This window comes from Enterobacter cloacae complex sp. SHL001 (genome assembly GCF_049236825.1).
Classification (GTDB): domain Bacteria; phylum Pseudomonadota; class Gammaproteobacteria; order Enterobacterales; family Enterobacteriaceae; genus Enterobacter; species Enterobacter hormaechei_C.
In genome coordinates this window covers 57,672-115,342 of the sequence record NZ_JBMKIP010000002.1, presented here as the reverse complement: position 1 = coordinate 115,342, position 57,671 = coordinate 57,672, and the positions used below count along the sequence as shown (strand labels likewise).

Sequence of the window (57,671 nt, the reverse complement as noted above, 5' to 3'; positions counted from 1 at the left end):
CAGGCTGCGCGATATGCAGCACTTCAGCCGCCTGGGTCAGGCTGCCGATATCGACGATTTTTACGAAGTATTTCAGTCGTCTTAAGTTCATGTTGCCCCCTGTTCGAAAATAGCGTGCCGGTAACGGCTGTGTTGTTAAACAGGTTTTGCAATATGGATGCCAGTTTTTTGCAGCGGGTGTATGTCGCTGCTAAGCGGCTGAAAATAAGGAAAGCCAATCACTGGTGCCTGTTTTGAGACGGGGACAACGGTTTCCGATCTGCCCCATTCGGGGTATATCTGCACAATAATGGTGCATTCCGTTGGCAAAAACGTCACTTTGCTGGTTTTGTCAGCAAACAGTTCAAAGTCGGCGATCCATCCTTTGACAAGGCGTACGCAGGTCGATAATATGCGCCCCGTTCACACGATTCCTCTGTAGTTCAGTCGGTAGAACGGCGGACTGTTAATCCGTATGTCACTGGTTCGAGTCCAGTCAGAGGAGCCAAATTTGAAAAGCCTGCTTTTAAAGCAGGCTTTTTGCTTTTCTGCGTTCGTGAAATTGTCGGGTGGCGCTGCGCTTACCCGACCTACATTCTGCGTTCGGTAAAATTGTCGGTTGGCGGCTTCGCCTTACCCGACCTACGGTCCTGTAGGCCCGGTAAGCGCAGCGCCACCGGGCATAGCAAGCTTCACCGGCATCCCCGACCGCCGTTCCAGCTCAGCCCCCGCCCCTTCACTTATTAGCTGCGTCCTTTGTGCGGCTGAAATGGGCAGCGGCACCTTATTTGTCGATTCAAATTCCGCGCGATTGCGTGACAGCGGCTCGTGAACCTCTACCCAACGGCTACCGTCCGGCTCGGTGGTCACCTTTAAGGGCTGATCGATAAGCTGTACCCTCGTCCCCACCGAAACGTTATCGAACAGGTATTTGATATCGTTATTACGCAGGCGAATGCAGCCCTGGCTGACGCGCAGACCAATGCCGAAATTTGAGTTGGTACCGTGGATCGCGTACAGCCTGCCGATATAGAGGGCATACAGCCCCATCGGGTTATCCGGCCCGGCGGGAACGAACGCGGGCAACGTTTTCCCCTCTTTCGCGTAAGCGCGTCGCGTATTTGGCGTGGGTGACCAGGTTGGGCCTTCCTGTTTGCGCTCAACGGCGGTTACCCAGTTACGCGGCGTTTCGCGCCCGGCCTGACCGATGCCAATAGGCAGCACCTCAACAGTGTTGCTGCCGGGTGGATAATAGTAAAGTCGCATTTCCGCGACGTTCACCACAATCCCCTCGCGCACCGTTGGCGGCAGAATAAGCTGCTGGGGTACCACCAGCTGTGTTCCGGCTCGCGGTAAAAACGGATCCACCCCCGGGTTGGCTTCCAGCATATTGCTCAACCCCTGTCCGTGCTGCGCTGCAAACGCTTCGAGCGGCAGAGTATTGCCCTCAGGCACGGTGATGGTGATCGGCGCCCCCACCAAACGGCTGCCCTCGGGAGGGAGGGGGTAGGTTACAGCAGATGCAGCGGGAACCAGAATACCAAGCGTAAAAACGAACGAGGCAAATCGAATCATAGTGTTCTGTACTCAGTCAAAGAGAAAGCCTGCCGGTGGGCAGGCTTAGCCTACTCATTCAGTCATCTTTTCGTCGTGCGCCATCTCCGGGTAAGGACTTTTTCTGCTTCAACAATCATGAACATCGCAAACCCAATCAGGAAGGTAATGATCCAGTAGCGGAACGGTAGCGCTTCGGTACCGAACAGCATTTGCATGAACGGCGCATAGATGATCAGAAGCTGAAGGGCCAGAAGTACGCCGCTCACGATCCATATCCCCTTGTTAGCCAGCAGACCTTTACTCAGGGAGAAGCCGTCGGTGACGCGGCAGTTGAGCATGTAAAACCACTGGGCGGTGACCAGCGTTTGCAGCAACACGGTGCGAATGAACTCCGGTGAGTAGCCGCGTGGTTGCAGCCAGGCCTCCAGCACAAAGGCGCTGATGGCAATCATCAGGCCGACAAACACTACTCGCCAGATGGCATAACCGTCCATCACATGCAGGTTAGACTTACGCGGCGGCCGGTTCATGATGTCCTTCTCACCCGCTTCAAACGCCAGGCCAAACGACAGCGTTGCAGAGGTTGCCATGTTCATCCACAGGATCAGTACCGGCGTTAGTGGGATCAGGTTCCCCGCCAGCAGGGCAATAATGATCAGTAAGGCCTGGGCGATGTTGCTCGGGATAACGAACAAAATGGTCTTTTTCAGGTTGTCGTAGACCCGACGCCCTTCATGGACCGCCCGGGCAATGGTGGCAAAGTTATCATCCGTTAACACCATATCGGCGGCTTCTTTGGTGACTTCAGTACCTTTGATCCCCATCGCGATGCCGACATCCGCCCGCTTCAGCGCCGGCGCATCGTTCACCCCGTCCCCGGTCATTCCGACCACTTCCTGCTTACTTTGCAGCGCCTGCACCAGGCGGAATTTATCTTCCGGGCTGGTGCGGGCAAAGATATCGTATTTTTGCGCCGCCTCGCTCAGCTGGTGATCGTCCATCGCCTCCAGCTCGCGCCCGGTGATGGCGCTCGCCGCGTTGCCAATACCCAGCATCTGTCCAATGCTCATCGCCGTTTGTGGATGATCCCCGGTAATCATTTTCACGCGAATGCCCGCCTGCAAGCAGTCGGCAATGGCCGAAATGGCTTCCGGGCGCGGGGGATCCATCATGCCCGCAATGCCGAGCAGTATGACCCCTTCTTGCAGATCCGCATGCGTCAGCTCGCGCTGCCCGCTGGCAGCCGGTTTCCAGGCCGCAGCCACCATGCGCAATCCCTCGCGCGCATACTCTTCAATCTTCTCTTCCCAATAGTGCAGGTTGAACGGCTCCAGCCCGTTTTGGGTCTGCTGGTGCTGGCAAAGACGGAAAAGGACGTCCGGCGCACCGGTGATTAACATCACCTCTTCGTCGCCCAGGCGATAGAGGGTGGACATGTATTTATATTGCGAATCAAATGGGATTTTACTGCGCAACTCGGCGTCAATTGCCGGAAGCGGGATTTTGGCCGCCAGCACCTTCAGCGCGCCTTCGGTTGGACCGCCGGTGATTTTCCACAGCCCCTGCTCATCTTTGATCAGCTGGCTGTCATTACAGAGATCGACGGTGCGCAGATAGCGCTCCAGCACAGATCCCGGGGTCACGGTGACCGGTGTCGGATCGTCAACGGGGTGAATAGTACCCACCGGCTCGTAGCTGTCTCCCTCCACGCGGTAGGTGGTGTCCGCGGTAATCACCGCTTTTACCGTCATCTCATTCATGGTCAGGGTGCCGGTTTTATCCGAGCAGATAACCGTCATCGCCCCCAGCGTTTCCACGGTAGGCAGCTTGCGAATAATCGCCTTGCGACGCGCCATCGCCTGCACGCCCAGCGAGAGGATGATCGAGATAATGGCCGGTAATCCTTCCGGCACCGCCGCTACCGCAAGGCTAATCAACGACAGCACCAGCTCTGATACGGGCATATCACGGAAGATAAGACTGAAAACGAACAGCGCCAGCATCATTACCAGAATGGTGATAAAAATGGTCTTGCCGAGCTTGTCCATTTGCACCATCAACGGGGTACGGTGTTTTTCAATGTCTGACATCATCTGGTTGATATGGCCGAGTTCGGTCTCCCCACCGGTCGCCACCACCAGCCCTTTTCCCGCGCCGGAGCTGACGGTGGTGCCAGAATAAAGCAGGTTGTAACGGTCGCCTAACGGCAACTCCCCGTGGAGCGCATCGCTGCTTTTCTCCACTACCGTGGATTCGCCGGTGAGAATAGCTTCTTCCACCCGCAGATTGTGCGCCTCTGTCACGCGAAGATCGGCAGGAATGCGATCCCCGGCGCGTATCACGACGATATCTCCGGGCACCAGCGCTGTCGTCGGGATAGTTTCATGGTTGCCCTGCCGGATGACCACAGCCTCGCTGGAGAGCATATTGCGAATACTTTGCAGCGATTTCTCCGCATTGCTCTCCTGAATATGGCCAATCAGGGCGTTAATAATGGCTACCCCAAGAATGACAAACATATCCACCCAGTGTCCCATTATCAGCTTCAGCAGCGCCGCCGCCAGAAGGACGTAAATAAGGACATCGTTGAAATGGGCCAGAAAGCGCAGCCAGCCAGGTTTACCCGGTTTTTGCGGTAAGGCATTTTCACCGTATTTTTCCAGCCTGGCGGTGGCTTCTGTACTGCTAAGTCCGTCGAGGCTGGATTGGATATTTGTCAGGGTTTCATCAACGGTCTGTTGATAATACGGACGGTGAGGCTTTTCTGTTATCATCGTTCCTTCCTCAGGTTCTTTTCAGAAATCACCTTGCTTTCATGACATTAACGAATAACGAAAACAGGAACATGCGCGTAACGAACGATACTCGCCGCCTCTGATCCTAATAAATGAGTTTGAATATTTGGATTACGTGATCCCACAATAATCGCACCGACGTTAAGCTCATCCGCCAGTTTGATTACCTCATCACGTATATTCCCGCTGCGAACATGTAGATGGACATTTGCTTCGGGCAGGTTGATTTTTTTTACCAGCGCAGCCAGTTTTTCTTTAGCATTATTAATCATATATTCATCCATCTTTCTCGCGTCTGCAATAAAACCGCGGGTCAGTTCCGCCGAGAACTTTGGCATAACGTACAGCAGATGGACATTACCCGATGCGCTTTGCGCCAGGAATTGGGCATGCTGTAGCGCTTTATCAGACAATGCTGTTTCGTATACATCCACCGGCACCAGAATCGTTTTATACATATCAAGCATCCTTTTTATAACCAACACAACAGTGAGTGAATCAGGAGAGATCGCATCAAACCCATGGGTACAGGCGTGAATGCCTTTTACGGAAAAAAGGAATGGATGCTATTAAACGTAGCACAGGAATATCAGGATGTTATTCAAAGGGGATACACCATCGTAACGCTTGTTTCGCTTGAGTATGTCACGCCACTAATAATGGTTATTTAACATTTATTTATTCACCGACTATGCTCATAGTCAGGCATGCAACACGTTTATTCTCTTTATCCCGCGCCACCTTCAACCTCATGGAGGAATGCATGTACGGTTTAAGCCTGATTCGCCTTGGTTTGTTTATTGCGCTCGCCATTATCGCCAGCACAGCAATCGGTCTATTTACCTATGTGGTCGTCTCGGCCCTGGCAGAATAGCGCCACCCCAGCATTGATGACGAAATAAATAAAACAATTATTATCAGGGGAATACTGTGAAGCGCTACCTCTCTCTTCTGCCTGCTGTTTTATTGCTGCTGACGGCGTGCGATCCGAAACCCGACCGCGCCGCGCCCCTGCCGAAAATGGTAAAAGTCGCAGAGGTGGTCAAGGCCGGCAACGCGCAGCAGCGCGTGTTTCCCGCCCGTATTGAATCCGGCGACGCCACGGATCTCGCGTTCAAACGAGCCGGGCAGATTGAGACCCTGGACATTCGCCAGGGTGCCATTGTCAAACAGGGGCAACGACTCGCCAGCCTCAACGCCCGTGAAGCCCGGCAGCGCCTGAACGACAGGCAAACGGCGGCGACCCTGGCTCAGCGGCAATTCGACCGCTTCCAGACCCTGGCGGGACGCCAGGCCGTGTCGAAAGCCGAGATGGATGTCCAGCGCGCCAACCGCGATTCAGCAAACGCCGCGCTACAGATTGCGCGCGAAGAATTAAGCCAGATGACGCTCGTCGCCCCCTTTAGCGGGACAGCGGCCAGCGTCCATGTGCGAAATCATCAGGTCGTCTCCGCCGGCCAGCCCGTCGTCACTTTGACCCGTACCGATCTGCTGGACGTGGTGTTCAGCCTTCCAGAGAACCTGTTTAACACCTTCGATATTCGCAATGCGCAGTACAAACCGGTAGTGAGGATCAACGCCCTGCCCGGTCGCGAGTTTACCGCTGTGTACAAAGAGCACTCAGGCAGTAGCGACAGCAACACATTGACCTGGCAGGTGATTTTAACCATGCCCCGCCCGGATGATTTTCCCGTCGTGGGCGGCGTCAGCGGAACGGTCACCATCAATTTAACCAACCTTCCGGCTGGTGTGGGCAGTGAGGCGCTGGTAGTGCCGGTTGAAGCGGTCTTTAACCCGGATAACCGCCCGCGCAATGAGCCACATGTCTGGGTGGTGACGGGCGAAGGCGATACGTTGCACCTTGAAGATCGTAAGGTCAGCGTGGGGCAAGTCAGCGCTGAGGGGGTCGTCATCGTCGGTGGGCTTAAGGCCGGTGAACGCGTGGTGGCCGCAGGCGTTGGGGAGCTACATCCCAACCAGCCGGTACGTATCTGGACGCGTGAACGGGGACTGTAATGGATATCTCTCGTCAGTTTATCAGCAACCCGGTTCGCGTCTGGCTGACGATTTTGCTGCTGGGCGTAGGCGGCATTATTGCCCTGTTGAACATTGGCAGACTGGAAGATCCGGCGTTTACCATCAAAACGGCGGTGGTGATCACCCATTATCCGGGCGCGTCGGCGCAGCAGGTTGAGGAAGAGGTCACCCTGCCGCTGGAAAATGCGCTTCAGCAGTTACCTTATCTGGATAACGTCAGCTCCATCTCCTCCAGCGGCCTGTCGCAGATCACGGTCAATATAGCCTCGCGCTACCACTCAAATGCACTGCCGCAAATCTGGGATGAACTGCGTCGCCGGGTGGGAGATGCCGCCAGACAGTTTCCACCCGGCGTAGTGACCCCGTTTGTGAATGACGATTTTGGCGATGTGTTCGGCTTTTTCTTTGCCATTTCCGGAGATGAATTCAGCAATCCGGAACTGGTCCGGTATGCCGAGCTGCTGCGCCGGGAGTTGGTCCTCGTGCCAGGCGTGGGCAAAGTGGCCATCGGCGGAGCCCTCACTCAGCAGATTAACGTGGACATTTCTCTGAGCAAAATGGCCGCGCGCGGGATAACGCTGAACCAGCTTTCTGCCCAGCTCAGCAGGCTGAACGTGGTCTCCAACGCGGGAGAGATCCCCTCCGGTACCGAGTCAATTCGTCTGCATCCTACCGGTGAATTCGAAAGTATTGACGAGCTGGCCGATCTCATCGTGACCCCGCCCGGCGTTGGGGCGGCTACCCGCTTACGGGATATTGCCACCCTGTCACGCGGGCTGGATGCGTCCCCTGCCAGCATCTACCATGCCAACGGCAGAAAAGCCGTCACCATGGGCGTCTCCTTTATCCCCGGCGTTAACGTGATCGACGTGGGACATGCCCTGGAGGCGAAGCTAGAGCAGATGTCAGCCGAGAAACCGGCAGGTATCCATATCGACCTGTTTTACGATCAGGCGGCGGAGGTCGGGCATTCCGTTAACGGATTTATCATTAACTTCCTGATGGCGCTGGCGATTGTCATCGGCGTGTTGTTGATCTTTATGGGCTTACGCAGCGGGATCATTATTGCCTTTTCCCTCGCCCTCAACGTGCTGGGCACGCTGCTGATCATGTATCTCTGGGGTATTGAACTACAGCGCATTTCACTGGGCGCGCTGATCATCGCCCTCAGCATGCTGGTCGACAATGCCATTGTTATTGTCGAAGGGGTACTGGTAGCCCGACAGCAGGGCTCGTCCCTGATGAACGCCATTAGCGACATTATTCGCCGTTCTGCGCTGCCGCTGCTGGGTGCAACGGTCATCGCCATCCTGGCCTTTGCGCCCGTCGGGCTGTCACAGGATTCCACCGGCGAATACTGTAAGTCGCTGTTTCAGGTCCTGCTGATTTCGCTCATGCTGAGCTGGTTCTCAGCCCTCACCATTACGCCAGTGCTGATTAAGTGGTGGCTGTTTAAACGAGATGCTGCACCGCCAAAGGCCGACGAAACGGATCCCTATGACAAACGCATCTATCGGATCTATCAGGGTGTGCTCAACGCGCTGTTACGGCGTAAAGCGCCAACGCTGGTAGTGATGGCCGCACTGCTGGCCGCCGCCATCTGGGGCTTTGGCTCGGTGCGGCAGAACTTCTTCCCCTCCTCCAGTACGCCAATTTTCTTTGTCGACCTCTGGCTCCCTTACGGTACCGACATTAACTGGACCGAGAAGATGACCGGTGATATCGAGAAAACCATTAACGGCCAGCCAGGCGTGGAAACTACGGTCTCGACGATTGGTCAGGGAAGTATGCGATTTATTTTGACCTACAGCGGACAGCGGCAGTACAGCAACTATGCGCAAATTATGGTGAGAATGGACGACCAGCGTAACATCCCCGCCCTGACCCGCCACGTTGATGAGTACATCGCACGGAACTATCCGCAGGTTAACGCCAGCACGAAGCGGGTGATGTTTGGCCCCTCCGGCGACAGCGCCATTGAAATACGTATTAAAGGCCCCGATCCGGACAGGCTGCGTCTGATCGCCAGCCAGGTAGACAACATCCTTACGCGCGATCCGGCGACGGACAGCGTCAGGAACGACTGGCAAAATCGCAGCAAAGTGATCCGCCCGCAGTACGTCACCGCGCTGGGACGTGAGCTTGGCGTGGATAAGCAGGACGTCGATAACGCACTGGAGATGAATTTCTCCGGCAGTCGGGCGGGATTGTACAGAGAAGGCAGCGACCTGTTGCCCGTGGTGGTGCGCCCGCCGGAAAGCGAGCGGCTGGACGCCAATCACCTGAATAACGTTCTGGTCTGGAGCCAGACCCGGCAGCAGTATATTCCGCTGAGCAACGTCATCAGCGGCTTCGCGCTGGAGTGGGAAGATCCGCTGATCCTGCGCCGTGACCGCTCCCGCGTGCTGACCGTGCAGACCGACCCTGACCCGCTAAGCCAGCAAACCTCCGGCGATATTCTCGCCCGCGTGAAGCCGCAAATTGATGCCCTGCCCCTGCCCCACGGCTACAGCATTGAGTGGGGCGGGGACGCGGAGAACTCCAGCGAAGCGCAGCAGGGGTTATTTACCACGCTGCCGCTCGGCTATCTGGTGATGTTTGTGATCACGGTGCTGATGTTCAGTTCGGTGAAAAACGCCGTCGCCATCTGGCTGACCGTGCCGCTGGCGCTGATCGGCGTGACGCCGGGGTTTTTAATTACCGGCATCCCTTTTGGCTTTATGGCGTTGATTGGCCTGCTGAGCCTGAGCGGGATGCTGATCCGCAACGGCATTGTGCTGGTGGAAGAGATAGAACAGCAGAAAGTGCAGCAGGATCAGCACAGTGCGATCGTTTACGCCGCCACGTCGCGCCTGCGTCCCATCCTCCTCACCGCCTTTACGACCGTACTCGGCCTCGCCCCTCTGCTGCTGGATGTGTTCTTCCAGAGCATGGCCGTTGTGATTATGTTTGGGCTTGGGTTTGCTACAATCCTGACGCTGCTGGTACTCCCCGTAATTTACGCGTGTTTCCATCGTAAGGACAAAACTGAACAACAATGAATGCGACAGGGCTGAATATCATCAAGACGCTGGGGTGTATGACGGCGGTTACCTTTTTCACCATCTACAACACTTGGGATCATTACGATTATGACTATCACTGGATCCTCGGTTTTTTAACCTTCATTTCGACCATCGCCACGCCGTTATTTTTTGTGGTTGCAGGGTATCTGGACGGGCAATCCCGACACGGCACGCGCTGGCAGCTGGATAAGATCAAAAGTCTGGTGATCGTCTTTCTGTTCTGGGTAACGATTTACTACCTGTGGGAGCCCTATCAGCGCGGATATCTGATCCAGCCCTGGTTCGTGTTCGCGTTTATCGTGATTTACACGTTTCACCCGGTGGTGGAGTGGCTCAGCCAGCGACGAACGCTCTTTTGCGGGGTGATTGCCGCCCTGCTGCTTTTCTCATACGGGTACGATTTACTGTCAGCCCTCTATCCTGATGCCCATGTCCTTTCATTGTCGCCGCAGTATCGCCTGTGGACGTGGCTGCTGTTTTATCTGACGGGGCAGCTCTTTTGCGATCCGCAGATCGCGGCGTGGATCGGCCGCAAAAATGTGGTCAGGGCAGCGGTGATTGCCATACCGTTTATTTATCTCTTCACGTGGTTTTACGAGCGGCACTTCTTTTTTGCGCTATTTAAAGCAGACAGAAACGCCTTTATCCTCACCGGATCGCAAATCTACATTCTGATTATTGCCCTGGTGATTGCGGCCAACGGCGTGCGGTTTCGCCGCAATGCGGAGTTTAAAGAGTCCGTGCTGGCCGCCATTAGCAAAACCATGACCGGGGTCTATATTATGCACTACTCGGTGTTTCACCTGCTGACCGCGCTCATTCCGGTGACGTCCCTGAGCACCAAACTTGCTCTGATTGTGCTTACGTTTGTTACGTCGGTCCTGTTTTCGCTGCTGATCCTGTCCAACGCAGTGGCCAAAAAAGTGATCACCCTCTAAAAGCCCAGGCGCAGCCAGGCAAACAGCACGTTGCCGTTGTTGTAGGTCCCGGGAATATAGGTGAACTGGACGGTGACGCGCTTATATCCGGCAGAGAAAAGCGGGAAGATAAACGGCAGCGGGACATAGTTGGCAAAGTCGTCGCGTGCCGTGATCCCCGCAGCGGCCCCCAGCCCCAGACGGAAATCTTTTGCGTTATCCAGATACCAGCCTTTCTCCCAGCCGTAGCCCATCGCAGGCTGCCATTCGTTATGTGAATCTTTGAACATCATGGCAAAGAGCGCGCTCCAGTTGCCCTCGTCGTTGTAGCGGGACACGCCCAGCCCCCCGCCCCACGGCATTTCGTTGTAGTTGTCCGTTTTCTCTTTGTCATACATGAATCGAGCATGCCAGCTCAGAAACGGAAGGTAGAGATCGTAACGATCCGGCTGTTCCCAGGTTTGCGCAATATCGTCCGTTACTGCATCCCACCAGCGGTGAATACGCTGTTCGCCATAGACTTTCGGCTCCGCATGCAGCGGAGATACGACTAAAAACAGGACTACCCACAGTGCAGGAAAGAGGCGTTGCATCGTTATACCCTCAGCTTACGTCACGCAGCGATCGTTATTACTGTAAACCATTCAGCCCTAACCGGAGCCAAACAGGCTGATTTATGTTGTCGCCCGATAAGATGAAATTTATTTATTCTGCGCTTTCAGGAAAGATAAAAACGTTTTCTCAGGCCGCCTGTCGCGGTAGTCTCATACATTCCGTCAATATGACGGCCGTGATGTGAGTGACCTTTTCTTATACCAATAATTAAAAATCAGTACAGACAGGACAACTATGGACTCCACCCTTATCTCCGCTCGCCGCAACGAGGAGACACCTTCGCTTAACCGCGCCCGCCGCGCCGCTTTAGGTAGCTTCGCAGGCGCCGTCGTCGACTGGTATGACTTTCTGCTCTACGGTATTACCGCTGCGCTGGTCTTTAACCGTGAATTCTTTCCCCAGATCAGCCCCGCCATGGGCACGCTTGCTGCATTTGCCACCTTCGGCGTCGGTTTTCTGTTTCGTCCGCTGGGCGGGATAATTTTCGGCCACTTCGGCGATCGCCTTGGCCGGAAACGTATGCTGATGCTCACCGTCTGGATGATGGGCATTGCCACCGCGCTGATCGGTATTTTGCCCTCCTTCGCATCGATTGGCTGGTGGGCCCCGGTGTTGCTGGTGACGCTGCGCGCCATTCAGGGTTTTGCCGTCGGTGGTGAATGGGGCGGCGCGGCATTGCTGTCCGTGGAAAGCGCGCCGAAGAACAAGAAAGCGTTTTACAGCAGCGGCGTGCAGGTGGGTTATGGCGTGGGTCTGCTGCTCTCCACGGGCCTGGTGTCGCTAATAAGCCAGCTCACGACAGACGAGCAGTTCCTGAGCTGGGGCTGGCGTATTCCGTTTATCTTCAGCATTGTGCTGGTCGTGGTGGCCCTGTGGATCCGTAACGGCATGGAAGAGTCGGCTGAGTTTGAGCGGCAGCAGCGCGAAAAACCGGTCGCGAAAAAACGGCTGCCGGTGATGGAAGCGCTGGTGCAGCACCCTGGCGCTTTTCTGAAAATCATTGCCCTGCGCCTGTGCGAACTGCTAACGATGTATATCGTCACCGCCTTTGCCCTGAACTACTCCACGCAAAACCTCGGCCTGCCGCGGGAATTGTTCCTGAATATTGGCCTGGTGGTGGGCGGGATCAGCTGCCTGACCATCCCCTGCTTCGCCTGGCTGGCGGATCGCTTTGGCCGTCGACGGGTGTATATCACCGGGGCGCTCATCGGCACACTCAGCGCCTGGCCGTTCTTTATGGCGCTGGAGGCACAGTCGGTCTTCTGGATTGTCTTCTTCGCGATCATGCTTGCGAACATCGCTCACGATATGGTGGTCTGCGTGCAGCAGCCAATGTTCACCGAGCTGTTTGGCGCAAGCTACCGCTACAGCGGCGCGGGCGTGGGGTATCAGGTGGCGAGCGTGGTCGGCGGCGGGTTTACGCCGTTTATCGCCGCCGCGCTGGTGACGTTCTCAGGCGGTAACTGGCATAGCGTGGCGATTTATCTGCTGGCGGGTTGCCTGCTTTCTGCCGCCACCGCCCTGTTGATGAAGGAAACCGCGCACAGCTGATCTCCTCACTTTTGTTTCACAGGCGTGTGACATACTATCGGGTAAAGCCGCACACCTGTGGAACAAGGAGACAGACATGAATAATAAGGGCTCCAGCCTGACCCCGGCTCAGGCGCTGGAAAAACTCGACGCGCTGTATGAACAGTCCGTCAATGCACTGCGCAGCGCCATCAGTGACTATATCGAAACAGGGAAACTTCCCGATGAAAAGGCCAGAACCCAGGGCCTTTTTGTTTATCCATCGCTCTCTGTCACCTGGGACGGCAGCGCCAGCAGCAATCCGAAAACCCGCGCCTATGCGCGTTTCACCCACTCCGGCTGTTACAGCACGACCATCACGCGACCTGCGCTGTTCCGCCCCTACCTGGAAGAGCAGCTTACCCTGCTGTATCAGGATTACGGCGCGCATATCAGCGTTGAACCGTCCCTGCACGAGATCCCTTACCCGTACGTGATAGACGGTTCAGCGCTGACGCTGGATCGCTCCATGAGCGCGGGGCTGACCCGCCACTTCCCGACCACTGAGCTGTCGCAGATTGGCGATGAGACGGCGGACGGGATCTATCACCCGGCAGAGTTTTCACCGCTGTCGCACTTTGATGCCCGCCGTGTCGATTTCTCGCTGGCACGCCTGCGCCACTACACCGGCACGCCAGCCGAACATTTCCAGCCGTTCGTGTTGTTTACCAATTACACCCGCTATGTGGACGAATTTGTCCGCTGGGGCTGTAGCCAGATCCTCGATCCGGATAGCCCTTACATCGCCCTCTCCTGCGCGGGCGGGATCTGGATCACCGCCGAAACCGAAGCACCGGAAGAGGCCATCTCCGACCTGGCGTGGAAAAAGCACCAGATGCCAGCCTGGCACCTGATCACCGCCGACGGTCAGGGCATTACGCTGATTAACATCGGCGTTGGCCCGTCGAATGCGAAAACCATCTGCGACCATCTGGCGGTACTGCGCCCGGACGTCTGGCTGATGATCGGCCACTGCGGTGGCCTGCGTGAAAGTCAGCTGATTGGCGATTACGTCCTCGCCCACGCTTATTTGCGTGACGACCATGTCCTTGACGCGGTTCTGCCGCCGGATATTCCTATCCCGAGTATCGCGGAAGTGCAGCGCGCCCTGTACGACGCCACCAAAGAGGTGAGCGGCATGCCGGGTGAAGAGGTGAAGCAGCGCCTGCGTACCGGTACGGTCGTCACCACCGACGATCGTAACTGGGAGCTGCGCTATTCCGCCTCCGCCCTGCGTTTCAATCTCAGCCGTGCGGTCGCAATCGATATGGAAAGCGCCACCATTGCCGCGCAGGGCTATCGCTTCCGCGTCCCTTACGGCACGCTGCTGTGCGTGTCCGATAAACCGCTGCACGGCGAGATCAAACTGCCGGGCCAGGCGAACCGTTTTTACGAAGGGGCGATCTCAGAGCATCTTCAGATTGGCATTCGCGCCATCGATTTACTGCGTGCAGAGGGCGACAAACTGCATTCCCGCAAGCTGCGCACCTTCAATGAGCCACCGTTCCGCTGATAACAAGGACCCACTCACCCGGCCTGGGATTCCGTAGGTCGGGTAAGCGGAGCGCCACCCGACAATTTCACGAACGCAGAAAAGCAAAAAGCCTGCTTTAAAAGCAGGCTTTTTAAATTTGGCTCCTCTGACTGGACTCGAACCAGTGACATACGGATTAACAGTCCGCCGTTCTACCGACTGAACTACAGAGGAATCGTGTGAACGGGGCGCATATTATCGATGCGCTCTGAGGATGTCAAAGGGTGAATGCAGATTTTCAATCGTTTGCCGATTTATTCTCCACTTCGCACATTTGTCAGGCACTTGCCGTTTCCGAAACCTCCTGCTCCGGTTTTTTTCGCGGATATTTCCACAGCCAGCGCCCGCTCACCATGCGCCAGTAGAACAGCGCCCCGCGCACGGCCCAGTCAAGGAACATCCCCAGCCAGACGCCGACAACGCCCATACCCAACATTACCCCCAGCGTGTAGCCCGCCACAACGCGACAGCCCCACATGCCGAGCATGGAGACCCACATCGCAAACCGGGCATCGCGCGCCCCTTTCAGCCCGGCAGGAAGTACCCAGGACGCGGCCCAAATTGGCATAAACGCCGCGTTGAGCCAAATGAGCACCTTCACGACCTCCTTCACGTCATTTTCATGCGTATAGAACGAGGCCATCAGCCCGGCAAAAGGCGCAGTTCCCCACGCAATCGCCGTCAGTCCAATAGTTGAAAGCCAGAAGACGTGCCGAAGTTGCCGTTCCGCCTGCCCTATCTGCCCCTTTCCGAGACGTCTGCCGGTGATGATCGTCGACGCCGACCCCAGCGCGTTTCCCGGCAGGTTAATGAGTGAGGCGATGGAGAAGGCAATAAAGTTGCCGGCGATGACGTCTGTTCCCATCCCGGCAACAAACATCTGCGTCAGCAGTTTCCCACCGTTAAACAACACGGATTCGATGCTGGCCGGAATCCCGATCCCCATCACTTCCCAGATAATGGCGAAGTTAAGCGGACGGAAATAGCTTTTCAGCGTCAGGCGCAACGATGGCGTAATTCCCGCCATCAGTACGCCAATTATCGCCGCCGCACCAATATAGCGGGAAATGGTCAGCCCTAAACCCGCGCCGACAAAGCCCAGCCCCTCCCAGGAAAAGACGCCGTAAATCAAAACGCTGCTGATAATGATATTCAGGATGTTCATGCCGCCGTTGATCAGCAGCGGAATTTTGGTATTTCCTGCTCCACGAAGCGCACCGCTACCAATCAGCGCGATGGCAGCTGCCGGATAACTCAGCACCGTCATTTCCAGGTAGGTGAGAGCCAGATCCTTCACCTCGCTGGTCGCTTCTCCCGCGACAATGTCGATAATTTCTTTGCCGTAATAATGGATAACCGCCGCAAGGATGATCGAAAAGAGGGTCATGATCATCAGCGACTGTCTGGCCGCTTCGCGGGCACGCTTCGGATCGAGCTTGCCCAGGCTAAACGCCACCACCACCGTCGTACCGAGATCGATAGCGGCAAAGAAGGACATCACAACCATGTTGAAACTGTCCGCCAGCCCTACCCCGGCCATGGCTTCTTTACCGAGCCAGCTCACCAGAAAGGTGCTCAGCACCCCCATTAGCAGGACGCAGGTATTCTCCAGGAAAATAGGCACGGCAAGGGGGGTGATTTCACGCCAGAACAGAACTCGATAACTCTTACGTTTTGCATACCAGGGCGTGCGCATAATCGCCTGGCGTAGGGGTGCGGTGACGTTCAAAATGGACCTTAGCGAGAAAGTTGAAACTCCATTTCAAATGATGGGGCAGAAATGCGTATCCTGCAAAGTATTTTCCATAAAATTATGTTTGGATTTACAACAAAATGACGACAGAATCATCAAACAAACGCTTTTGCCTGAGATCAGGTTTGACAAAAGTTTTTTCGCCGCTAAGATAAGCCTCCACAACGATTCCTCTGTAGTTCAGTCGGTAGAACGGCGGACTGTTAATCCGTATGTCACTGGTTCGAGTCCAGTCAGAGGAGCCAAATTTAAAAAGCCTGCTTTTAGAGCAGGCTTTTTGCTTTTCTGCGTTCGTGAAATTGTCGGGTGGCGGCTTCGCCTTACCCGACCTACGTGATAACAGTCCTGTAGGCCCGGTAAGCGCAGCGCCACCGGGCAACAGAGTGTGCGATTACTCGCCTTTAGCGTCGACGTTTTTGATTTCGCCCATCACTTTCAGCTTCTTGGAGATGTCGCGACGCTCTTTGGAGAGCTCAGCGTTTTTGATGATGTAGTCATCAACGCGATCTTCATAATCGCTCTTCATGCTGGCGATGATGCCCTGAATAGCTTCAACGCTCATGCCAGGCTTGATGTAGTCGCTCAGGTTGTCCAGCAGCAGGACACGTTTCTGGTTGTCACGGATCTTCTTCTCTACGTCCTGGATTTCGCGCTGTAGCTTGTTTTTGCGGCGGAACAGGCGGACGAACTCCAGAACATCCTGGAACGAAGGCTTGGTAGTTTCCATTTTTACACCCCTGATAATGTGAGATTCGGATTCGTTAAAGCAACCGTTTTAACAGACAGCGGCTGCGAATGACAATGAGTATATCGTTTAAAACCATCATAACCCTAATTGTTGCTGAATCGAAGCAGCAGGCATCACATACGCTTTTTATTTGCGCAGCGCCCGACAAATCAGCTGCGATAACAACTCCAGCTGTCGCGCCAGCTCCATACTCAGCCAGACATAACCATGGATGGGCGTTTCCGCCACATTGTCTCCCTGGCGCTCATTCATCAGCTGTTTAAGCTCGGCGACGATTTCGTTCAGCCGCTCGCTGTTCGCCCGTATCGGCTGTGGGTTACCTTCGTAGAGCGCATGGGCGATGGTCAGCAGGGTTTGTTGCGTCATCTGCTGCGTCTCTTTCAGCGTATGCGCGTTGAGCATCAGAAGATGGCTGGGGCGTGAGGCCCAGTGGGCATTGATTTGCAGTTCAAGCATACAGACCAGATTACGGCTGACCGTCTGAATAGCTTCAAAAATGGCTTTCTGGATATGGGTTTCTTTGCTTGCCGGGGTAATCAACCCGCGCATTTTGACCACATCATTGAGGATTTTTTGCAGGTGCTTTTCCAGCCGCGGGCGCTCAATCAGATTCGGCGAAAACCCGGCCTGGTAGACCCGGTTAAATGCCGTGACGTAGTTTGCCATCTGAATGCGCCAGTGCAGGAAGGCGCGCTGCGGCCAGATGCCGGTAAACAGCATGGCGAGCAACGAGCCGAGGATCACGTCCCCGCTTCGCCACAATGCGGTGGTCATATCGCCCGCCGGTGCGCCGACCACAACCGCGAGCGTAATGCCAATCAGCAGCGCCTGATACGGTTTCTTGCCGAGGGCCAGCCATCCACAAAGAAACATCGCCACCGCGCACCACAGCAACATGACCGGAAACGAAATCAGCTCCAGCTTCAGGGCGATAAGCCCAAGCGCTGAGCCTAAAACGGTGCCGCCTATGCGTTCGAAAGCGCGCGGGACCACGTTCCCCCAGAATGAGATCGGCCCCATCACCACCACCAGCGTGATCAGCGGCCACGTCCCTTCCGGGATATCCAGCAGACGAACCAGTACGAAGGTCAACACAAACGCCAGCGCAATGCGGCAACCGTGCACCACGCGATAATGTTTGTATAACCGAATTTCAAAAGGGGTTAATGACTTGTCGGGGCGCACACCCGTCTCCAGCTCTACGGCAAACCACAATTGTACTGTGTTTTCAGCCGGGTGGATCGCGCCCGGCTGAAAAACCCTGCATTTCGCAGGATTATCCCACTTTGTGCTCTACCGGTACAAACATCTCAATATCCCAGTAGCCATCAGCATTGCCATCGTTCAGATAGCGTTCGAAGCAGGGTTTTGCCGCGATCTGGAATTTGTTGTCTTCCAGCAGGGAGTTGAAGAACTGATACCATGGAGTGGCGAAATCATGATTTTCGACGCGCGCGGCAGCAATAGCATACTCTCCGGCAGCAATTTCGGTCATCATCACCCCTTCGCTGTTCTCAGGGATAGTGAAATCGTCCGTTACCGTTACGGCGGTAACGCAGCGGAGCTTTTCTGCCGGCACGTCATCCGGATTGTCATAATAAACGGCCACCCACTCCTGCGGCTGAATATGACGCCCGTCTACCCACATGACCAGCTGTTCAAATCCCTGCTTGACCGTCTTTTCCCACGGCCCCACGAGATGAAAGCCAGCGATCGTACGTTTCTGTTGCTGCCTGATGCTGTAGTCCATGCTGCCTCCGTTTATTACTGTATATATATACACTGTAAAGCAGAATCGAGATTATCGGCAAACCAGGAGTGTTTATTATGTGAGCAGACTCGCAACACTGCCAGTCTGCCCAAAAAGGTCAGAGTTTATGATGCAGATAATCGCCGAGGCGGGAGAAAAGGCCGCCCTTTTCAACGCTTTCCAGCGTAACCAATGGCCAGTGCGCGACCACCTTGTCACGATCGTACAGCTGGATCTCCCCTACCCGCTGATGCGCGGCGATCGGCGCTTCCAGCTCTTTTTTATCCATCACGTATTTCGCCTTGATGTTTGGCACTTCCGATTTGGGTAATGCCAGCCAGAAGTCCTGATCCGTGCCCAGCGCGATCTGCTCTTTATCGCCGTACCAGATGCGCTCGATTCCCACCTTTTTACCGTTATGCAGGATCTGCACCGTATCAAAATTTTGCTGTCCCCAGTGCAGCAGCTTGCGCGCCTGATCTTCACGTCCTTTCGGGCTGTCTGCCCCCATCACCACCGCAATCAGTCGACGCTGACCGTCCACCGCGGAGGCAATCAGGTTAAAGCCCGCGCCCGAGGTGTGACCCGTTTTCAGACCATCCACGTTCATGGTCTTATCCCACAGCAGGCCGTTGCGGTTCTGCTGGGTGATGCCGTTCCAGGTCAGGCTCTTTTCGCTGTACATGTGATAGAACTCAGGCTCGCCGTGAATGATGGCCCGGGAAAGCACGGCGAGATCGTAAGCGGAGCTGTGCTGGCCCGGTGCATCCAGCCCGTGTACGGTTTCGAAGTGGGTATCGCGCAGGTTCAGCTTTTCAACGTAGTCATTCATCATCCTGACGAACTGCGGCTGACCGCCCGCCACGTGATCCGCCAGCGCCACGCAGGCGTCATTGCCGGAATCAACAATCAGGCCGCGGCTGAGATCGCGCACGGAAACCCGATCGCCCTCCTTCAGAAACATCAGCGACGAACCGTCAAAGACCGGATTGCCTTTTGCCCAGGCGTCACGTCCGACCGTCACAATGTCATCGGGGCTGATGCGGTGGCTATCAATGGCACGATCGACAACGTACCCCGTCATCAGTTTGGTCAGGCTCGCCGGATTACGCTGCTGATGTTCGTTGCCCGCCGTTAAGATTTGACCCGTGGTGTAATCCATCAATACCCAGGAGCCAGCCTGGATGGCAGGCGGCTGAGGTGAAAAATCCAGCGGCTCGGCAGCCAGCGCGGATGAAATACTCGAAGCGAGTAAAGAAACAGCAATAAACAGACGGCGTTTCAACGGTATATCCTCAGGTCAGTAAAAATCGATGACCTTTTTACGGGAGTTCTGATGTCGTTACCTGCCTTAATTGCAAAAAAATGTGACAGCACGCAGATTTTTTCGGAACAAATCTCGCAAATTTCTTGCCTGACGGTGCTTTTTATTCGGACTGCTCACCCCAATCGTTTACCATAGAGACGTCAATTTTTAACAGGATGAGATTACTGGTGTCTGACTCTGCCGCGCGCCCGACTTTTTTGTTCCACGATTACGAAACCTTTGGCACCCATCCGGCGCTGGACCGACCGGCGCAGTTTGCGGCTATCCGTACCGATGACGAATTTAACGTCATCGGCGAACCCGAGGTGTTTTACTGTAAGCCCGCCGATGACTATCTGCCGCAGCCGGGCGCGGTAATGGTGACGGGCATCACGCCTCAGGAAGCGCGGGATAAAGGCGTTAGCGAAGCAGAATTTGCCCGTCGCATCCACGACCTGTTCACGGTGCCCAATACCTGCGTGGTGGGTTACAACAACATCCGTTTTGACGATGAAGTGACGCGCAATATCTTCTACCGCAACTTCTACGATCCGTATGCCTGGAGCTGGCAGAACCGTAATTCACGCTGGGATTTGCTGGATATCATGCGCGCCTGCTATGCGCTGCGCCCGGAGGGGATTAACTGGCCGGAGAACGACGACGGCTTGCCGAGCTTCAGGCTCGAGCACCTGACGCGGGCCAACGGCATCGAGCACAGCAACGCCCACGACGCGATGGCAGACGTTTACGCGACCATCGCTATGGCGAAACTTGTAAAAACCGCGCAGCCGCGCCTGTTTGAGTATCTGTTGAGCCATCGCAGCAAGCAAAAGCTGATGACGCTAATTGACGTGCCGCAGATGAAACCGCTGGTGCATATTTCAGGGATGTTCGGTGCGTGGCGCGGGAATACAAGCTGGGTGGCGCCGCTTGCCTGGCATCCGGACAACCGTAACGCCGTCATCATGGTGGATCTCGCCGGAGATATCTCCCCGCTGCTTGAGCTCGACAGCGACACCTTACGTGAACGGCTCTATACGCCGAAAGAGGCGCTGGGTGACCTGCCAGCCATACCGGTAAAACTGGTGCACATCAATAAGTGCCCGGTGCTGGCGCAGGCCAACACGCTGCGCCCGGAAGACGCCGACCGGCTGGGGATTAACCGTCAGCACTGCCTCGATAACCTGAAAGTGCTGCGCGACAACCCGCATGTGCGCGAGAAAGTCGTCGCCATTTTTGCCGAAGCAGAGCCGTTCGTGCCGTCTGAGAATGTGGATGCGCAGCTTTATAACGGCTTCTTCAGCGACGCCGATCGCGCGGCGATGAATATCGTGCTGCAAACCGACCCGCGTAACCTGCCCGCGCTGGATATCACCTTCGCAGATAAGCGCATTGAGAAGCTGATGTTTAATTATCGCGCGCGCAACTATCCCGGCACGCTGGATGAAGCAGAGCAGGAACGCTGGTTACAGCATCGGCGCAACGTGTTTACGCCGGAGTTTCTTAATAGCTACGCCCAGGAGCTGGAGATGCTTTACGGTCAGTATGAAGGGAATGCTGAGAAGCAGGCGCTGCTGAAAGCGCTGTTCCAGTATGCGCAAGAAATTGTCTGAGTAGCGGGTACAAAAAAGCCGGAGGCGATGTCTCCGGCTTTTTTTTGCCGGGTGGCGCTAACGCTTACCCGGCCTACGAAACTGTAGGTCGGGTTGAGCATAGCCGTCACCCGACACAGTCTTACGCGACGTCTTCGTACTGAGGAACCGGGTTGCGGAAGCTTCTGGTCACGCAAGCCAGGTAAATCAGACCGATTGCACCCCAGATCAGACCCAGAACCATTGAGCTCTCTTCCAGGTTGATCCACAGGGCGCCCACCGTCAGGGCACCACACACTGGCAGCACCAGATAGTTGATGTGGTCCTTCAGCGTCTTGTTGCGCTTCTCACGGATCCAGAACTGCGAAATCACGGAGAGGTTAACGAAGGTGAACGCCACCAGCGCACCAAAGTTAATCAGCGCCGTGGCCGTTACCAGGTCGAATTTAATCGCCAGCAGGGCAATAGCGCCCACCAGCAGCACGTTCCACGCCGGGGTACGCCATTTAGGATGCACGTAACCGAAGAAGCGGGTTGGGAACACACCGTCACGGCCCATCACGTACATCAGACGAGAAACGCCCGCGTGCGCAGCCATACCGGAAGCCAGTACGGTGACGCTGGAGAAGATCAGCACGCCCCACTGGAAGGTTTTACCCGCCACGTACAGCATAATTTCAGGCTGTGATGCATCCGGATCTTTAAAGCGAGAGATATCCGGGAAGTACAGCTGTAAGAAGTAAGACGCACCGATGAAGATCAGGCCGCCAATCAGCGCGGTGAGGAAAATCGCTTTCGGGATCACGCGCTCAGCGTCTTTGGTCTCTTCAGACAGAGAAGAGATACCGTCGAAGCCCAGGAACGAGAAGCACAGGATAGTCGCACCGGTGATCATCGGGACTACGTGCGCGCCTTCAGACCAGAACGGACGGGTGCTGGTCAGCGTACCTGCGCCTTCCCCGTGGGAAACGCCGTAGATGATCAGCCCAACGATAACCGCAACAATCCCCATCTGAAGGATCACAATCAGGGTGTTGAAGTTAGCCACGGTCTTGATGCTGCGCAGGTTAGAGATGGTCATAAAGGCCACCAGCGCCACAACGAAGATCCACGACGGCACGGAAGGCACCAGCGCTTCGAAGTAAATTTTTGCCAGCAGAATGTTGATCATCGGCATGAACAGGTAGTCCAGCAGTGATGACCAGCCCACCATAAAGCCAACCGCCGGGCTAATGGATTTCTGAGCATAGGTGTACGCAGAGCCTGCGGACGGGAAACGGCGAACCAGTTTACCGTAGCTCAGCGCTGTAAAGAGGATGGCGACCAGCGCAAAGGCGTACGCCGTTGCAACGTGACCGTCAGTAAGGCCTGATACGATACCGAATGTATCGAACAGCGTCATCGGTTGCATATAGGCAAGGCCCATCATAACAACCGGAATCAACGTAAGCGTTTTACGTAATTCCACGCGAGAGGTGTTTGGAGTTGCGTTATGCGACATAGTTATTCTCCTTTACGGTGATAACCGCCACGTAAGCGAAAAATTGCCCCATTTCTTTCTTCCTCAGCGACAACAACTGTCGGATTTTAGTAAATATCTATCCGGTACGAAGCCCGGCCTCTTGGTTTTTAGTTTCGTTTCGTACATGCAAAAAAAAATAACCGACGCCTTTTATATCGTCGATTATTCATTTGTTTGCAGCGGCGGCATTTTGCCCTATTCCAGATACAAAAGGCAATACATTGAGAAACCTGCCCATAAATTAATTTTACTAACTGATTGATTTCCCATCATCTGCCTGAGCGTAAACTGTGGCGATAGCACTATTTGCTAAAATTTCGTCTCGCCACCAGGCGCTGGCAAGCCCAGCGGTCTGTTCATTCCAGCCTACCCATACCGATTCGTTACTGCTCTGCGCTAAAACTTGTTTTTCCACCAGCGCTCCGCTGTCAATAAACCGCTGCGCTAAATAACGGGGAAGGTAACCGCACCCCAGGCCGCTTATTTGCAGCTCCAGCTTGGTTTTAAAATCAAAAACGGTGATGGCCTCCTGCTCATCCAGCAGCTGCGATGAAATGCCGCATTCGGGGCGAGAACTGTCTCCAACCACAATGGCGCGATAGTTTTTAATGACGCGTCGGGTAACAGGCTCCGGTTCATTCGCCAGCGGGTGATGAGGCGCAACGGCAAAAACCTGCTCCAGAACGCCGAGCCGCGCAAAACCAAATTCGCTCAACTGGGGAGGCTCATGCAGCGCCCCAACGATGATATCCGCCCTGCCCTGCGTCAGGGCCTCCCAGGAACCGCCCAGCACGCCATTGATAAAAACCAGCCGGGTGACGCTGTGGCGCTGATAGAACGCCTCAATAAGCGGGGTAAGCAGGGAGAAAGGGAATGTATCATCAACCCCAATCACCAGCTCATTTTCCCAGCCCTGGTGAAGTTTGACGGCCTGTTTTTCCAGCTCGCGAACCGTATGCAGCACGTCACGCCCTTTTTCCAGCAGCATCTGCCCTGTACGGGTGAAACGCGCGCGATGCCCGGTGCGGTCAAGGATTTGGATATTAAGATCGCTCTCGAGCTTTTGCACGGTGTAGCTCAGAGCCGAAGGGGTTTTATAGAGCTTCGCCGAGGCGGCGGCAAAGCTCCCCTCTTTTTCCAGCGCATCCAGAATAACAAGAACATCCAGCAGCGGTTTCATCTTCGCCCCCTTGCGGTGTGCGATTGTCTCCGCCGGCGCAATTATTCCATGGGCATAACCAGCGGATCGGGATACTGATATTCAAATCCCAGTTCATGGCAAATACGATTGCCATCAATAATTTTGCCTTTGCGTTCCCCCTGCGCCTCGCTGAATACCGGCGGCGCCAGGCCCAGCTGGCGCGCCATCAGCGGATAAAAGGTACTGCGCGGCGGATGCGAAGGCGCACATATATTATAGATGTGCCCCCCTTTCGGAGCCTGCAAAAGCAGTTCAATTGCACCGATAACATCCTCAAGATGCACAAGATTAACCCCGTGCTGGCCATCCGGCGCAGATTTACCGGCAAAGAAGCGCCCCGGATGACGCCCCGGCCCCACCAGCCCGGCCAGACGTAAGATATCCACCTGCGTGCCAGGCAGATTGTGCAGCCAGTCTTCCAGCTCTTTCAGTACCCGGCCGCTGGCGGTCACCGGACGGCGCTCGGTGTTTTCTTTCGCCGTACCGTCGATATCGCCATAGACGGAGGTGGAGCTGGTGAAAATGATACGCGGGATATGGTGCGCCAGGGCGCTGTCGACGATCTCCTGCACCGCCTGCAAGTAAAAAGACTCACCCGGGCCGCTGCGCCGCGCCGGTAAGGTAATGACCAGCGCGTCCACATTCATCAGTTCATCCAGCTCGTCGGTATCGCAGATAAGCTCGGGTTCGAGACGCAGCTCGACACCATCAATGCCGCACATGCGTGCCGCTTCAACCCCATCTCGGGTGGTCTTACTCCCTGTCACCTGCCAGCCTTTCGCGGCTAATGACATCGCCAGTGGCATTCCTAACCATCCTAACCCGACAATCGCGACCTTTTTCATTACATTCTCCGCTTAACGATGCCTGTTATAAGGCTACGCCAGCCTGGTGGAACGCACAATTCATACCATCAATATGAAATGAATTAATGATCAAAAAAAGCCCTTGCTTTATGGCGTACAACTGGTTTAGGTTAAAAGACATCAAATGCATAAGCATTCAACGAGAATTTATATGACACGCGTTCCTTTTAAAAACCACCATCATCACCATCATCCTGACTAGTCTTTCAGGCGATGTGTGCTGGAAGACGTTTGGATCTTCCAGTGGTGCATGAACGCATGAAAAAGCCCCCGGAAGATCTTCTTCCGGGGGCTTTTTTTTGGACCGCATTCAGACAGGTTAAAACAGGTTAACGAGGAACACAGAATGTTAGATAACTCACGTTTACGCATAGCTATTCAAAAATCAGGCCGTTTAAGCGACGATTCACGCGAACTGCTGGCCCGCTGCGGGATTAAAATCAACCTGCACACCCAGCGCCTGATCGCCCTGGCTGAAAATATGCCGATCGACATTCTGCGCGTACGTGATGACGATATCCCGGGCCTGGTGATGGATGGCGTCGTTGATCTCGGCATCATCGGCGAAAACGTACTGGAAGAAGAGTTATTAACCCGCCGCGCGCAGGGCGAAGATCCGCGCTACTTTACCCTGCGTCGTCTGGACTTTGGCGGCTGCCGCCTGTCGCTGGCTACGCCGGTCGATGAAGCCTGGGACGGCCCGGCCGCGCTGAACGGCAAACGTATCGCCACCTCTTACCCTCACCTGCTGAAGCGTTACCTCGATCAAAAAGGCGTGCAGTTTAAATCCTGTCTGCTGAATGGCTCTGTTGAAGTGGCGCCGCGTGCGGGCCTGGCCGATGCCATCTGTGACCTCGTCTCCACCGGCGCCACGCTCGAAGCGAACGGCCTGCGCGAAGTGGAGGTGATCTACCGCTCCAAAGCCTGCCTGATTCAGCGCGACGGCGAGATGGCCGACGCCAAACAGCAGCTCATCGACAAGCTGCTGACCCGCATTCAGGGCGTGATTCAGGCGCGTGAATCCAAATACATCATGATGCATGCGCCGACCGAGCGCCTGGACGAAGTGATTGCCCTGCTGCCGGGCGCTGAGCGTCCAACCATTCTGCCGCTGGCGGGCGACCAGCAGCGCGTGGCGATGCACATGGTCAGCAGCGAAACCCTGTTCTGGGAAACCATGGAAAAACTGAAGGCGCTGGGCGCAAGTTCCATTCTGGTGCTGCCAATTGAGAAGATGATGGAGTAACGACCATGAGCTTTAACACAATCATCGACTGGAATACCTGTAGCGACGCGCAACAGCGCGAGCTGCTGATGCGCCCGGCAATTTCCGCCTCGGAGAGCATCACCCGCACCGTGGCGGAGATCCTCGATAACGTCAAAGCCCGCGGGGACGATGCGCTGCGCGAGTACAGCGCGAAGTTTGATAAAACTGAGGTCGACGCGTTACAGGTTACCGAGCAGGAAATCATTGATGCCAGCAATCGTCTGGGTGATGACATCAAACAGGCGATGGCCGTCGCGGTGAAAAATATTGATACCTTCCACACCGCGCAGAAATTGCAGGCGGTGGATGTGGAAACCCTGCCCGGCGTACGCTGCCAGCAGGTGACACGCCCGGTGGCGTCCGTTGGCCTCTATATTCCCGGCGGCTCTGCCCCGCTGTTTTCGACCGTCCTGATGCTGGCCACCCCGGCACGTATTGCCGGTTGTCAGAAGGTGGTGCTCTGCTCTCCTCCACCGATCGCCGACGAGATCCTGTACGCGGCGAAGCTGTGCGGCGTGCAGGCGATCTATAAAGTGGGCGGTGCGCAGGCGATTTCCGCCCTGGCGTTCGGGACGGGATCCATTCCGAAGGTCGACAAAATCTTTGGCCCGGGCAATGCCTACGTGACCGAGGCGAAACGCCAGGTCAGCCAGCGTCTGGACGGCGCGGCGATTGATATGCCTGCCGGTCCGTCTGAGGTGCTGGTGATTGCCGACAGCGGCGCTACACCGGATTTCGTGGCCTCTGACCTGCTCTCGCAGGCCGAGCACGGCCCTGACTCGCAGGTGATTTTACTGACGCCAGATGCCGACATGGCAAAACGCGTGGGCGACGCCGTTGAGCGTCAGCTGGCTGACCTGCCGCGGGCGGAAACGGCGCGTCAGGCGCTATCCGCCAGCCGCCTGATTGTGGCCCGCGATCTTGACCAGTGCATCGCCATCTCCAACCAGTACGGTCCTGAGCACCTGATTATTCAGACCCGCAACGCGCGCGAACTGGTCGACAGCATAACCAGCGCAGGCTCAGTGTTTCTCGGCGACTGGTCACCGGAATCCGCCGGGGATTACGCCTCCGGCACCAACCACGTGCTGCCGACGTATGGCTATACCTCAACCTGCTCCAGCCTGGGGCTGGCGGATTTCCAGAAGCGCATGACCGTGCAGGAACTCTCCCGCGAGGGATTTGCCTCGCTGGCGTCGACCATTGAAACCCTGGCCGCCGCCGAGCGCCTGACTGCCCACAAAAATGCCGTGACGCTGCGCGTTGCCGCCCTGAAGGAGCAAGCATGAACATCGAAGAATTAGCCCGCGAAAATGTCCGTCGCCTGACGCCCTATCAGTCTGCGCGTCGTCTGGGCGGGAACGGCGACGTCTGGCTGAATGCCAATGAATATCCCACGGCGGTGGCCTTTGAGCTTTCGCAGCAGACGCTGAACCGCTACCCGGAGTGTCAGCCGAAAGCGGTGATCGAGAACTATGCGCAGTATGCAGGCGTGAAGCCTGAGCAGGTGCTGGTCAGCCGTGGGGCTGATGAAGGGATTGAGCTGCTGATCCGCGCCTTCTGTGAGCCGGGTAAAGACGCGGTGATGTACTGCCAGCCCACCTACGGGATGTACAGCGTGAGCGCCGAAACCTTTGGCGTGGCCTGCCGCAACGTGCAGGCGCTCGACAACTGGCAGCTGGATTTGCAGGGCATCGCCGATAACCTCGACGGCGTGAAGGTGGTGTTTGTCTGTAGCCCGAACAACCCCACCGGGCAGATTATTCATCCGCAGGATATCCGCACCCTGCTGGAGATGACGCGCGGCAAGGCGCTGGTCGTCGCTGATGAAGCCTATATTGAGTTCTGCCCGCAGGCGACGCTGGCAGGCTGGCTTGAAGAGTATCCGCATCTCGTTGTGCTGCGTACCCTTTCCAAAGCCTTCGCCCTCGCCGGCCTTCGCTGTGGATTTACGCTGGCGAATAAAGCGGTTATCGACCTGCTGCTGAAAGTGATTGCCCCGTATCCGCTCTCAACGCCGGTTGCCGATATTGCGGCACAGGCGCTGGCCCCGCAGGGCATCAGCGCGATGCGCGAGCGTGTGGCGCAGATCCTGGAAGAGCGTCAGTATCTTGTCGATGCCCTGAAAACGATTCCGTGCGTGGAGCAGGTGTTCGACTCGGAAACCAACTACATCCTGGTGCGCTTCACCGCCTCAAGCGCGATATTTAAATCGTTGTGGGATCAGGGCATTATCTTACGAGACCAGAATAAACAACCTACCCTGAGCGGCTGCCTGCGTATTACCGTCGGCACCCGTGCAGAGAGCCAGCGCGTGATTGACGCCCTGAAAGCGGAGAAAGTATGAGTCAGAAGTATCTCTTTATCGATCGTGACGGCACCATCATCTCGGAGCCACCCAGCGATTTTCAGGTCGATCGTTTCGACAAGCTGGCCTTTGAACCCGATGTGATCCCGGTGCTGCTGAAGCTTCAGAAAGCAGGCTATAAGCTGGTGATGATCACCAACCAGGACGGTCTGGGCACCGACAGCTTCCCGCAGGTAGACTTTGACGGCCCGCACAACCTGATGATGCAGGTGCTGACCTCGCAGGGCATCGCCTTCGACGAAGTGCTGATCTGCCCGCATATGCCTGCCGACGAGTGCGACTGCCGCAAGCCAAAAGTGAAGCTTGTTGAACGTTATCTGGCGGAAGAGGCGCTGGATAAAGGCAACAGCTATGTGATCGGCGATCGCGTCACGGATATCACGCTGGCGGACAACATGGGCATTGCGGGCCTGCGCTATAACCGCGACACGCTAAACTGGGCGATGATTGGCGAGCAACTCACCAGACGCGACCGCTATTCCCACGTTGAACGCAACACCAAAGAGACGCAGATCGACGTGAAGGTCTGGCTCGACCGCGAAGGCGGCAGCAAGATCCACACCGGCGTCGGTTTCTTTGACCACATGCTGGATCAAATCGCCACTCATGGCGGCTTCCGCATGGAAATCGCGGTGAAGGGCGACCTGTATATCGACGATCACCACACCGTGGAAGATACCGGCCTGGCGCTGGGCGAAGCCCTGAAGCTGGCGCTCGGCGACAAGCGCGGTATCAACCGCTTCGGCTTTGTTCTGCCGATGGACGAGTGCCTGGCGCGCTGCGCGATGGATATCTCCGGGCGTCCGCACCTTGAATACAAAGCCGACTTTACCTACCAGCGCGTGGGCGATCTCAGCACCGAGATGGTGGAACACTTCTTCCGCTCGCTTTCTTACACCATGGGCCTGACGCTGCACCTGAAAACCAAAGGCAAAAACGATCACCACCGCGTCGAGAGCCTGTTCAAAGCCTTTGGCCGTACCCTGCGCCAGGCGATCCGCGTGGAAGGTGACGCCCTGCCCTCGTCGAAAGGAGTGCTGTAATGAACGTGGTGATTCTGGACACCGGATGCGCCAATCTGAACTCCGTACAGTCGGCGATTATGCGCCACGGCTACGAGCCGGTGGTGAGCCGCGACCCGGACGTGGTGCTGCGCGCGGATAAACTCTTTCTGCCGGGCGTTGGCACCGCCCAGGCGGCGATGGATCAGATTCACGAGCGCGAGCTGGTGGAGCTCATCAAAGCCTGTACTCAACCGGTGCTGGGCATTTGCCTCGGCATGCAGCTGCTTGGCCGCCGCAGCGAAGAGAGCAACGGCGTTGATCTGCTGGGCATTATTGAAGAAGACGTGCCGAAAATGACCGACCACGGCCTGCCGCTGCCGCACATGGGCTGGAACCGCGTTTATCCGAAGGCGGGCAACAGGCTGTTCCAGGGTATTGAAGACGGCGCGTACTTCTATTTCGTTCACAGCTACGCCATGCCCGTGAATGCCTACACCATCGCCCAGTGCAATTACGGCGAGGCGTTCACCGCCGCCGTGCAGAAAGATAACTTTTACGGCGTGCAGTTTCACCCGGAACGCTCCGGCGCCGCCGGTGCGCAACTGCTGAAAAACTTCCTGGAGATGTAATGATAATTCCCGCTTTAGATTTAATTGACGGCACGGTTGTTCGTCTCCACCAGGGCGATTACGGGCAGCAGCGCGACTACGGCAACGACCCGCTGCCGCGGTTACAGGCTTACGCCGCGGAGGGCGCTGAGGTATTGCACCTGGTCGATCTGACCGGCGCGAAAGATCCGGCCAAACGCCAGATCCCACTGCTTAAAACACTGGTGGCTGGCGTGGACGTCCCGGTGCAGGTGGGCGGCGGCGTGCGTACGGAAGCCGATGTTGCCGCCTTACTGGACGCGGGCGTGGCGCGCGTGGTAGTGGGTTCGACCGCTGTGAAAGATCCTGAGAGTGTCAAGGGCTGGTTCCGCCGCTTCGGTGCGGATGCGCTGGTGCTGGCGCTGGATGTGCGCATTGACGCGCAGGGTAACAAGCAGGTCGCGGTCAGCGGCTGGCAGGAAAACTCCGGCGTAACGCTGGAAGAGCTGGTCGGGATGTATCTCCACGTAGGGCTGAAGCACGTCCTGTGCACGGATATTTCACGCGATGGTACGCTCGCAGGATCTAACGTCTCACTGTATGAAGAGGTTTGCGCGCGTTATCCGCAGGTGGCGTTTCAGTCCTCTGGCGGTATCGGCGACCTGGCGGATATCGCCGCTCTGCGCGGAACCGGTGTACGTGGCGTGATCGTGGGTCGCGCGCTGCTTGAAGGCAAATTTACGGTGAAGGAGGCGATTCAATGCTGGCAAAACGGATAATTCCCTGCCTGGACGTGCGTGATGGTCAGGTTGTAAAAGGCGTGCAGTTCCGCAACCACGAGATCATTGGCGACATCGTTCCCCTGGCAAAACGCTATGCCGAAGAAGGCGCAGACGAACTGGTATTTTACGATATCACCGCCTCCAGCGATGGCCGCGTGGTGGACAAAAGCTGGGTGGCGCGCGTGGCAGAGGTGATTGATATTCCCTTCTGCGTGGCGGGCGGGATTAAATCTGCTGACGATGCGGCGAAGATTCTCTCTTTCGGTGCGGACAAAATTTCGATTAACTCCCCTGCGCTTGCAGATCCGGAACTGATTACGCGTCTGGCGGACCGCTTTGGCGTGCAGTGCATTGTCGTGGGGATCGACACCTGGTTTGATACCGCGACAGGCAAATATCACGTTAACCAGTACACCGGCGATGAAAGCCGCACGCGCGTCACCCAATGGGAGACGCTGGACTGGGTGCAGGAAGTACAAAAACGCGGCGCGGGTGAGATCGTGCTGAACATGATGAACCAGGACGGCGTACGCAACGGTTACGACCTCGAGCAGCTGAAAAAAGTGCGCGCGGTGTGCCAGGTTCCGCTGATTGCCTCCGGCGGCGCAGGCACCATGGAACACTTCCTTGAAGCCTTCCGCGATGCGAACGTGGACGGCGCGCTGGCGGCCTCCGTGTTCCACAAACAGATTATCAATATTGGTGAGTTAAAAACGTACCTGGCCGACCAGGGCGTGGAGATCAGGGTATGTTAACAGAGCAACAACAGGCGCAGCTGGACTGGGAAAAAACTGACGGATTACTGCCGGTGGTTGTACAGCATGCCGTTTCAGGCGAAGTGCTGATGCTGGGATACATGAACCAGGAGGCACTGGCAAAAACGCTCGACAGCGGCAAGGTGACGTTTTTCTCGCGCACCAAACAGCGCCTGTGGACGAAAGGGGAAACCTCAGGTCACTTCCTGAATGTGGTCAGCATTACGCCAGATTGCGACAACGACACCCTGCTGGTGCTGGTCAACCCGATTGGGCCGACCTGCCACAAAGGCACCAGCAGCTGCTTCGGCGAGGCGAGCCACCAGTGGCTGTTCCTCTATCAGCTGGAACAGCTGCTGGCAGAGCGTAAATCAGCGGATCCCGAGAGCTCGTACACGGCGAAGCTGTACGCCAGCGGCACCAAACGTATTGCGCAGAAAGTGGGTGAGGAAGGCGTTGAAACGGCGCTGGCGGCCACCGTGCATGACCGTGAGGAACTGACGAACGAAGCGTCGGATTTGATGTATCACCTGCTGGTGCTGCTTCAGGATCAGGAGCTGGATTTAACGACGGTGATTGAGAATTTGCGGAAACGACATAAATAAAAAAAGACCGGGGAGACCCGGTCTTTTTTTGTGTGTAAATCAGGCTCTTGGTTTGTAGTTTCTCAGCGCGTTACGGCCGAGGACGACAGCAGAACCGATGATCCCGCCGAGGAGAACGGCAAGGATGAGGGTGATGGCCTTTTTAGGGCTGTCACGCTTGATTGGCAGATCTGGTTTCATTACGTAACGATACACGTGTACTGTGTCTGGGTTAACATTGAGGTTTTCAATGTCCAGTAAGTTCTTTTTGGTCTGATAGTAAGAGGTGGGGAAGACCAACGGACGGGACGCCTCGTTATCAACCATTGATTTGAGCGCTACGGTGCCCAGCAGGAACATGGTTTCCTGAGTAACATCCTGCGTTTGCTGGAGCTGCGGTGTGCTAATTTTCGCCGCTTCCGCGTTCTTAAGCGCCTCAGAAATTTGCTTGATACGCAGATCCTTTTGTTCCTGAGCCACTTTTTCCTGGTTCAGAAGAGAGTCGTTCAGGGTTGTGATCTGCTGCTTGAGGTTGTCTCTGAGGTCAAGCGTTAATTCTTTTGCGGTCTGTTCGTCGACCTGCTGGATGTATTGGGCCAACTGCTTTTGTGCTGCTTCAGCAGAATCACTCTGATAGCTTACTGTTAAAGGTAAAGATTGTCCTTTAACCGTCGGTTCAATAGTCAGCTTCTCTGGTGCATCCTGATTCTCAAGAGCCTGCGCTAATGCTGAGAAGGAAGAGTTGAAACGTCCAATGGCACGATTCTGTATGTCAAGCGTTGAAGGTGCTGCACCACCATAAAGGATATTCAACGCATTGGAATAGGTGGCGATCTGTGCCGCATCAGGCTGAGCAATGATGGCGGATGACGTCCATTTTTCTTTTACAGCTGTAAGATATACAGCCGCGAGAACGATAAAAGCAGCAATAAAAGCCCCTATTACCCACTTACCACGCCACAGCTGTAGCGCTAAATCCAGTAAATCAATTTGCTCCGGGTCATTGTTGCGTGCGACCAGGTTATTGTTGTTTTGCGTCATACAATCCCTAACAAATGAAAAAGGGCAAAAATAATCTTGTTTCCTTAGTGTATCTGTTGCTGGCGATTTTTCTATAAGAATCCGATGAGTTATATCGGAAAGATGGGTTATGTAAGTGAAGTGCGACGCGCTATCATAGACGGATTCTGATGTCCTGGGACATCAACAAGAACACTGTGAATGAGGGAAGCTATGAAATTTCTGGTAACTGGCGCGGCGGGCTTTATCGGTTCTCATGTCAGCAAGCGCCTGCTTGATGCAGGGCATGAAGTTGTTGGGCTTGATAATCTGAATGATTACTATGACCCTAACCTCAAACTCGCTCGCCTCGAACTGCTCAAATCCGAGAGTTTCACCTTCCACAAGCTGGACTTAGCGGACCGCGAGGGCATGGCTGCGCTCTTCGCAAATGAGAAATTTGACCGCGTAATCCATCTTGCCGCACAGGCGGGCGTGCGTTACTCGCTGGAAAACCCGAATGCCTACGCTGATGCAAACCTGGTAGGTCACCTTAACGTGCTGGAAGGCTGTCGCCACAACAAGGTTCAGCATCTTCTGTATGCTTCATCCAGCTCTGTATACGGCCTCAACCGTAAGATGCCGTTTTCTACTGACGACTCCGTAGACCATCCGGTATCCCTGTATGCGGCAACCAAAAAAGCCAATGAGCTGATGTCGCATACCTATTCGCATCTGTATAACCTGCCGACCACTGGCTTGCGCTTCTTTACCGTCTATGGCCCGTGGGGACGCCCGGACATGGCGCTGTTTAAATTCACCAAAGCCATGATTGAAGGCAACAGCATCGACGTATACAACTACGGCAAGATGAAGCGCGACTTCACCTATATCGATGATATTGCGGAGGCGATTATTCGCCTACAGGACGTCATTCCTCAGGCCGATACCGACTGGACAGTCGAAACCGGTTCGCCAGCAACCAGTTCTGCCCCGTATCGCGTGTATAACATCGGTAACAGTTCACCTGTCGAACTGATGGATTACATTACCGCACTTGAAGAGGCGCTGGGCAAGGAAGCGGTAAAAAATATGATGCCGATCCAGCCGGGTGACGTGCTGGAGACCAGTGCGGACACCAAAGCGCTGTATGACGTTATTGGGTTTAAACCACAAACCTCAGTCAAAGAAGGCGTGAAAAACTTCGTCGACTGGTACCGCAACTTCTATAACGTTTAAAAACAAAAAACCCGGCAGATTGCCGGGTTTTTTTATATCAAGATTTTAATCAGTCGCTGCCGAACAAATCGCGGGTATAGACTTTATCTTTCACGTCCGCCAGCTCTTCCGCCATACGGTTGGAGATAATTACATCCGCTTCTTTCTTGAATGCATCCAGATCGCGAATGACGCGAGAGTGGAAGAACTCGTCTTCCTGCATGGCCGGTTCATAAATAATGACCTGTACGCCCTTCGCCTTAATACGCTTCATGATCCCCTGAATGGAAGAAGCGCGGAAGTTATCGGAACCGCTCTTCATGATCAGGCGATACACGCCCACCACTTTCGGCTGACGCGCGAGAATGGAATCCGAGATGAAGTCTTTACGCGTGCGGTTGGCATCCACAATGGCGGAAATCAGGTTGTTCGGCACCGCCTGATAGTTAGCCAGCAGCTGCTTGGTATCTTTTGGCAGACAGTAACCACCGTAACCGAAGGACGGGTTGTTGTAATGGTTACCGATACGCGGGTCAAGACACACGCCCTCGATGATCTGACGGGTGTTCAGACCTAAGCTCTCGGCATAGCTGTCAAGTTCGTTGAAGTAAGCCACACGCATCGCCAGATAGGTATTGGCGAAAAGCTTAATGGCCTCTGCCTCGGTTGAATCGGTGAACAGGACCGGAATATCTTTTTTGATTGCACCTTCCTGAAGCAACGCAGCAAAACGCTCCGCACGCTCGGAACGCTCGCCAATCACGATACGGGATGGGTGCAGGTTATCGTATAACGCCCTGCCCTCGCGGAGAAATTCCGGCGAGAAGAAGACATTATCAATACCCAATTCTTCTTTAATCGATTTGGTGAAACCCACTGGAATTGTCGACTTGATGATCATCACCGCGTTCGGGTTGATTGCCGTAACGTCTTTAATCACCGCTTCAACGGTAGAGGTATTGAAGTAGTTGGTTTTAGGATCATAGTCGGTTGGCGTGGCGATGATGACGAAATCCGCATCGCGGTAAGCATCTTCTTTGTCCGTGGTAGCGCGGAAGTTCAGCGGTTTGGTCGCGAGGTATTCTTCAATTTCTTTATCGACGATCGGGGACTTCTTCTGGTTAAGCAGGTCCACTTTTGCCTGCACGATATCCAGCGCAACCACTTCATGGTTTTGTGCAATCAGAATACCGTTTGAGAGACCAACATAGCCTGTTCCGGAGATAGTTATTTTCATTCGTTTAACTTCTTCAAGTTTGAGTTTCTGGAGGCGTAAGCACACCACCGCAATAAACAACTGTTGAGGTTTTTACCTCTTAAGTTGAGGGACTGTCAAGACGAATGCCTTGCTTCAGAAAGGGATAAATGTAGTGATTTATGCGGCAATGAAAGTGGTTGACTGGAGAAAGTAAGTCAACATGGGCCTGAAAGCGATAAAAAAGCCCGGTGAGACTCACCGGGCCATGCTATCAGACTGAGTTAAATCAGATTAATCCAGCCATTCGGTGTGGAACACACCTTCTTTATCCGTACGCTTATAGGTATGCGCACCGAAGTAGTCACGCTGTGCCTGAATCAGGTTCGCTGGCAGAACGGCAGCACGATAGCTGTCGTAATATGCCACCGCTGCGGAGAAGGTCGGAACTGGGATACCGTTCTGCACCGCGTACGCAACAACATCACGCAGCGCCTGCTGATAATCATCTGCAATCTGCTTGAAGTAAGGCGCCAGCAGAAGGTTCGCGATACCTGCATTTTCAGCATAAGCATCTGTGATTTTTTGCAGGAACTGAGCGCGAATGATACAACCGGCACGGAAGATCTTCGCAATCTCGCCGTAGTTCAGATCCCAGTTATTCTCGTCAGATGCCGCGCGCAGCTGAGAGAAGCCCTGCGCGTAAGAGACGATTTTACCCAGATACAGCGCGCGACGGACTTTCTCAACGAACTCAGCTTTGTCGCCGGCTGGTTTAGCCTGTGGACCAGACAGCACTTTAGATGCCGCGACGCGTTGCTCTTTCAGAGAAGAGATATAACGTGCAAATACAGATTCGGTGATCAGGGACAGCGGTTCACCCAGATCCAGAGAGCTCTGGCTGGTCCATTTACCGGTGCCTTTGTTAGCGGCTTCATCCAGAATCACATCAACCAGGTATTTACCCTCTTCATCTTTCTTGGTAAAGATATCTTTGGTGATGTCGATAAGGTAGCTGTTCAGCTCGCCTTTGTTCCACTCGGTGAAGGTCTCTGCGAGCTCCTCGTTGGAGAGGTTCAGACCGCCTTTCAGCAGAGAGTAGGCTTCAGCAATCAGCTGCATATCGCCGTATTCAATGCCGTTGTGAACCATTTTCACGTAATGACCAGCGCCATCAGGACCGATATAGGTCACGCATGGCTCGCCGTCTTCAGCTACGGCTGCGATTTTAGTCAGAATAGGCGCAACCAGTTCGTACGCTTCTTTCTGACCGCCAGGCATGATGGATGGACCTTTCAGAGCGCCCTCTTCACCGCCGGATACGCCGGTACCAATGAAGTTGAAACCTTCAGCAGACAGTTCACGGTTACGACGAATGGTGTCCTGGAAGAAGGTGTTGCCGCCATCGATAATGATGTCGCCTTTATCCAGATATGGTTTCAGTGAATCGATAGCTGCATCGGTACCTGCGCCCGCTTTCACCATTAACAGGATACGACGAGGTGTTTCCAGAGACTCAACGAACTCTTTAACCGTATAGAAAGGAACCAGTTTCTTGCCTGGATTCTCAGCGATGACTTCTTCGGTCTTATCACGGGAGCGGTTGAAAACGGAGACGGTATAACCACGGCTTTCGATGTTGAGCGCCAGGTTGCGCCCCATCACTGCCATACCGACAACGCCGATCTGTTGCTTGGACATTACATACTCCTGTCAGGTGTGGTCGCCGCGACACTTGCGCGGCTAGAATGTATAGTCAATGTTAACTCAGGTTGCCGACGAATGTGTAGTAGAAGGTGCAATCAGATGCAGACGGTAATTAAATTCACTATGAGTCACTACGCAAAGAGATATTTGCGTTTCAATATTGAATAAGGTGTCAATAGCAATATGAGCCCTTTAAGCGAAAATACCGAAGTCAACGAGAGGAAAGCGTAACGCATTCTGTGTATATAAGAAGTTGATGCAGCCGATAGCGCAACGCGAAAATAAAGATTAGCCATAAAGTGATTTCGCTGATTATCATTAATTAGTGTACTGTATTTATTCAGCAAAAACTCCCCGGTTTCAAGATACTTCATAAAATTAGAACTTATTTGCTTCTTATTATTATGAACTGTATAAATGACTGTGGCACTATTATCATGCTTAATCTTGCAATGCTGAGACATTCTGATCCAAAGATCATAATCCTGCATGCAAGGCAACGCCTCATCAAATCTTCCCGCCGCCAGGAAAAAACTCTTACGAATCAATACTCGTGATGTCGACCCGATCACATTGCCTCTGGAGAGCAGAGCCTCGGTGTAATCATCATAGTCACGAGGAAGTACGGTTCGTCGAACATTATTAAGCTCTGAACTTAAAACTATTTTTATACCAGTAAAAACAAGCCCAATCCGATCATCTTTTAACAGAACATTTATCCTTTTTTGGAAGGAATCCTTTTCAACTGCATCATCATCATCTAACAAAAAAATGTTTTCGGTAGAGGAAAGTTCAACCCCTTTATTTCGGGAGTAATTAGCCCCCATGCTTGACACATTATTTTCTACTATTAAAATGACGCCCCCAAAATCAATATCTGAAAAATCAGGTTTTTTACCACCATCATTCACGATAATAATTTCTTTCGGAAGTAACGATGAATTAAGTATGCTATTTACGGCTCTACGAAGAAAATCCAGTCGGTTTTTTGTTGTAATTACAATTGAAAACATTACCCACCTCATTTACAGCAATAAAATGTCGTCAGTTAACGCATGTTGCGATACATAAAGCGCATAAATGAAACAGGCAATAGGTGAAAAACAACTCGTGACGTAATCAATAAAATGTTTTTAACCGTAAGTTGTTTTAGAACTATCATATATTTAACGCGTAATTTCACTTCACTTATCGATTTTTTGAAACCACGGCGGCGCAGAATAGTATCTTCAGTCAGACGATAATCAAGTAACACCTTATCGACATTGCCGAGCGTATAACCGGTGCTAATCAACTCAAACCATAATGCCATATCTTCCGTATAGGTTGTATAAGTTGGGTAGCGATGACCGCTTGCAAAAATATGACGTCGGAACATCACAGTTGGATGAATGAAAGGACATCTGGCGATACTGAATTTTACTAAATCCTTATGGGCTTTAGGAAGACACTTTTCCGTTAAGGCATAGGTGCTACCGAACTCCTGACAATACGTTCCACAGAGATCAACCTCAGGATGCATCTCAAGAAAAGCAATCTGTTCGGACATTCTCTCTGGTCGTGAGATATCATCGCTATCCATTCTGGCAATAAAAGCGTAATCCTCCTGAAGAACGCGGTCGATTAGCGTATTGAGCCCATGAGCTAACCCTTTATTTACCGAACCGGTAGTTAACTTCACTTGATTAAAATGGAGATAGCTTTGCAAAACATCGTTAAGTTGCGAAGGTATTTCACCATCCTGGTAAAGAAAAATATCACATGGGTAAGTCTGATTAATCAAACTATCTAATGACACTTTAAACGCTTCCGGGTCATCAGATTTATAAATTGACATAATTACTGCAAGTTTACCGTCCATACTATTACCTGCGAGGTTGTATCTGTTTTCGTCCCACATTAAAAACTTGCAATGCCATAATGACGGAAATAAAAACTAATAATGATTGAATGTAGTTAATAAATGGGATGAACCAACCGTGACATACCAGAAATAAACACATTAGCCAGGTTAACGTTAAGAAGTAACGACTAGACATCAGTTTTCTGGAAAGAAGTATACTGAGGAAAATAAATATTATCATCAATGTATAAACCAGTATACTGTAAAAACCAAAGAAAGGGATATATCCCAGAAAACTGATATGTGAAGACCAGGTATCTTGACCATTTATTGCTGTTGCCATAAAGTCTTGTGGCGCTAAACCTGTCGCAAAAACATTCTCTCCGAAGACTCTTCTGAGCACTGCATCAATAAACCAGTATGAGGAAAGGAAACTATATCCACCGTTTACCGCATTATTGTATGCATTTGATAAAGCCTCCCAACGTTCCATAATGAATTGTATATTCGCAACCATTTGAAAACGCTCAATACTTTTAAAGAAAAAGTCGAAATACATTTCAACAACACCGTCACTAATATTATTCTGGAAAGTGCTGACTAATGCCACATTTTGCCGACCGCTGCTGACAATTGCATATTTCAAAAATCTAATAACTGGATAAATAGCTAACCCTAATGCGGTTAGCGTAAATAATTTTCTGCCCGTAACCTTAACCTGTTTAAGTTGAAGATAAATAATGAATAAGGCAAACAAAGTCAGGATATTAATTGTCTGTGCGCTGACAATAACATACACTATATATAACAATACATTCAGTAGAAATAGTTTATTTACCCGAAAAGGTACTGCTCTATAGAAAAGATAAATCAGTGCAAAGTTTACAGGCTGAAAAATAGAAATCAAAAAGAAATAAAACTTAGAACTACCGTCAGGCTCATCAAGTTTTAGCCCAGAGATTCCAACATTAAGATTAATTGCTGCATGGATGGATAATGACAATAATATAACTACAAAATAATCCAAGAGGTTGCTTCGGCAGTATGATAATTCTCTCACCCTTATTTTTTCAAAAAAAGGGAAAAGGAATGAAAGTATAAAATAAAAAATAGATAATACGATTATGATGGCGATAAACATCAAGGTAGGTTCGGTGGAGTATTCCCTTTGAAAATCACCACCCAAGCTTCCATCATAGATAAAATAAAAACCGCAAACTACGTTAAAAAAAAGATAAATTGTTAAAAAAAATCTTCTTATTAGTAAGGCCTGGTTTTGTTCAATATAGGACATATTAATTAAGCCTCAAATAAGCGTTTCCATTTCTCAGCAATGACATCAATTTTATAACGATGTAAGTATTCAGGACATTTATCAGACATCTCGTTTCGCAATGCATCATTATGCAACAAGGTGGATAATTTATTGATAAACTGATCTTCATCGCCGTTTTTTACCAAATAGCCTGTTTCACCATCGACGATAACCTCAGAAGGCCCACTAACATCGTAAGCAAGAGCGGGAAGACCAAAGGCTTGCGCCTCTATTAAAACCATGGCCAATCCTTCATGGTAGGATGTCATTAATATAAGCTGGCTGTCGTTGTATATTTTTCCAATATCTGAGGTAAACTCTGATATCGTTGCATTTGCTATACCGGCATTATCTATTTTTTTACTTAATGATTCCTTTAATGGCCCATTGCCAATTATCTCAAGAAAGTAAGGTGTTTGCGGATGCCGCGCAAGAAATTTCTCCCAGATATTTAATAGCCGATCAAAACCTTTAACCTGCACCAAACGTCCCACGGCGATTATTCTTTTGCTTCTATTAAGATATGGAGACAACACAGTATCATTAGAATAGGGTGAAGGATTGGGTATGACGTTTACTTTTCTATTATTCCATGCCCGTGCATCATGCGTAGTAAGCACAACAATAGAGTCGGCAAACATTAAAGATAACTTTCTTCCCAGACGAGCCCAGAGTGGTTTCCTGTCAAAACTAGTATGATCGCAGCAAATATATTTTAGTTTATTTAACAAGGCGGGCAGAAAAGACCAAATGACACTTTCCATACCATTCGCGATAAAAACATCAATATTTTGCTTTTTCAAAAAGAAATAAAGTTTAGGTATTGCAAAGAGCGTCTTTATTTTTTTAATGATTTTATTTTGCGTGGCGCTCTTGTTAATGAAAGCTTTAAAATTAACGTTTTTATTTAATTTGTATGGTAAATAACTAATATCATCGCCATCCTTATAGAACATACTAACAATCCATATTTCGTTACCGTTTATGAAGTGATTTGAAAGCTCGGAAATGACACGTTGAATACCACCTTCATCAGAAGCGTCAGTCAAGAAAAAGCAAATTTTTTTCATCTTAAATCCAGGTTATTTATTTAGCTTATTTATTTAGCGCTGACTTAAGCTTATGCAAATAATGCAAAAATACTGGAAAACCCTTGAATTTTAAATACAACTTTTGTTTTGTAGAAGAGTATGGGTGGCAACAATATGATTTTTCAAGATATTGTTTAAAAGACTTATAATCTTTACGTATAAGAAATTTGGTTGCAAGATCGCAATAAATCCTTGAAAAGCGAAGATCGTAAATTCCTTTGTGTTTTTCGAAATCCGTAATACTTTTCTCAGTATATTTGATGATATTTTTCTGCGTCTCTATATTTTTGATGAAATCTTTTTTGATGGCACTTGACCATGAGTTTTCAGCAAACAGGCGATACACGGACATGGGTGAAGGTAAATACAGCCCACCGGCATCTTTCATTGCATAGAGTTCAATAAAGAGATCGCCCACAGGCGCATTTTCAAACCATGCCGGAAGCGATGCCACAACCTTTTTTTTGAACATGTATGAAGACGTAGGAGAGAATTGCCCATTTGTATTCAAGACATCTTCTACACTAAAACGACGAACCAAATCACCTTTGTCAAAGCGCTTTACTTTGCTGCCATCAGGATGTAACGCATAGGCAGGATGAAAGCAGAAGTTAACATCTGGAGACAGAATCATCGCATCGTATTGTTTTTGGATTTTATTAGGGTCCATCCAATAATCATCTCCTTCACAAAAAGCTATATAACACCCCTGCGCATGTGAAATGACATTCCTGATATTACCGTTCGCACCAAGATTTTTATCTGAGGTAATAACCTTAACAATTCCCGGAAATTTATCCCTATATTCTTTGATGATAGTAAGTGTGTTATCGGTTCCCTTGTCTTCGCCAATTAATATTTCAAATGCAAAATTTGTTTGCTGCGATAAAAAACTCTCAATCGCTGTAGCAATGTATTTTTCATGATTATACGTTATACAACAAATAGAGACTTTAATCTCTGAATCTTGCCAAGTTTTTTGAATCAATGCCTGCTTTTCATTAAACATCAGTTTTACCTGTCGGAGCACGTTGAATATTTGTATTCAGCTGTGCTTCAAGTTCTAAAAGTTGTTTACTTCTTTCTCTTATTCTACGCGCAGGATTACCTGCATATATTGTAAAGGTTTCACAGCTGTTTTTAACCAATGAAAGGGCACCAATCGCACATCCCTCGTTGAGAGTCACTCCCGGTAAAACGATACTTCCTGAGCCGATAATGACATGTTTGCCCACGACAACTGAATCATGCGTGACATTTGTGAAATCCGTCGGCACCATAGGATTACTCATGTAATTTCCAGAGTAATCATCGTTACTTGAGTAAATGGAAACCCGTGATGAAATATTTGAGTAATCCATTAACGTAATTCTCCCTGCACCAATCAGAGATGAATATACCGCTATATGTACATAATCACCGATAAAAACGCCTTCTGCTCCTGCGGAAATAACACAAAAATCATCTATACGGACATTATTCCCGATATGGATTTTAGATATACCGTAGAAAGACGCTTTCGTTGAGATGAGAACATTTTCCCCAACGGAGGCAAATCCCATCTGTTCAATTTCTTCACGGGTTAATATAGCCATACTACCCTCGGATAATTTTTATAATACGAGAGAAATCATTGTCATCCAATTCGTTGAAAATTGGCAGACACAATACCTTATCCGAAACAGTATTAGACAAAGGCAAATTTTCAACAGCTGCGGATTCAATTCCTCGGTACATTGGCATATTGCTAATCAGAGGATAGAAATAACGACGCGATAAAATATTATTCTTTTTCAACTCAAGATAGAGCTCATCCCTGGTCATCCGGAACTCAGGCTCGATCAGAACAGGAAAATACGAATAATTACTGTTAGAGTGTACAGAAGCAGCAGGAACAGTAATACCCTTAATTTGTGCAAGCTCCTGCCGGTAGGCCAGATCTATTTTTTTACGCTGCTCAATAGCACTATTGATATGTTTCAACTGTACTAAACCAAAAGCAGCATTGATCTCACTCATTTTACCGTTGATACCTGGCGCAGTGACCGTCAACTCGTCAGCAATACCAAAATTCTTCAACCTATCAATACGCTGCTTGGTCTTGGCGTCCTGACAAATTATTGCGCCGCCTTCAAAGGTGTTGAAGACCTTTGTAGCATGGAAACTCAGGATGGACATATCACCAAAGCGTAAAATGCTCTGGCCTTTATACTTTACGCCAAAAGCATGTGCTGCATCATAAATCACGCGAAGCCCATAATTATCAGCAATTTCCTGAATTGCTTCTACATCGCATGGACTGGAATAGCAGTGCACTGGCATAATCGCGGTTGTATTAGGCGTAATAGCCGCTTCGATTTTCTTCGGGTCAATGTTGAATGTGTCGGGATCAATATCAACGAATACCGGCTTCAGTCCGTTCCATAGAATAGAATGACTGGTGGCAATGAATGAGTACGGTGTGGTAATCACCTCACCTGAAATACGTAATGCCTGAAGCGCTGTGATTAACGCGATTGTTGCGTTATTAAAAAGAGAAATGTACTCAACATCTAAATACTCGCACAATTCTTTTTCAAGTTGCTGGTGGAAAGGACCATTATTTGTTAACCACTTATTATCCCATATTTTTTCAAGGTAAGGAATAAATTCACTTAGCTCAGGAAGAAAGGGTTGAGTCACTGGTATATTTTTCATTTAGTTTTCTCTATTCTCTGATAGACAACACAATCTTAAATAATTTTCTTTGCGTGAGGTAAATCATTCCGATATATATACCAGGCGCTAAAGTCAACATAATTACTATCTGCCATATATCCTGCATTGCAAGGTGCATGGCAATTAATTTGGCCATAAAGCAGGAGATCAATGTTATTAACCAGATGGGCGACACTTCTTTAAATTGTCGCCAGACCGTTAAACCAGTCAGTTTTCCGGTGTAATAAGTATTTAATACGAGTGCAAGGTAAGAATGAATCAATAAACCAAAACACATTATGTAAATGCTGTAATTCATCGTTAATGCGACTATTGAAATCCCGATCACTTTTTTAATTATTTCCAGCTTCAGGAACAAATCGCTACGACCTTTCACCTGTAAAACATTCAGGTTTATGGCATGGATTGGATAAAGCATATAAGCCAGGGCAAGGATTGTCACAAGACCCGCTGCTTCATGCCATTGCGAACCTAACACCAGTTGAAGCAAAGGTTGTGCGAGTATTGCAACACCAGCCATTAATGGAAAGATGAACAACGCAGCCACTTTCATTGTGAGCAGGTAGTATTCGTCCATTTTATGACTATCTTCCTGCATATGACTAAACATAGGATACGTTACACGCTGAATAATATTCGTCATCGTCATGGCAGGAATACTTGATATCTGGTTGGCCTGCGTAAATTGACCAACATGTTCAGCGCTGAATTTCTTGCCGATAATTAATTGATAAACGTTGTTATAGGCTGTATCAAGCAGTCCGGATAGCAATAACTTGCCGCCAAAGCCAAACAGATAATCAAATGATTTTTTTGAAAAACTGAGGGCTGGAACCCAACGTGTTATAACATTAAGAAATAGTGCACTCAGAACTGACGCCGACAGGGTTTGTGCAACCAACGCCCATACGCCATATCCTTTCCAGGCTAAAATCAGCGCAACGACACCGCCTAGTGTGACTGAACAGATCGACGCTTTTGCCTGCGCTTTGAAATTCATCGATACTGTCAAAATCGTTCTGGGCACAACCGAGAAACTATTGGCTATGAGCGTTAAACCAATAACTTTAGTTAACAACACTAACTCAGGCTGCTGATAAAAATCAGCTATATATCCTGCTGAGAAAAAAAGCAAAGTATAACAGCAAACAGCAACAATAATATTGAAATAGAACGCAGTCGAGTAATCGATATTCGTGCGGTCTGTCTTTCTAATCAGTGCTGAACTAAAGCCGCTATCGATAAACACCTGACCAATAGCAATAAATATGGCTAACATTCCAATGAGACCAAAAGCTTTTGGCCCTAATAGGCGAGCCAGTATCAGCATCAGAAAAAGTTGTACACCCTGGGAGAGGATCCTCTCCAGGGCACTCCATTTTAAACCATTAACGGTTTTATTCTTGAGTTCGGACACTATTCGTTACTTAATCAGTTGGGACAGATATTGACCGTACCCATTTTTGGACATTAAGGCAGCCTGTTTTAATACCTCTTCCTTAGCCAGCCATCCATTGTTATAAGCAATCTCCTCAAGACAAGCAACTTTAAACCCTTGTCTTACTTCGATTGTCTCGACAAACTGTGCCGCTTGTAAAAGGCTTTCATGCGTCCCTGTGTCTAGCCAGGCAAAGCCACGTCCCAGCATTTCTACAACGAGGTTACCCTTTTCAAGATACATCTGGTTGATTGAGGTAATTTCAAGCTCCCCCCGTTCTGAAGGTTTCACCCGTTTTGCAAATTCAACCACTTCGTTTGTATAGAAATAAAGCCCAGTGACAGCATAATTACTTTTTGGTTTTAAAGGCTTCTCTTCTATCGATAGCACATTGCGGTTTTCATCGAACTCAACGACGCCAAAGCGTTCTGGATCTTTAACCTGATAACCAAACACCGTTGCTTTAGAGGTCGCTCGGACCGCGGCTTCTTTTAACTTAGGAGAGAACCCCTGACCGTAGAAAATATTATCGCCTAAAACCAGACAAACGGGATCAGTACCGATGAATTCTTCACCAATAATAAATGCTTGTGCCAATCCGTCTGGTGAAGGCTGAATCGCATACTGTAAATTCAGGCCCAGAGTTGCCCCGTTACCAAGAAGACGAATAAATCCTTCCTGATCTTCAGGCGTCGTAATAATTAAAATATCTCTTATGCCTGCCAGCATTAATACCGATAATGGATAATAAATCATCGGTTTATCATAAATAGGTAATAACTGCTTAGAAACCCCCATTGTAATAGGATACAGACGCGTTCCCGAGCCACCCGCAAGAATAATTCCTTTCATTTTATACTAACCCCAGACGCTCACGTTGATAACTACCATCCTGCACTCTCATGCACCAATTTTTATTTTTCAGATACCATTCCACGGTCTTACGAATTCCGCTTTCGAACGTCTCTTCAGGCTTCCAGCCCAGCTCCACCCCAATTTTATGCGCATCGATCGCATAGCGGCGGTCATGTCCTGGACGATCGGCAACATAAGTAATTTGATCGCGGTAAGAGCCTTCTTTCGGCACGATTTCATCCAGCAAATCGCAAATAGTGTGCACAACGTCCAGGTTCTGCTTTTCGTTGTGACCACCGATGTTGTAAGTTTCTCCCGGTTTACCCTGAGTCACAACGGTGTAAAGCGCACGGGCATGATCTTCAACATAGAGCCAGTCGCGGATCTGGTCGCCTTTGCCATAAATCGGCAGCGCTTTTCCGTCCAGCGCGTTCAGGATCACCAGCGGGATCAGCTTTTCCGGGAAATGATACGGACCGTAGTTGTTTGAACAATTGGTGACAATCGTCGGGAAACCGTAGGTGCGCAGCCAGGCGCGAACCAGATGGTCGCTGGACGCTTTGGAGGCAGAGTATGGGCTGCTTGGCGCGTAGGCAGTGGTTTCAGTGAACAGCGGAAGCTCTGAGGATGCCGGGTGTTCATCCGGGTGCGGCAGATCGCCGTACACTTCATCGGTGGAGATATGATGGAAACGAAACGCTTTTTTCGCCGCGTCATCGAGCGTTGACCAGTAAGCACGTGCAGCTTCCAGAAGCACATATGTCCCAACAATGTTGGTTTCAATGAATGCCGCCGGGCCGGTAATGGAACGGTCTACGTGGCTCTCTGCCGCCAGATGCATCACCGCATCTGGTTTATGCTCAGCAAAAATACGATCCATAGCCGCTTTATCACAAATATCTGCATGCTCAAACACATAACGTTCACTGGCGCTGACATCGTTAAGGGACTCGAGGTTGCCGGCATACGTCAGTTTATCCACATTGACGACTTGGTCATGGGTATTTGTAATAATATGTCGTACAACCGCTGAGCCTATAAAGCCAGCCCCACCCGTCACAAGAATTTTCACGTTATCTATTCCGTTTTGTAGATATGTCGAGATATTGGCGTTCTGAACCCTGGTATTAATTCAGGTTTCAGAAATTTTGCACGCTACCGCCCCTGGCTTGACAGCTACCAGTGCACTGAGCGCGTGTTGAATATAAGATTGACTGTCTGATTTCAGACAAAAACTGGCGTTAATTGTCGTCCTAAATGGATTCGGAAACAAGCACAAATCGTTACAAATCAGCCCAGATTTGAAGCAGATAACTCTCTGTTATTATAGGAATTAATAGCAAAAAGCGGCAGCCATCATTTTAGTTATGTAACAACATAACAAGATGATGGCTGCCGCGCATGAAGTCTTTCAGGCTGCGGAAGAAGTATCAGTCGTTAGCCAGCAGCTTCTCAATCCGGCTTCTGAACTTCGCCCCTTCCTTCAGGTTACGCAGGCCATAGTTCACAAAGGCCTGCATATACCCCATTTTCTTACCGCAGTCATAGCTATCGCCGGTCATCAGCATCGCATCAACCGACTGCTTCTTCGCCAGCTCAGCAATCGCATCGGTCAGCTGGATACGATCCCAGGCGCCCGGCTCGGTTTTTTCCAGTTCAGCCCAGATATCCGCATTCAGCACATAACGGCCGACTGCCATCAGGTCAGAGTCCAGGGTCTGCGGCTGATCGGGTTTTTCGATAAACTCAACGATACGGCTCACCTGCCCTTCTGTCTCCAGTGGCTCTTTAGTCTGAATAACAGAATACTCAGAGAGATCGCCCTTCATACGTTTCGCCAGCACCTGGCTACGGCCCGTTTCATTGAAACGTGCCACCATTGCCGCCAGGTTGTAACGCAGCGGATCGGCGGAAGCGGTATCAATAACGATGTCCGGCAGAACCACGATGAACGGGTTATCACCCACCACCGGGCGCGCGCAGAGGATTGAGTGGCCCAGACCCAGCGGCTGCGCCTGACGCACGTTCATGATGGTCACGCCAGGAGGACAGATAGACTGAACTTCTGCCAGAAGCTGACGCTTAACGCGCTGCTCAAGCAGCGCTTCGAGTTCATAAGAGGTGTCGAAGTGGTTCTCAACGGCATTCTTAGAAGAGTGCGTCACCAGAACGATTTCTTTGATCCCCGCAGCAACAATCTCGTCGACGATGTACTGAATCATCGGCTTGTCAACGATCGGCAGCATCTCTTTAGGAATGGCCTTTGTGGCGGGCAACATATGCATGCCCAAACCCGCTACCGGTATGACTGCTTTCAAATTAATCATTATTTCTTCCACCTTAAAATGGTTGACGAATTATAGCTTTTAAACCTGTTTTCGCCAGCATGTTTTGCCGTAAATATGAAGTAATCCTAGGTCACCCCACCACAAATTACAGTAGTTGTAATCTGAATAGATCGCGATTCCGTACCAGGAATAGTCGCAAAATAGGCTGTAGGATTACCTGTGCGGCAGCGCAAAATTCAACCGTTCCGTATTCACCACGTGTTGATCGACCCGATCAATATCCACCGAACTCTGCCCCTTTTCATTAACCGCTTTTATGTTCGCGAGCGACAACAGCGTCTCGTTTTTGGCCATAAACTTCCCACGCACGTCTTTGCGCAAGTCGAAGTTCATCTTAAGCGCTGGTCCCGTCGCTGACTCCTGCATCACGTTGATATTGCGTAAGAAAAGATGCTGTGGCTTGTTGTGCAGCTCAAGCGTTGCTCGCTGCATGTTGACGTTGGTGATGGCAACAAACGAGGTGGCATTGCCGGAGGAAATCTGTATCCCGCGCAGCTTATAGGCAAGCTGTCGGTTATCCAGGCGAATATCGTTAAGTTTGAAGTTTTGCGGTATCGACAGATAATCGCCCTTGATCACGCCATACCCGATTAACATTCCGGCGCTGTTCACCATATCGATATTATCAATAACGAAATTATCACAGCCATAAATAGCTACCGTTGCGTTATCAATTCCGGCCTTTTTACTGAAGTCGGGGGTAATATTGCTGGCCTTGATATTACGGATCACAAAGTGTTTACCGTTTTCAACATGGACCAACTGCCGACAGTTGCTGCCGGTGATATTTGCCACCACGAAGTTTTTAACGGTCTGCTGTTCAGGATAGTCATTGTCGTACGTGCTGCCAGCCAGCCCAATACCTATGCCCCAGTTGATCTTGCCGTTGGTGCAGTTGATGTTATCGATCACGTGGTCAGAGATCAGGATGTTACGGTCGTTAATCGCCACGTTCCACTCAATCGCGTCACCCTGCAAATGGCTGAATTTACTGTTGGTTATGCGCGCACCGTCCACCTGATTATGAAAACCCTGGCGCAGAATGGCGTAGTTGGCCTGGCTCACGGCAATGCGATCGATAAGCAGGTTACGCATCACTCTCGGCTTTTTACCGCCGATGTAGATCTGGGTGACGGGGCCGAAGCCGCTCATCGCCAGCCCTTTAATGACACAGTCGGAGCCACGCACGTCCAGCGTAATGTTATGCGTGCGCCCCTCTCCTTCCCCAATGACCTTACAGCCTTCCTGGAGCACAAACCGCCCGCGGCCGTTGCCCTTCAGCGCACCGCGGATCAGCAGGGTTTTGCCATCAGGAATGAAAATGCCGGTATTGATGTTTTCACAGGTTAACCCGGCGGGAACAACAACGGTATCGCCCTCGGCAAAAGCCTGCTTAAAGGCGGCGATCCAGTCGTTATTGTTGTAGCGATCGACAGAAACCGTCTTCCCGGTTGCCGCCCGCGCAGCGCGGGACGACAACAGCGGCATGGCAGCCAGGACGGATAAAGAAGAGACAAATCGGCGTCGGGTAATCTTTTTCAGCATACAACCTCAGCGTTACAGCGTTTGCAGCAGGCTCGCTAACTGGCGATTAATCACCTGCTGATTGAATTCTGCTTCAACTTTTTGCCGCGCATTTTGCAGCACAGGGATCAGCGTCTGCTGATCGATATCACTGAACGCAGCCAGACGATCCGCCAGCGCCAGCGCATTGTTTTCAGGGACCAGCCAGCCGGAGTATTCAGAGGTGATCAGCTCAGGGATCCCGCTGTGCAGGGTCGAGACTACCGGAATGCCGACCGCCATCGCCTCCATCAGCGCCACGGGAATACCTTCCATATCGCCGTCGGCGCCGGTTAAGGAAGGCAGCAGGAATACATCCGCATCATCAAGCATGGCTTTCACTTCGTGGCTCGGCTTGAAGCCCGGCATCTCGACCAAGTCTTCCAGCTGATACTGTTCAATCAGCGTGCGCAGGCGACGCTCCCACGGCCCGATACCCAGGATGCGGTAGTGGAAGTCCACGCCGCGCGCCTTCAGCTGGCGACAGGCTTCGATGGCTACGTGCAGCCCTTTCTTTTCGGTCAGGCGGGCAACAGAGATAATTTGCAGCGGCTTGCCCGGCACCTTAACCGGTCGCTGAGTGAAACGTTCCATATCCACGCCCATGCGTGAAACGGTGATTTTCTCGCTCGGGCACCCCATGGTTTTCAGGCGTCCGGCCCACAGGTTGCTTATCGGCAGCATCATGTCGCCACGGCGAAACAGCTGCTGATATTCCGGCGTGTAGTGGTTCAGTACTTCCCGGCTGGAGATGTCGATACCGTGGAAAATGGTTGCGATTTTGCCGTCAATCACCCCCAGCTCACGCAGTTTTGCCGCAGTTACGCCCGCCGGGCCAAAGTGGGCGATAAAGACATCGGCCCGGTACGGCTGGGCCGTTTGCCCGCAAATGGCGGAAAGGATCAGGTTGCGGGCCTCCGCCCCATAGCGCGACATATTCAGCGCCCGCCACGTCGAGGCGCGATGAAGGCCGCGCAGCGTCTGGCTGGCGCGATGGCGCAGTTTGTTCATTCGTCCGGTGGGTTCATCCTGCAACCAGCGGGTTTTCGCCTCCAGCCCATACCGGGTATACGCCGCATGGGTGTTTTGCGTATCGCCCTTTTGCAGGGCGATAATCTCCACGTCATACCCCATATCGATAAACGCGGTGATTTGGTTCAGCACAAAGGTTTCAGACGACAGCGGAAATTTCAGTAAGAAGAAACCAACCTTCATTTCCCCTCCCGGACGCGGTCGAGTACGGATTTCACCATGCCAATACCTTTTTCGCGTTCGGCTTTTACCGCCACCGCCAGACGTTCGTTGATCGCAGGCAGCTGACCGAGCGTGTCGCCCACCATCGCACCCAGCGACCCGTCCAGCAGATGACGAATATCGACGGCCATTTCCGGCATACCGAGCTGCTGCATAATGCCCGCAGACTTGTGTTCGTAGTTAATGGCGATGGCTGGCGTGCCGAAGTTCATCGAGATAATGGCCGAGTGCAGACGCGTGCCCACGGTCAGGTCGCAGGCGGAGAGCAGCTTGCCCATCTCCAGATCGTTCAGCTCGTCCATCACCACATGATAGCGGGACGGATCGTTCACCAGGTTGCGCAGGTTGAGCGCCACCATACGGTCATCTTTGTTGTAGCTGTCGATACCGGTACAGGTGGAAAGCGCCAGCACCTGGTAACCGCTGTCCAGCACGCGGTTCACCACGTCGGCAAAGGCTTTCTCGTACGCCGCCTGGGTCGTGCCGAGGCGTTTATCGAACGGCGCAAGTTCACGCAGGGTAATGGCGACGGTTTTCTGCTTTGCCGCCACGTCCAGCCAGTGCTGTACCGCGTAGCTGGCCTGGAAACTGTCATCCTGATGATCCACCAGCCAGGCGGTGTCCACACCGTGCTCCACTTTGGTGGTGTCGATTTCACTGCGTTTCATCATGTCGAGGCTGACCGATTCACGCAGGATCAGCGCGTCGCAGTGGCCGAAGACATAGTTCGCCAGCTGGTTAAACTGCGGATCCTGGAATGGCCCGACGCTGTGGCCGATCATAAACAGCGGCTTTTTCGCCATGAACGTACAAAGCGCATGCTCAAACTGCGGCACGCCGTACAGATCGACGAAGAACGAACCGCCCACCTGAATAATGGCGTCATAGCCGGACAGCAGACGAACAAAATCGGTAAAGCCCTGCGCGATGGCAATGTTGCGCAGCTTGCCGGTGTCGGTCACGCGAGAAAGCAGCACCTGATGCTGGTAGCGGCGACGCAGCACTTTCTTCACGCGCCCCATCACGCCCGCGGCGTTGTTGTGCTGTTTCATCTGGCTGTAGAGCGGGTCGCCCATCACCGGGCGGTTCAGTAACCAGGATGAGCTGACCGGATAACGGCTCATCACATCCACTTCTGTCTCAGGCTTAAGGGTGTTAATTGCATCCAGTAAACCGCGCAGGATGGCGCTGTCGCCACGGTTGCCGCAGGTATGGTTGCCAAGAATAAGTAATTTCATAATGGCCTCGTAAAATTAGCCTGCGCGAAGCAGCGTTTTCATTTTTTCGTTACGGCAAAACTGGCGCTTCATCTCGACCACCAGCGCATTGCGTGACAGCACAATCATCACGCCGAACGCCAGCGCGCCTGCCGCGACCTGCACCGCAAGCAACGCCGCCAGCGGCAGATGCCCGTTGAGCACCACGCCCAGGCCGTAGCTCACCGCAAGCGTCGGTAAGGAGAGATAGAACGGCAGCCACAGGCTGAGGATGTACTGACGGTAGCTGGAGCCCAGCACCGGTTTGATCATCACGAAGTAGCTCAGCACGGTATTGACGATTTGCACCAGCAGGAAGCCGAGCGTCACGCCAATGGCGCCCGCCATGTGGCCGCCCACAATAATTGCCGGAATAAACAGGAAGGTTTTAAACACGTTGAACTTGAAGCTGATATCCACGCGCGCCTTCGCCATTAGCAGAGAACCAATCGGGTTCCCCACCGAGCGCAGCAGCCCCACGACGCACAGCAGTTGCAGGATCGGGATGATGCTGTTCCACTTCTCGCCAAACACCAGCGGTACGAAATTGCTGGCAACCACCATCAGCCCCAGCAGCACCGGGAAGTTGATGATCCCCACGACGGAGAGCAGCTTGTAAAAGTTCACGCGCAGCTTTTCGGTATCGTCCTGAATTTTGGCGAACGCCGGGAACAGCACGCGGGTAATGATAGGGTTGAGCTTCATCGGCGGGACAACCGCGACGTTATACGCCAGGTTGTAGCCACCCGCGACGCTCGCGCCCAGAATGCGCGCGAGCACCAGCGTGGAGAGGTTAGTATTCACGTAGTTGATAATGCTGTCTGCCGTCAGCCACGCGCCGAAGCGCAGGTTGGATGAAACAGACGCCAGCGAAAAATGCAGCCCCGGGCGATAAATCTTACGGCCAAAGAAGCCAAACAGCAGCGTGCGCACGGCAGAGTTAACCAGGTAGCCGAGGATGGCGGTCATCGCCAGCGGCCAGAAATGGGCGCTGACCACAGTGAAGGTAAAGCCCGCCAGTACGGCGCTGGTTTCAATCATGCCGATTTTGTTGAACTCCAGCTCTTTCTGCATCAGCGCGCGGAACTGCTGCCCGTGCGGGATCACCACGAAAGCGAACGACAGGGTGCGCATCAGCGGCGCCAGGTCCGGGTTATGCAGCACGCCGGCAATCACATCGCTCAGCAGGAACACCAGCACAAAGACGAAGATACCCAGCCCGACGTTCAGCCAGTAGAGGGTGGTCAGCTCCAGATGGCTGATCTCTTTGCGCTGGATAATGGAGTTGGCGATACCAAAGTCCGACAGCGTATCGGCCAGGGCGATAATCACCAGCGAGACGGTCAGCAGACCAAACTGGTGGTTATCGATAATGCGCGCCAGCACCGTCATCTGCACCAGGCCGAGGCCAATAATGACGATGGTGGCCATGGCTGACCATTTCGCGCCGCTGATGGTTTTTTCTCGTAAGCTCATCTTAGTACGCCGCTTTGTTCACGAAGCCTTTGAAAATGGTCAGAAAAACAATCTTGATATCGAACCAGAGGCTCCACTCGCGGATGTACTCCAGATCGAACTCGATACGTTTTTCCATTTTTTCCAGCGTGTCGGTCTCGCCGCGCCAGCCGTTGATCTGCGCCCAGCCGGTGATGCCTGGCTTCACCTTATGGCGCAGCATGTAGCCTTCAATCAGGGTGCGGTACTGCTCGTTATGGGCCACGGCGTGAGGACGAGGCCCGACGATGGACATCCCGCCGGTGAACACGTTGATGAACTGCGGCAGCTCATCGAGCGAGGTACGGCGCAGGAAGTTGCCCACGCGGGTGACGCGCGGATCGTTCTGCGTCGCCTGGGTCACCACCTTGTCGTTCTCCATCACCTTCATAGAGCGGAATTTCCACACCATGATCGGCTTACCGTCCATGCCGTAGCGGGTCTGACGGAAGATGATCGGCCCCGGCGAGCTGAGCTTCACCGCCAGCGCAATGCAGCACAGCACCGGGGAGATGAGCAGCAGGATCAGGGACGAAAGGACGATATCTTCCACGCGCTTCAGCACGCGGTTAATCCCCGACAGCGGCGTGTCGTACAGTGGAACAACCGGTACCCCGTTCACCTCTTCAATACGGGAGTGGAGAATATTGAAGGTGAAGACATCCGGGATGAGGATCACCGAGCAGGTGGTATCCGCCAGCTCGCGCATCAGTTTCTTGATGCGGGATTCATCTTTCATCTGCATGGCGATGTAGACGTTATGAATTTTGCCGGCTTTCGCATCGTCAATAAGCTGTTCGTAGTTACCTGCCCAGTCGGACGGCACGCCACCGGGCTTCGCGTCGTGATAAATCCCGACCACTTCAAAACCTAACCACGGCTCTTTGCGGAAGCTGTCGAGCAACACCTGTCCCACCGGCAGGTCGCCCGCCACGGCAACGAAGCGACGGTTATACCCGCGGTTGCGCAGCCAGCCCGCGCCAAAGCGGATCAGCGAGCGACAGACCACCATGCCAATGCTGGTTAACAGATACCAGCAGAGATAGGTCACAAGACGGTTATCAAAATCATGGCTGAACGCCACCAGCCCTGCGCTGAAAACCAGGCTTAAGGTCCAGTTCTGGAGCAGCAGCATCAGTTCGGTGGTCATTTTGACGCCGCGCCATGAACGATAAAAATCGGTCATGCCGCCGATCATCTGAAACACCACCAGCGCAATCAACGCCATCAGCAAGTGCATGTATAAGAACGACTGCCCGCTGACCCAACACACCGCCCACAGTCCGCCGACCATGATGGTGATATCAGAAAAACGCTGCACCATAGAGATTAACGATGCATTCGTTCTCGCTCGTTCGCGCTTTTTTAGATTTGTCATCGTTGTTCCTTTAGTTCTAAACCTTACCCCTCGCCCCTCACCCCGGCCCTCTCCCCAGAGGGGAGAGGGTGTTCAAGTTCCCTCTCCCCTTTGGGGAGAGGGTTAGGGTGAGGGGTAAGGTTTTCTTTTTACTGATTCAACAGCGCCAGAATGTCCTTCGTTCGGGCTTCCATCAGCGCGGTATCGGCGCGGGACTCCACGTTCAGGCGCACCACCGGCTCGGTGTTGGAGGAGCGCAGGTTGAAGCGCCACTGCGGGAACGCCATGCTGATACCGTCGGTACGGTCAATCTCCAGCGCATGAATGGCAAAGTGGTGCTCTACGCGGGCAATGGCCTCAGCGGGCTGCGCCAGTTTGCTGTTGATCTCGCCGCTCGCCGGAAACGCCGCCATGCGGTCACGCACCAGTTCACCCAGGCTCTGCCCTTTCAGGCACAGCAGCTCAGTCACCAGCAGCCACGGGATCATCCCGCTGTCGCAGTAGGCAAAATCACGGAAATAGTGGTGGGCGCTCATCTCGCCGCCGTAGATGGCGTCTTCCTCACGCATACGCTCTTTGATAAACGCGTGGCCGGTTTTGGACATCACCGGCTCGCCGCCCGCGGCCTTCACCACGTCGACGGTGTTCCAGGAAAGACGCGGATCGTGAATGATCTTCGCCCCCGGGTTTTTCTCAAGGAACGCTTCCGCCAGCAGGCCAACGATGTAGTAGCCTTCGATAAACTGCCCTTTCTCGTCGAACAGGAAGCAGCGGTCGAAATCGCCGTCAAAGGCGATACCCATATCGGCGCCGTGCTCAATCACCGCGTTGCGGGTATCGTCGCGGCACTCCGGCAGCAGCGGGTTAGGAATACCGTTCGGGAAGTTGCCGTCAGGCGTGTTGTGTACTTTGACGAAGGTCACCGGCACGTTCAGCGCCTTAAAGCGGGCTTCAAGTGCATCGACAACCGGGCCTGCCGCGCCGTTGCCGGAGTTAATCACCAGCTTCAGCGGTTTGAGGTTCGCCACGTTGATGTAGCCCAGCAGGTGGTCGATGTACTCTTTTTGCAGGTTAATCTGCTTATAGCTGCCGCGTGTGGCTTCATTCACCGGCGGGAAGTCGTTGGCCTCGGCCAGACGCTGCACGTCACGCAGGCCGGTGTCACCGCTGATAGGACGCGCGCCCTTGCGTACCAGCTTCATGCCGTTGTAGTCCATCGGGTTATGGCTGGCCGTCACTTCGATACCGCCGTCCACGCCCAGGTGGAAGGTGGCAAAATAGATCTCTTCGGTACCGGAAAGGCCAATGTCCAGCACATCGACGCCCGCGTCCTGTAGCCCTTTCGCCAGCGCCAGCTTCAGGGATTTGCTGGTCAGACGCACGTCGCCGCCCAGCACGATAGTTTGTGGTTTCAGGTATTCGCCGTACGCGCGGCCGATGCGCCACGCAATGTCTTCGTTCAGCTCTTCGCCCAGCTTGCCGCGAATATCGTAGGCTTTAAAACAGGTTAATTTTTCCATGATGACCCCTTTTTCAGGCAACAGTTGGCCCTGACCATGTAATGGCCAAATTTATTTTTGTCATTCGTAGGCCCGGAAAGCGCAGCGCCACCGGGCATGATGCGGAGTGCTACACGCGCCCGTAGCGATCCTGGAAGCGGATGATGTCGTCCTCTTCCAGATAGGAGCCGGAACGCACCTCAATTAAGTCGAGCGGAATTTTCCCCGGGTTCTCCAGACAGTGCGTCGCCCCCAGCGGAATATAAATGGACTCGTTTTCACCGAGCAGCTTCACTTCACCGTCGATGGTCACTTTGGCGGTCCCCGCCACCACCACCCAGTGTTCGGCGCGGTGATGGTGCATCTGC

Annotated in this window: 51 protein-coding genes, 3 tRNA genes and 1 other annotated feature (2 of these 55 cut by a window edge); of the genes, 18 read left to right on the top strand and 36 right to left on the bottom strand. The window is 52.5% G+C overall.

Translation table 11 applies throughout. The features are described from left to right. Positions 1–91: the 5' portion of a nitrogen assimilation transcriptional regulator NAC gene (gene nac, locus ACOTYH_RS06025; RefSeq protein WP_003859531.1), read on the bottom strand. Its footprint begins 827 nt before the window's first position; 91 of the gene's 918 nt are visible here — the first part of the coding sequence; it begins with the start codon at positions 89–91; its stop codon lies off the left edge, out of view. 320 nt (positions 92–411) lie between these two features. Here nac and ACOTYH_RS06020 point away from each other — a divergent pair. Then, positions 412–487, top strand: a tRNA-Asn gene (locus tag ACOTYH_RS06020). A gap of 134 nt (positions 488–621) precedes the next feature. Here ACOTYH_RS06020 and ldtA read toward each other — a convergent pair. The 3 genes from ldtA to ACOTYH_RS06005 all read right to left on the bottom strand — a co-directional run bounded on the left by ldtA (position 622) and on the right by ACOTYH_RS06005 (position 4,789). Then, on the bottom strand, positions 622–1,554 hold the full coding sequence (gene ldtA, locus ACOTYH_RS06015) for a L,D-transpeptidase (protein ID WP_015572412.1): 933 nt from the start codon (positions 1,552–1,554) through the stop codon (positions 622–624). Between the two features lie 62 nt (positions 1,555–1,616). Beyond that, entirely contained in the window at positions 1,617–4,310 is a 2,694-nt protein-coding gene (locus ACOTYH_RS06010; RefSeq protein ID WP_033487961.1) for a cation-transporting P-type ATPase, read from the bottom strand. Positions 4,311–4,357: 47 nt separating this feature from the next. Next, the gene (locus ACOTYH_RS06005; RefSeq protein ID WP_003859525.1) at positions 4,358–4,789 is read right to left on the bottom strand and encodes a universal stress protein; all 432 of its coding nucleotides are present in this window, start codon (positions 4,787–4,789) and stop codon (positions 4,358–4,360) included. A 472-nt stretch (positions 4,790–5,261) separates the two neighbouring features. Between ACOTYH_RS06005 and ACOTYH_RS06000 the strand changes: the two genes are divergently transcribed. The 3 genes from ACOTYH_RS06000 to ACOTYH_RS05990 are packed head-to-tail and all read left to right on the top strand — an operon-like array spanning position 5,262 to position 10,371. Continuing rightward, positions 5,262–6,347 (top strand): efflux RND transporter periplasmic adaptor subunit, encoded by a 1,086-nt coding sequence (locus ACOTYH_RS06000; protein ID WP_045339064.1) that lies wholly within the window; start codon positions 5,262–5,264, stop codon positions 6,345–6,347. After that, positions 6,347–9,409 carry an efflux RND transporter permease subunit gene (locus ACOTYH_RS05995; protein ID WP_421637613.1) on the top strand — a complete coding sequence of 1,021 codons (3,063 nt, stop codon included), beginning with the start codon at positions 6,347–6,349 and terminating at the stop codon, positions 9,407–9,409. Before ACOTYH_RS06000 ends, ACOTYH_RS05995 begins: the two co-directional genes overlap by 1 nt. 38 nt (positions 9,410–9,447) lie before the next feature. Then, positions 9,448–10,371 (top strand): acyltransferase, encoded by a 924-nt coding sequence (locus tag ACOTYH_RS05990; protein WP_026080612.1) that lies wholly within the window; start codon positions 9,448–9,450, stop codon positions 10,369–10,371. On the opposite strand, the gene pagP is transcribed toward ACOTYH_RS05990, so the two are convergent. Continuing rightward, positions 10,368–10,943: a lipid IV(A) palmitoyltransferase PagP gene (pagP, locus tag ACOTYH_RS05985; RefSeq protein ID WP_003859516.1), complete on the bottom strand. Its 576-nt coding sequence runs from the start codon at positions 10,941–10,943 to the stop codon at positions 10,368–10,370. The two genes, ACOTYH_RS05990 and pagP, sit on opposite strands and share 4 nt — an antisense overlap. Before the next feature lie 256 nt (positions 10,944–11,199). Here pagP and shiA point away from each other — a divergent pair, with 256 nt between their 5' ends. Continuing rightward, complete coding sequence (shiA, locus tag ACOTYH_RS05980; protein ID WP_017383305.1) at positions 11,200–12,516, top strand: shikimate transporter; 1,317 nt, start codon at positions 11,200–11,202, stop codon at positions 12,514–12,516. A 76-nt stretch (positions 12,517–12,592) separates the two neighbouring features. Beyond that, positions 12,593–14,047: an AMP nucleosidase gene (locus ACOTYH_RS05975; protein WP_015572404.1), complete on the top strand. Its 1,455-nt coding sequence runs from the start codon at positions 12,593–12,595 to the stop codon at positions 14,045–14,047. 119 nt (positions 14,048–14,166) lie between these two features. On the opposite strand, the gene ACOTYH_RS05970 is transcribed toward ACOTYH_RS05975, so the two are convergent. Both ACOTYH_RS05970 and emmdR read right to left on the bottom strand, forming a co-directional pair. Further along, positions 14,167–14,242: transfer RNA gene (locus tag ACOTYH_RS05970), tRNA-Asn, on the bottom strand. Between the two features lie 103 nt (positions 14,243–14,345). Beyond that, positions 14,346–15,764 (bottom strand): multidrug efflux MATE transporter EmmdR, encoded by a 1,419-nt coding sequence (emmdR, locus tag ACOTYH_RS05965; RefSeq protein ID WP_023294986.1) that lies wholly within the window; start codon positions 15,762–15,764, stop codon positions 14,346–14,348. Positions 15,765–15,990: 226 nt separating this feature from the next. Between emmdR and ACOTYH_RS05960 the strand changes: the two genes are divergently transcribed. Further along, a tRNA-Asn gene (locus ACOTYH_RS05960) sits at positions 15,991–16,066 on the top strand. Positions 16,067–16,212: 146 nt separating this feature from the next. On the opposite strand, the gene ACOTYH_RS05955 is transcribed toward ACOTYH_RS05960, so the two are convergent. The 4 genes from ACOTYH_RS05955 to dacD all read right to left on the bottom strand — a co-directional run bounded on the left by ACOTYH_RS05955 (position 16,213) and on the right by dacD (position 19,610). Further along, entirely contained in the window at positions 16,213–16,548 is a 336-nt protein-coding gene (locus ACOTYH_RS05955; RefSeq protein ID WP_000450410.1) for a DUF496 family protein, read from the bottom strand. A gap of 147 nt (positions 16,549–16,695) precedes the next feature. Further along, a complete protein-coding gene (locus tag ACOTYH_RS05950; protein WP_017693112.1) occupies positions 16,696–17,754 on the bottom strand; it encodes an FUSC family protein in 1,059 nt (352 codons plus the stop codon). Between the two features lie 91 nt (positions 17,755–17,845). Beyond that, on the bottom strand, positions 17,846–18,319 hold the full coding sequence (sbmC, locus tag ACOTYH_RS05945; protein WP_017383302.1) for a DNA gyrase inhibitor SbmC: 474 nt from the start codon (positions 18,317–18,319) through the stop codon (positions 17,846–17,848). A 118-nt stretch (positions 18,320–18,437) separates the two neighbouring features. Further along, the gene (dacD, locus tag ACOTYH_RS05940) at positions 18,438–19,610 is read right to left on the bottom strand and encodes a serine-type D-Ala-D-Ala carboxypeptidase DacD (protein ID WP_148103664.1); all 1,173 of its coding nucleotides are present in this window, start codon (positions 19,608–19,610) and stop codon (positions 18,438–18,440) included. Positions 19,611–19,801: 191 nt separating this feature from the next. On the opposite strand from dacD, the gene sbcB reads away from it, so the two are divergent. After that, on the top strand, positions 19,802–21,238 hold the full coding sequence (gene sbcB / locus ACOTYH_RS05935; protein WP_370532110.1) for an exodeoxyribonuclease I: 1,437 nt from the start codon (positions 19,802–19,804) through the stop codon (positions 21,236–21,238). A 121-nt stretch (positions 21,239–21,359) separates the two neighbouring features. On the opposite strand, the gene ACOTYH_RS05930 is transcribed toward sbcB, so the two are convergent. The 4 genes from ACOTYH_RS05930 to ACOTYH_RS05915 all read right to left on the bottom strand — a co-directional run bounded on the left by ACOTYH_RS05930 (position 21,360) and on the right by ACOTYH_RS05915 (position 24,785). Continuing rightward, on the bottom strand, positions 21,360–22,718 hold the full coding sequence (locus ACOTYH_RS05930) for an APC family permease (protein ID WP_006811203.1): 1,359 nt from the start codon (positions 22,716–22,718) through the stop codon (positions 21,360–21,362). After that, positions 22,708–22,770, bottom strand: coding sequence for a membrane protein YoeI (gene yoeI / locus ACOTYH_RS05925; RefSeq protein WP_099458931.1), 63 nt, complete (start codon positions 22,768–22,770; stop codon positions 22,708–22,710). The genes ACOTYH_RS05930 and yoeI overlap by 11 nt, the downstream gene beginning before the upstream one ends. A gap of 219 nt (positions 22,771–22,989) precedes the next feature. Next, positions 22,990–23,919 carry a LysR substrate-binding domain-containing protein gene (locus ACOTYH_RS05920; protein WP_015572401.1) on the bottom strand — a complete coding sequence of 310 codons (930 nt, stop codon included), beginning with the start codon at positions 23,917–23,919 and terminating at the stop codon, positions 22,990–22,992. 41 nt (positions 23,920–23,960) lie between these two features. Then, entirely contained in the window at positions 23,961–24,785 is an 825-nt protein-coding gene (locus tag ACOTYH_RS05915; RefSeq protein WP_017383300.1) for an SDR family oxidoreductase, read from the bottom strand. Positions 24,786–24,957: 172 nt separating this feature from the next. Here ACOTYH_RS05915 and hisL point away from each other — a divergent pair, with 172 nt between their 5' ends. The 9 genes from hisL (at position 24,958) to hisIE (ending at position 32,174) form a co-directional block, all read left to right on the top strand. After that, positions 24,958–25,008 (top strand): his operon leader peptide, encoded by a 51-nt coding sequence (gene hisL, locus ACOTYH_RS05910; protein ID WP_099516347.1) that lies wholly within the window; start codon positions 24,958–24,960, stop codon positions 25,006–25,008. Further along, positions 24,984–25,107: a sequence feature (His leader region), on the top strand. It overlaps the preceding gene by 25 nt. A 45-nt stretch (positions 25,108–25,152) precedes the next feature. Further along, positions 25,153–26,052 (top strand): ATP phosphoribosyltransferase, encoded by a 900-nt coding sequence (hisG, locus tag ACOTYH_RS05905; protein WP_000886595.1) that lies wholly within the window; start codon positions 25,153–25,155, stop codon positions 26,050–26,052. Positions 26,053–26,057: 5 nt separating this feature from the next. Continuing rightward, positions 26,058–27,362 carry a histidinol dehydrogenase gene (gene hisD, locus ACOTYH_RS05900; RefSeq protein ID WP_017693108.1) on the top strand — a complete coding sequence of 435 codons (1,305 nt, stop codon included), beginning with the start codon at positions 26,058–26,060 and terminating at the stop codon, positions 27,360–27,362. Continuing rightward, the gene (gene hisC, locus ACOTYH_RS05895) at positions 27,359–28,420 is read left to right on the top strand and encodes a histidinol-phosphate transaminase (protein WP_017693107.1); all 1,062 of its coding nucleotides are present in this window, start codon (positions 27,359–27,361) and stop codon (positions 28,418–28,420) included. Before hisD ends, hisC begins: the two co-directional genes overlap by 4 nt. Further along, a complete protein-coding gene (gene hisB / locus ACOTYH_RS05890) occupies positions 28,417–29,484 on the top strand; it encodes a bifunctional histidinol-phosphatase/imidazoleglycerol-phosphate dehydratase HisB (RefSeq protein ID WP_108394030.1) in 1,068 nt (355 codons plus the stop codon). Before hisC ends, hisB begins: the two co-directional genes overlap by 4 nt. After that, entirely contained in the window at positions 29,484–30,074 is a 591-nt protein-coding gene (gene hisH, locus ACOTYH_RS05885; protein WP_421637612.1) for an imidazole glycerol phosphate synthase subunit HisH, read from the top strand. Before hisB ends, hisH begins: the two co-directional genes overlap by 1 nt. Continuing rightward, entirely contained in the window at positions 30,074–30,811 is a 738-nt protein-coding gene (hisA, locus tag ACOTYH_RS05880; protein ID WP_086626294.1) for a 1-(5-phosphoribosyl)-5-[(5-phosphoribosylamino)methylideneamino]imidazole-4-carboxamide isomerase, read from the top strand. Before hisH ends, hisA begins: the two co-directional genes overlap by 1 nt. Next, the gene (gene hisF / locus ACOTYH_RS05875) at positions 30,793–31,569 is read left to right on the top strand and encodes an imidazole glycerol phosphate synthase subunit HisF (RefSeq protein WP_003859481.1); all 777 of its coding nucleotides are present in this window, start codon (positions 30,793–30,795) and stop codon (positions 31,567–31,569) included. The genes hisA and hisF overlap by 19 nt, the downstream gene beginning before the upstream one ends. Beyond that, entirely contained in the window at positions 31,563–32,174 is a 612-nt protein-coding gene (hisIE, locus tag ACOTYH_RS05870) for a bifunctional phosphoribosyl-AMP cyclohydrolase/phosphoribosyl-ATP diphosphatase HisIE (RefSeq protein WP_023306558.1), read from the top strand. Before hisF ends, hisIE begins: the two co-directional genes overlap by 7 nt. Positions 32,175–32,213: 39 nt before the next feature. On the opposite strand, the gene wzzB is transcribed toward hisIE, so the two are convergent. After that, a complete protein-coding gene (gene wzzB, locus ACOTYH_RS05865) occupies positions 32,214–33,194 on the bottom strand; it encodes an LPS O-antigen chain length determinant protein WzzB (protein ID WP_017383294.1) in 981 nt (326 codons plus the stop codon). A 192-nt stretch (positions 33,195–33,386) separates the two neighbouring features. Between wzzB and ACOTYH_RS05860 the strand changes: the two genes are divergently transcribed. Further along, entirely contained in the window at positions 33,387–34,391 is a 1,005-nt protein-coding gene (locus tag ACOTYH_RS05860) for an NAD-dependent epimerase (RefSeq protein ID WP_421637611.1), read from the top strand. A 49-nt stretch (positions 34,392–34,440) separates the two neighbouring features. Here ACOTYH_RS05860 and ugd read toward each other — a convergent pair whose 3' ends face one another. The 20 genes from ugd to cpsB all read right to left on the bottom strand — a co-directional run. Further along, entirely contained in the window at positions 34,441–35,607 is a 1,167-nt protein-coding gene (ugd, locus tag ACOTYH_RS05855) for a UDP-glucose 6-dehydrogenase (protein ID WP_017693100.1), read from the bottom strand. Positions 35,608–35,859: 252 nt separating this feature from the next. Continuing rightward, entirely contained in the window at positions 35,860–37,266 is a 1,407-nt protein-coding gene (gene gndA / locus ACOTYH_RS05850) for an NADP-dependent phosphogluconate dehydrogenase (protein WP_045897098.1), read from the bottom strand. Between the two features lie 137 nt (positions 37,267–37,403). Then, complete coding sequence (locus ACOTYH_RS05845; RefSeq protein WP_421637610.1) at positions 37,404–38,285, bottom strand: glycosyltransferase family 2 protein; 882 nt, start codon at positions 38,283–38,285, stop codon at positions 37,404–37,406. 35 nt (positions 38,286–38,320) lie between these two features. Then, complete coding sequence (locus tag ACOTYH_RS05840) at positions 38,321–39,133, bottom strand: glycosyltransferase (RefSeq protein ID WP_017383290.1); 813 nt, start codon at positions 39,131–39,133, stop codon at positions 38,321–38,323. Positions 39,134–39,137: 4 nt separating this feature from the next. Beyond that, entirely contained in the window at positions 39,138–40,409 is a 1,272-nt protein-coding gene (gene wzy / locus ACOTYH_RS05835) for an oligosaccharide repeat unit polymerase (protein ID WP_017383289.1), read from the bottom strand. 5 nt (positions 40,410–40,414) lie between these two features. Next, positions 40,415–41,500: a glycosyltransferase gene (locus ACOTYH_RS05830; RefSeq protein WP_045357067.1), complete on the bottom strand. Its 1,086-nt coding sequence runs from the start codon at positions 41,498–41,500 to the stop codon at positions 40,415–40,417. Positions 41,501–41,525: 25 nt separating this feature from the next. After that, positions 41,526–42,530 carry a glycosyltransferase family 2 protein gene (locus ACOTYH_RS05825; protein ID WP_017383287.1) on the bottom strand — a complete coding sequence of 335 codons (1,005 nt, stop codon included), beginning with the start codon at positions 42,528–42,530 and terminating at the stop codon, positions 41,526–41,528. After that, positions 42,523–43,116 (bottom strand): acyltransferase, encoded by a 594-nt coding sequence (locus ACOTYH_RS05820; RefSeq protein WP_032666826.1) that lies wholly within the window; start codon positions 43,114–43,116, stop codon positions 42,523–42,525. Before ACOTYH_RS05820 ends, ACOTYH_RS05825 begins: the two co-directional genes overlap by 8 nt. A gap of 1 nt (position 43,117) precedes the next feature. After that, the gene (vioA, locus tag ACOTYH_RS05815; RefSeq protein WP_045308623.1) at positions 43,118–44,218 is read right to left on the bottom strand and encodes a dTDP-4-amino-4,6-dideoxy-D-glucose aminotransferase VioA; all 1,101 of its coding nucleotides are present in this window, start codon (positions 44,216–44,218) and stop codon (positions 43,118–43,120) included. Positions 44,219–44,228: 10 nt separating this feature from the next. Further along, positions 44,229–45,656 (bottom strand): lipopolysaccharide biosynthesis protein, encoded by a 1,428-nt coding sequence (locus ACOTYH_RS05810; RefSeq protein ID WP_017383285.1) that lies wholly within the window; start codon positions 45,654–45,656, stop codon positions 44,229–44,231. Positions 45,657–45,662: 6 nt separating this feature from the next. Next, positions 45,663–46,529 (bottom strand): glucose-1-phosphate thymidylyltransferase RfbA, encoded by an 867-nt coding sequence (gene rfbA / locus ACOTYH_RS05805; protein WP_017383284.1) that lies wholly within the window; start codon positions 46,527–46,529, stop codon positions 45,663–45,665. Between the two features lies 1 nt (position 46,530). Beyond that, positions 46,531–47,604 (bottom strand): dTDP-glucose 4,6-dehydratase, encoded by a 1,074-nt coding sequence (gene rfbB, locus ACOTYH_RS05800; protein WP_149604546.1) that lies wholly within the window; start codon positions 47,602–47,604, stop codon positions 46,531–46,533. Between the two features lie 358 nt (positions 47,605–47,962). Next, positions 47,963–48,859, bottom strand: coding sequence for a GalU regulator GalF (galF, locus tag ACOTYH_RS05795; RefSeq protein WP_421637609.1), 897 nt, complete (start codon positions 48,857–48,859; stop codon positions 47,963–47,965). A gap of 174 nt (positions 48,860–49,033) precedes the next feature. Further along, positions 49,034–50,425 carry a colanic acid biosynthesis protein WcaM gene (wcaM, locus tag ACOTYH_RS05790; RefSeq protein ID WP_421637608.1) on the bottom strand — a complete coding sequence of 464 codons (1,392 nt, stop codon included), beginning with the start codon at positions 50,423–50,425 and terminating at the stop codon, positions 49,034–49,036. A gap of 12 nt (positions 50,426–50,437) precedes the next feature. Continuing rightward, positions 50,438–51,658: a colanic acid biosynthesis glycosyltransferase WcaL gene (wcaL, locus tag ACOTYH_RS05785; protein ID WP_421637607.1), complete on the bottom strand. Its 1,221-nt coding sequence runs from the start codon at positions 51,656–51,658 to the stop codon at positions 50,438–50,440. Beyond that, positions 51,655–52,935, bottom strand: coding sequence for a colanic acid biosynthesis pyruvyl transferase WcaK (gene wcaK, locus ACOTYH_RS05780; RefSeq protein WP_006811234.1), 1,281 nt, complete (start codon positions 52,933–52,935; stop codon positions 51,655–51,657). Before wcaK ends, wcaL begins: the two co-directional genes overlap by 4 nt. 15 nt (positions 52,936–52,950) lie before the next feature. Beyond that, positions 52,951–54,429 (bottom strand): colanic acid undecaprenyl disphosphate flippase WzxC, encoded by a 1,479-nt coding sequence (gene wzxC, locus ACOTYH_RS05775; RefSeq protein WP_003863527.1) that lies wholly within the window; start codon positions 54,427–54,429, stop codon positions 52,951–52,953. 1 nt (position 54,430) lies between these two features. Further along, on the bottom strand, positions 54,431–55,825 hold the full coding sequence (gene wcaJ / locus ACOTYH_RS05770) for an undecaprenyl-phosphate glucose phosphotransferase (protein ID WP_006811236.1): 1,395 nt from the start codon (positions 55,823–55,825) through the stop codon (positions 54,431–54,433). Between the two features lie 128 nt (positions 55,826–55,953). Then, positions 55,954–57,324, bottom strand: coding sequence for a colanic acid biosynthesis phosphomannomutase CpsG (cpsG, locus tag ACOTYH_RS05765; protein WP_045338360.1), 1,371 nt, complete (start codon positions 57,322–57,324; stop codon positions 55,954–55,956). 109 nt (positions 57,325–57,433) lie between these two features. Further along, positions 57,434–57,671 carry the 3' portion of a mannose-1-phosphate guanyltransferase gene (gene cpsB, locus ACOTYH_RS05760; protein ID WP_045338361.1) on the bottom strand. 1,199 nt of this gene lie beyond the right edge of the window, so the window shows 238 of its 1,437 coding nt (coding positions 1,200–1,437); the start codon falls outside the window, past its right edge; it ends in the stop codon at positions 57,434–57,436.

Excerpts from the sequence above, each read along its gene's own strand:
- ldtA (WP_015572412.1), bottom strand. The coding sequence starts at position 1,554 with ATGATTCGATTTGCCTCGTTCGTTTTTACGCTTGGTATTCTGGTTCCC.
- ACOTYH_RS06010 (WP_033487961.1), bottom strand. The coding sequence starts at position 4,310 with ATGATAACAGAAAAGCCTCACCGTCCGTATTATCAACAGACCGTTGAT.
- ACOTYH_RS06005 (WP_003859525.1), bottom strand. The coding sequence starts at position 4,789 with ATGTATAAAACGATTCTGGTGCCGGTGGATGTATACGAAACAGCATTG.
- ACOTYH_RS05995 (WP_421637613.1), top strand. The coding sequence starts at position 6,347 with ATGGATATCTCTCGTCAGTTTATCAGCAACCCGGTTCGCGTCTGGCTG.
- ACOTYH_RS05990 (WP_026080612.1), top strand. The coding sequence starts at position 9,448 with ATGACGGCGGTTACCTTTTTCACCATCTACAACACTTGGGATCATTAC.
- pagP (WP_003859516.1), bottom strand. The coding sequence starts at position 10,943 with ATGCAACGCCTCTTTCCTGCACTGTGGGTAGTCCTGTTTTTAGTCGTA.
- shiA (WP_017383305.1), top strand. The coding sequence starts at position 11,200 with ATGGACTCCACCCTTATCTCCGCTCGCCGCAACGAGGAGACACCTTCG.
- ACOTYH_RS05975 (WP_015572404.1), top strand. The coding sequence starts at position 12,593 with ATGAATAATAAGGGCTCCAGCCTGACCCCGGCTCAGGCGCTGGAAAAA.
- emmdR (WP_023294986.1), bottom strand. The coding sequence starts at position 15,764 with ATGCGCACGCCCTGGTATGCAAAACGTAAGAGTTATCGAGTTCTGTTC.
- ACOTYH_RS05955 (WP_000450410.1), bottom strand. The coding sequence starts at position 16,548 with ATGGAAACTACCAAGCCTTCGTTCCAGGATGTTCTGGAGTTCGTCCGC.
- sbmC (WP_017383302.1), bottom strand. The coding sequence starts at position 18,319 with ATGGACTACAGCATCAGGCAGCAACAGAAACGTACGATCGCTGGCTTT.
- sbcB (WP_370532110.1), top strand. The coding sequence starts at position 19,802 with ATGAGATTACTGGTGTCTGACTCTGCCGCGCGCCCGACTTTTTTGTTC.
- ACOTYH_RS05930 (WP_006811203.1), bottom strand. The coding sequence starts at position 22,718 with ATGTCGCATAACGCAACTCCAAACACCTCTCGCGTGGAATTACGTAAA.
- ACOTYH_RS05920 (WP_015572401.1), bottom strand. The coding sequence starts at position 23,919 with ATGAAACCGCTGCTGGATGTTCTTGTTATTCTGGATGCGCTGGAAAAA.
- ACOTYH_RS05915 (WP_017383300.1), bottom strand. The coding sequence starts at position 24,785 with ATGAAAAAGGTCGCGATTGTCGGGTTAGGATGGTTAGGAATGCCACTG.
- hisG (WP_000886595.1), top strand. The coding sequence starts at position 25,153 with ATGTTAGATAACTCACGTTTACGCATAGCTATTCAAAAATCAGGCCGT.
- hisD (WP_017693108.1), top strand. The coding sequence starts at position 26,058 with ATGAGCTTTAACACAATCATCGACTGGAATACCTGTAGCGACGCGCAA.
- hisC (WP_017693107.1), top strand. The coding sequence starts at position 27,359 with ATGAACATCGAAGAATTAGCCCGCGAAAATGTCCGTCGCCTGACGCCC.
- hisB (WP_108394030.1), top strand. The coding sequence starts at position 28,417 with ATGAGTCAGAAGTATCTCTTTATCGATCGTGACGGCACCATCATCTCG.
- hisH (WP_421637612.1), top strand. The coding sequence starts at position 29,484 with ATGAACGTGGTGATTCTGGACACCGGATGCGCCAATCTGAACTCCGTA.
- hisA (WP_086626294.1), top strand. The coding sequence starts at position 30,074 with ATGATAATTCCCGCTTTAGATTTAATTGACGGCACGGTTGTTCGTCTC.
- hisF (WP_003859481.1), top strand. The coding sequence starts at position 30,793 with ATGCTGGCAAAACGGATAATTCCCTGCCTGGACGTGCGTGATGGTCAG.
- hisIE (WP_023306558.1), top strand. The coding sequence starts at position 31,563 with ATGTTAACAGAGCAACAACAGGCGCAGCTGGACTGGGAAAAAACTGAC.
- wzzB (WP_017383294.1), bottom strand. The coding sequence starts at position 33,194 with ATGACGCAAAACAACAATAACCTGGTCGCACGCAACAATGACCCGGAG.
- ACOTYH_RS05860 (WP_421637611.1), top strand. The coding sequence starts at position 33,387 with ATGAAATTTCTGGTAACTGGCGCGGCGGGCTTTATCGGTTCTCATGTC.
- ugd (WP_017693100.1), bottom strand. The coding sequence starts at position 35,607 with ATGAAAATAACTATCTCCGGAACAGGCTATGTTGGTCTCTCAAACGGT.
- gndA (WP_045897098.1), bottom strand. The coding sequence starts at position 37,266 with ATGTCCAAGCAACAGATCGGCGTTGTCGGTATGGCAGTGATGGGGCGC.
- ACOTYH_RS05845 (WP_421637610.1), bottom strand. The coding sequence starts at position 38,285 with ATGTTTTCAATTGTAATTACAACAAAAAACCGACTGGATTTTCTTCGT.
- ACOTYH_RS05840 (WP_017383290.1), bottom strand. The coding sequence starts at position 39,133 with ATGGACGGTAAACTTGCAGTAATTATGTCAATTTATAAATCTGATGAC.
- wzy (WP_017383289.1), bottom strand. The coding sequence starts at position 40,409 with ATGTCCTATATTGAACAAAACCAGGCCTTACTAATAAGAAGATTTTTT.
- ACOTYH_RS05830 (WP_045357067.1), bottom strand. The coding sequence starts at position 41,500 with ATGAAAAAAATTTGCTTTTTCTTGACTGACGCTTCTGATGAAGGTGGT.
- ACOTYH_RS05825 (WP_017383287.1), bottom strand. The coding sequence starts at position 42,530 with ATGTTTAATGAAAAGCAGGCATTGATTCAAAAAACTTGGCAAGATTCA.
- ACOTYH_RS05820 (WP_032666826.1), bottom strand. The coding sequence starts at position 43,116 with ATGGCTATATTAACCCGTGAAGAAATTGAACAGATGGGATTTGCCTCC.
- vioA (WP_045308623.1), bottom strand. The coding sequence starts at position 44,218 with ATGAAAAATATACCAGTGACTCAACCCTTTCTTCCTGAGCTAAGTGAA.
- rfbA (WP_017383284.1), bottom strand. The coding sequence starts at position 46,529 with ATGAAAGGAATTATTCTTGCGGGTGGCTCGGGAACGCGTCTGTATCCT.
- galF (WP_421637609.1), bottom strand. The coding sequence starts at position 48,859 with ATGATTAATTTGAAAGCAGTCATACCGGTAGCGGGTTTGGGCATGCAT.
- wcaM (WP_421637608.1), bottom strand. The coding sequence starts at position 50,425 with ATGCTGAAAAAGATTACCCGACGCCGATTTGTCTCTTCTTTATCCGTC.
- wcaL (WP_421637607.1), bottom strand. The coding sequence starts at position 51,658 with ATGAAGGTTGGTTTCTTCTTACTGAAATTTCCGCTGTCGTCTGAAACC.
- wcaK (WP_006811234.1), bottom strand. The coding sequence starts at position 52,935 with ATGAAATTACTTATTCTTGGCAACCATACCTGCGGCAACCGTGGCGAC.
- wzxC (WP_003863527.1), bottom strand. The coding sequence starts at position 54,429 with ATGAGCTTACGAGAAAAAACCATCAGCGGCGCGAAATGGTCAGCCATG.
- wcaJ (WP_006811236.1), bottom strand. The coding sequence starts at position 55,825 with ATGACAAATCTAAAAAAGCGCGAACGAGCGAGAACGAATGCATCGTTA.
- cpsG (WP_045338360.1), bottom strand. The coding sequence starts at position 57,324 with ATGGAAAAATTAACCTGTTTTAAAGCCTACGATATTCGCGGCAAGCTG.